This window comes from Streptomyces sp. NPDC048612, assembly GCF_043199295.1.
Classification (GTDB): Bacteria; Actinomycetota; Actinomycetes; order Streptomycetales; family Streptomycetaceae; genus Streptomyces.
On sequence record NZ_JBICVV010000024.1, the window covers coordinates 13,557 to 68,092 of the forward strand.

Sequence of the window (54,536 nt, forward strand, 5' to 3'; positions counted from 1 at the left end):
GGCCGGGGGGGGGGGGGGGGGGGGGGGGGGGGCGGGGCGCGGGGGGGGGGGGGGGGCGGCTGGGGTGGGTTTCCCGCCCCCCCCCCCCCACCCGCTCCGACCCGTCCCCTCCCGTTGAGGGATGGAAAAAACGGTGAGTGGGGGCTTATGCGACTGGTCCGGTGCGCGTGGTGAAGAGCAGTGACTCGACGCCCGCCCCCACCCAGCCGTACTCACTCCTCCCACGGGAGGGGACGGGCCGGAGGGGCAGGGTTTCCGGACGTAAAGCGAAGCAGTCCGGAAACCCTGCCCCGGAGGCCCGTCACCGCACCCGACAACCACCCGCCCGCCGCAGGCGCAACGGCGAGAAACCACCATGGCGGGAAAGACAACAACGTGGGCCGAAAGCCAAGCGCAGCCGGAACGGCGGGGAAGACAACAACGTGGGGAGACAATGAGGTCGTGAACGACCTCGACACCTTTCACCGCCTCCTCGCCCCGGAGGGGCAGACGCTGCTGGCCGAGTTGCGGGACCACGACCCGGCGGACGAGCTGGCGACAGCCACCCGGCTGCGGCGGGACCACCCGGCGGAGCTGGTCTCCGCGGCGCTCGGGCAGGCCCGGCTACGGCAGCGGGCGGTGGCGAAGTTCGGGGCGGACGCCTGGCGGATGTACTTCACGCCGAACGGTGTCGAGCAGTCCACCCGCACCACGGTCGCCACCCACCGCGCCACCCGCCTCGCCGCGCTGGGCATCCGTTCGCTGGCCGACCTGTGCTGCGGCATCGGCGGCGACGCGCTGGCGCTGGCGCGGGCCGGAATCCGGGTACTGGCCGTGGACCGCGACCCGTTGGCGTGTGCGGCGGCGCGGGCCAACGCCGAGGCGCTGGGGCTGGCGGAGCTGATCGAGGTGCGCTGCGCGGATGTGACGGAGGTGGACACCGCCGGGTACGACGCGGTGTTCGTCGACCCGGCGCGGCGGAGCAAGGTGCGGGGCGGCCGGCTCTTCGATCCGGAGGCGTACGCGCCGCCGCTGTCATGGGCCGTGGAGGCGGCCCGCAGCGCACCGGTCGCGGCGCTCAAGATCGCGCCGGGGGTGCCGCACGAGGCGCTGCCGGAGGACGCCGAGACGGAGTGGATCTCGGACGGCGGTGACGTCAAGGAGGCCGTGGTGTGGTTCGGGACGGGCCAGGGCGCGGCGGCCCGCCCGGTGCCCGGCGGCCGCCGCGCCACGCTGCTGCCCGCCGGGGACTCCCTGCTCGGCACCGGGCTGCCGGACCCGTCCGCCGGCGACGACGCACCGCAGGCGCCGGTCGGCCCGGTCGGCGACTGGCTGTACGAGCCGGACGGGGCGGTGATCCGGGCGCATCTCGTCGCGGACGTCGCCCGGCAGGTCGAGGGGCGGCTGATCGACCCGACGATCGCCTACATCACCGCGGACCAGCTGACGGAGACGCCGTACGCGACCGCCTACGCGATCACCGATGTGCTGCCGTTCCACGTCAAGAGGCTCAAGGCGCTGCTGCGGGAGCGCGGGGTCGGGATCGCGGTGATCAAGAAGCGGGGTTCCGCGGTGGAGCCCGAGGAGCTGCGCAAAAAGCTGAAGCTGGGCGGCGGCCGCACGTCCTGCACGATCTTCCTCACCCGGGTCGCCGGGGCCCCCACGATGCTGCTGGGGCACCCGGCCACGGACCCGGTCACGCCAGGCCGGTGAGGTCCTCGGCGTAGACCCGGGGACAGCGGCTGCGGGCCAGTGTGCCGCTGACGGGTGCACCGGCCCGTTCCGTACCGCGCCGGCCCGTCAGGGCAGCACCCCGGGCCGGACACCGGGCCGGGGGCGGCGGCGAGGACTCGCAGAGGGACGGAACGAGCCCTCGCCGGGCGTCACGAGTAGAGGTTGTGCTTGCTCATCTCGTGGACGTGATCGTGGTCGTGGTGGTGGTGCGCGGGTGCGTCCTCGGGGAACTCGCCGGGCACATGGGGTTCGGTGACCGGGAGCGAGGAGTCCGCGGAGAGGTCCCAGGCGGAGGCCGGCCGGTTGCGGGCCACCATCTCGGCGCCCAGGGCGGCGACCATCGCACCGTTGTCGGTGCACAGCTTGGGCCGCGGCACCCGCAGGGTGATGCCGGCGTCCTCGCAGCGGCGCTGGGCCATCGCCCGCAGCCGGGAGTTGGCCGCGACCCCGCCGCCGATCATCAGGTGGTCCACGCCGTTGTCCTTGCAGGCCCGGACGGCCTTGCGGGTCAGCACGTCCACCACTGCCTCCTGGAAGGACGCCGAGACGTCCGCCACCGGCACCTCCTCACCGGCCGCCCGCTTGGCCTCGATCCAGCGGGCCACGGCGGTCTTCAGGCCGGAGAAGGAGAAGTCGTAGACCGGGTCGCGGGGGCCGGTCAGCCCGCGCGGGAAGCGGATCGCGTCGGGGTTGCCCTCGCGGGCGTAGCGGTCGATGACCGGGCCGCCGGGGAAGCCGAGGTGCAGCACCCGCGCGATCTTGTCGAACGCCTCGCCCGCCGCGTCGTCGATCGTCGAGCCCAGGGGGCGTACGTCGGAGGTGATGTCCGGGGCCAGCAGGAGGGAGGAGTGGCCGCCGGACACCAGCAGCGCCATGGTGGGTTCCGGCAGCGCGCCGTGTTCCAGCTGGTCGACGCAGATGTGCGAGGCGAGGTGGTTGACGCCGTAGAGCGGCTTGCCGAGGGCGTAGGCGTACGCCTTGGCGGCCGAGACGCCGACCAGCAGCGCACCGGCCAGGCCCGGTCCGGCGGTGACCGCGATCCCGTCCAGGTCGGAGGCGGCGACCCCGGCGTCCTTCAGGGCCCGCTGGATGGTGGGGACCATCGCCTCCAGGTGGGCGCGCGAGGCCACCTCCGGCACCACGCCGCCGAAGCGGGCGTGCTCGTCGACGCTGGAGGCGACCGCGTCGGCCAGGAGGGTGTGGCCGCGGACGATGCCGACACCGGTCTCGTCGCAGGAGGTCTCGATGCCGAGGACGAGCGGTCCGCCGCGTGAGTCAGCCATGGTTGTCAAGTTCCTTGTACGGAGGGTGCTTCGGAGGAGGTCTGGGTGGTGCGGCGCATCACGAGGGCGTCGACGTTGCCGGGCTGGTAGTAGCCGCGGCGGAAGCCGATCGGCTCGAAGCCGAAGCGCTCGTAGAGGCGCTGGGCGCGGAGGTTGTCGACCCGTACCTCCAGCAGCACCTCATGGCATTCGAAGTCGGTCGCGGCGCCGAGGAGTTCGGTCAGCAGCCGGGCGCCGAGGCCGGTGCCCCACTGGTCGCGGGCGGTGGCGATGGTCTGGACGTCGCCGGTGCCGTCGATGGCGGCCAGCCCGCCGTAGCCGACCATCCTGCCGTCCTGCTCGGCGACGAGGTAGCGGCGGGTGGCGAACGGCCCGCGCGCATGCGCCAGCTCGGACCAGAACATGCCCGGCGACCAGGCGTCCTCGGGGAACAGCTCGCGCTCCAGCTCCAGCACCGGCGCGATGTCCCACCAGCGCATCTCGCGCAGCGCGGGGCCGCCGGGCGGTGGCGCCGGGGAGCACTGGCCGGACGGCGGGCGGGCGGTCACCGGGGAGTGACCACCTTGTAGTTGGCGGGGACCTGGGCGTCCGGGCGCCGCAGGTACAGCGGCCGCGGCGGCAGCAGCTCCTCGCCCGCCGCGAGCTTCCCGGCGGCCAGCGCGGCCAGCGCGCCGGCGGACTGGTGCTCGGGGGCCTCGCGCCGTACGCCGGTGAAGACCGTGTCGTAGAGCACCGCGCCCGCGCCCACGGCCGGGACGCCGGCCACCTGGTCGGCGATGTCGGCGGGGCGGTCGACGGCCGGCTCGGTCAGCCGGGTGCGGGCATCGCCGTAGCGCGCCCAGTAGACCTCCTTGCGGCGGGCGTCGGTGGCCACGACGAAGGGCTCGGTCAGCCCGGAGGCGTGGGCGAGGCCGTCCAGGGTGCACAGGCCGTGGACGGGCACGCCGAGCGCGGCGCCGAAGGTGTCGGCGGTCACCAGGCCGACGCGCAGCCCCGTGTACGGTCCCGGGCCCACGCCGACCACGATGTCGCTGACCTCGTCGAGCCGGTGGCCGGCCTCGGCCAGCACCCGGTCGACGGCGGGCAGCAGCAGTTCACCGTGCCGGCGCGCGTCCACCTGGCGGGACTCGGCGAGGACGCGGGTGCCGTCATGGAGCGCGACGGTGACGGCAGGGGTGGCGGTGTCAAGAGCTAGCAGCAGCACGTCCTCAAGACTACGGCTCGGCGGGTGGTCCCCGTTCCCGGTGCTACCGTCGCCCCGTAGCCCAGCAGCAAGCAGCCCGGCAACCAGGCCCGGGACTCCCCGACGGCGGGGAGCGCGAGGAAAGGTGGCACAGCGGTGCCCGCTAAGAGCAGCACGATCGTCACCGCGCTGACCACGGCGGCCCTGGTCGCGGTCGGAGTGCTCGGCTACCAGGCCGCGGCGTCCGCCCCGGACAACCTGGCCCAGGCCCGTAAGGACAACCGCCACAGCGCCTCCGGGAAGCACGCGCACCGGCCCGCCAAGAAGGACAAGACCCCCGCCCCGGCGCCGGTGCCCGCGGCGTCCGGCCAGGGCAAGCGGATCGTCTACGCGCTCGGCGCCAAGCGGGTCTGGCTGGTCGACGCGCAGGACAAGGCGCTGCGGACGTTCCGGGTCGCGCCGAGCGCGGTGAGCCCGCAGCCGGGGTCGTACCCGGTCGGCTCGCGGTCGGTCAGCGTCACGGGCTCGGACGGGATCGCGATCGAGCACGTCGTGCGGTTCGCCAATGTCAGCGGCGTCACGGTCGGCTTCAGCGCGGCCGTCGACGGCTCCCGGCCCGACCCGGGCGCGACGGCGAAGACCGGCGGTATCCGTCAGTCGCGCGCGGACGGCAAGGCGATGTGGGACTTCGCGCCCACCGGCACCAAGGTCGTCGTGGTCTCCTGACCGCACGGCTCCCCTGGCGGTCCATTCGCCCCTATGGGCTACGCCGCGTCGCGGCCTTTGCTGGACGCCGCCCCGGACCGGGGCTGCTCCTCCGCCTCCGGCTCGTCCGCCGGACGCGCGGCGCCGCTCTGACCGGCTTCCTCGGCGGCGTCGGGGGGCGTGGAGACCGCACTGGCCGCGGCGCACGCGGCCAGCAGTTCGTTCATGGTCGGCGCCTCGCGCGGATCGCGCCCGGCCGCCGCGACGGGGATGCCCGCACGCCCCTCGGGCGTGGGGCAGTGCTGGTGGGCCGACATGGACGCCTCCCGGGGCTCCTGGGGCAAGCGACAGAAGCTAGGCTTACTACTTAGGCTTACCTAACTGGGGTCTCCACCCATGTGACCACGCCCGGCACCGGGTACGCAACATCTTACCGACGGCTTGTCGGAAACTACGGACGTCCGGCGGCCTCCGCGGCGGGCGGAATCCCTGCCGCGACCGCCGGCCCCGCCGTCAGCAGGCCTCCAGCGCGGGCAGTCCGGCGTCCGCCCAGCGCGCGCCGAGGCCGGTGACCGTCACCTCGCGCACATCGTCGACGTCGTCCTCCAGGGCCCCGTCCGGCCCGCCCGGGGCGTCGGCGCCCACGGCCCGGCCGATGACCACATGCAGCCGGTCCTCGGACAGCTCCTCGACCTTGCCGTCGCCCCACTCCACGACCACCACCGACTCCGGCAGCGAGACATCGAGGTCCAGGTCCTCCATCTCGTCCAGCCCGCCGCCGAGCCGGTACGCGTCGACGTGCACCAGCGGGGGGCCGCCGGCCAGCGAGGGGTGCACCCGGGCGATGACGAAGGTGGGAGAGGTGACGGCGCCGCGCACGCCCAGGCCCTCGCCCAGGCCGCGGGTCAGCGTCGTTTTGCCGGCTCCCAGCTCACCGGTGAGCAGGACCAGGTCGCCGGGGCGCAGCAACGGGGCCAGACGGCGACCCAACTCCTGCATCTGTGCGGGGGACTTGACGGTAACGTGCGCCATCGCGCCGGTGGTGCTCATGCCGCAAATGGTACGGCCTGCCCCTCTCCCGACCACCACCCCTCAACGACGCCCTGCCGGACGGCAGCCCTGTCCCTCTCCCGGCCGCCACCCCGCGAGGACACCACCGCGCGGGGTCCGCCGCCCCGGCCCGCCGGGCCCCGCTCGCCGGGCCGTCCGCTCAGGCGCGGGCGTGCCGGGAGGTGCGGGCCGCCGCGCCCGCCCGTTCCACCAGCGACACCAGGTGCTCGTTGACCAGCTCGGGCCGCTCCAGCATCACCAGGTGCCCGGCCCCGGGGACGCACACCAGCTCCGCGTCGGGCAGCACCTCGGCGATCGCCCGGCTGTGGTCGGCCGGGGTGATCAGATCGCTCTCCCCGGCGAGCACCAGGGCGGGCACCGCGTCGTACGCCACCAGCGCCTCGGTCTTGTCATGCACCGCGAACGCCGGGAAGAACTCGGCGACCACGTCGATCGGGGTCGCCTCGATCAGCCGCTCGCCGAACCGCGCGATGCCCGGGTCCACCTTCTCCGGCGTCCCGAACGAGTACCGCTTGATCAGCCCGGCGAAGAGGTCGGCGGTGGCCCGGCGGCCGCGCTCGACGATCTCGCGCTGCCAGCCCAGCGCCTTCAGCACACCCGGTGCGAGCCAGTGGAAGGCCTTGACGCCCATCGACGGGAGCCCGAAGCCGACCTCGCTGAGCCGGCCCGCCGACGTGCCGATCAGGGCCACCCCGACCACCCGCGCCGCGACGTACTCGGGGAACTGGTCGGCCAGCGCCATCACCGTCATCCCGCCCATGGAGTGCCCGACCAGCACGATCGGCCCCTCGGGGACCGCGGCGTCCAGCACCGCCTTCAGGTCCCGGCCCAGCAGGTCGATGGTGACCGGTTCCGTGCCGTCGATCTGGCCGTGGCCGCGCGAGGAGCGGCCGTGGCTGCGCTGGTCCCAGTGGACGGTGCGCACCGTGCCGCGCAGGGCGGAGCGCTGGAAGTGCCAGGAGTCCTGGCTGAGGCAGTAGCCGTGGCTGAAGACGACCGTGGGGGCCTGTCCGCGCCGGCCCAGCGCCGCGGTCAGCCGCTTGCGCAGGCCGCCGTGCGCCTCCTGCGCGGCCCGTGCCTCCTTGCCGCGGACCGGCTTGGCTGACCGGTCGGCCTTGGCGCCCTTGCCGTTCCTGGCCTTGCCCGTCCGGTCGTCCTTCTCCGGCCGGGCCGTCTCCACGCCGGGCTCGTCGACCTCGTAGTACAGCTCGGTGCCGTCCTCGGCGATCGCCGCGCCCGGTGTGCCGCGCAGCGTGCCGTACGGGCCGGCGGCGTCCAGCGCGAGCCGGGCCCGGCGGCGCATCCCGCGGCCGACCGTCATCCGCTCTATCGCCACCCCGGCCGCGGCACCCGCCGCGACCACGCCGATCGCGGCGCCGGCCACCCCGGCGTGCCGGCCGGCCCGTGCCCAGTTCCCGGCCGCCTCGACGGCCGTCTCGACCGCCTCCACGGCGGCGTCCTGTCCCTCGGTCATGCCGTACCCCCCGTGAGCGCGCTGTCTCCTTCGGCCTCGCTCGGCGTGCCGCTGTCCACATAGACGCGCGGGACCCGGGTTCCGATCCGCGTGACGATCTCGTAGCCGATGGTTCCGGCCACCCTCGCCCAGTCCTCCGCGGTCGGCTCACCGCGGTCCCCCGGGCCGAACAGCACCGCCGGATCGCCCGGCGCGGCGCTGTCCCCGCCCAGGTCGACCACGAACTGGTCCATCGCGATCCGCCCGGCGACCGTCCGCCACTTGCCGGCGACCAGCACCGGGCCGGTGCCGGAGGCGTGCCGCGGGATGCCGTCCGCATAGCCGAGCGGGACCAGCGCCAGGGTGGTCTCGCCGGGCGTCGTGTAGTGGTGCCCGTACGACACGCCGTGCCCGCCCGGGACGCGCTTGACCGACGCCAGCGCGGCCTCCAGCGTCATCGCGGGCCGCAGCCCCAGCTCCGCGGAGGTGCCGACCTCGGGGCTGGGCGAGATGCCGTAGACGCCGATGCCGGTGCGGACCAGGTCGAAGTGCGCCTCGGGGAGGGTGAGCAGCGCCGGGGTGTTGGCGATGTGCCGCACCTCGGGGCGCAGGCCGGCCTTCTCGGCGGTGCCCAACGCCTCCTGGAAGGCGGCCAGCTGGGCGGCGATCGAGGGGTGTCCCGGCTCGTCGGCGCAGGCGAAGTGCGACCAGACGCCGGTGACGGTCACCGTGCCGTCGGCCTCGGCGGCGCGGGCCGCGGTGGTCAGTTCCGGCCAGTCGGCGAAGGCGCAGCCGTTGCGGCCAAGCCCGGTGTCGACCTTGAGCTGGACCCGGGCGGTCCGGCCGCACTCGCGCGCCGCCGCGGTCACCTCGCGCAGCGCCCACAGCCCGCTGACCGAGATCTCGATGTCCTGCTCGATGGCCCGGCGCCAGGGGCCGCCCGGCGTCCACAGCCAGCACATCAGCCGCCCGGTGTCACCGGCAGCGCGCAGCGCGAAGGCCTCCTCGGGCAGCGCCGTGCCCAGCCAGGCGGCACCGGCCTCACGGGCGGCGCGCCCGCAGCGCACCGCCCCGTGTCCGTAGCCGTCGGACTTGACCACGGCCATCAGCTCTGCCCGGGGTGCGCGGGCCCGCAGCGCACGGACGTTCGACCGCACGGCGGCGAGGTCGATGGCGGCGCGGGCGCGCATTGCTGTCTCGTTCATCCCCCTCAGTGTCGCAGGCGACGCCGCGGGGCCCCGGGGGACGGGCGGGGAAACCGTGCTCACACGCCGGGCTTCCGCCCCCAGACGTACACGGTGTCGCCCGTCCTCAGCACTTCCCACACCCGCCGCGCGTCCGTCATCGTGAGGTTGACGCAGCCGTGCGAGCCGGGCCCCGAGTAGATGTCCTCGTAGACGCCGTGCAGCGCCTGGCCGCGGTCGAAGAACTGGGCGTACGGCATCCGCGTGCCGTACAGGTTCGAGATGTGGTGCCGGTGGCGCAGGTAGATCCGGTGCGAGCCGGTGCGGGTCTCCATCGTCGGCGCGCCGGACCGGATCACCATCGGTTCGAGGATCACCCGCCCGCTCTGCTGCACCCACATCAGCTGCCGGTTCAGGTCGACGCACGCGGTCCGCTGTGCGAGGGCGGGGCAGTGACCGGCCCGGTTGGGGTCCTTCCTGGCCCGCATCAGCCGCACCGTCGCCCCGGTGACCGGACCGGCGAACCCGGTCGCCGGCGCGATGCGGTGCTCCCGCTGGAAGCGCCGGATCGCCCGGCAGTCGCCCGTGCTCTGCCGCCCGTCCACCTGCCGCCCCAGGTAGCCCTCCGTAAGCCGCTGGTAGGGCCCGGTGGCGGCGCTGCACCGCGGCGCCCGCAGGCCGGCGCGGACGGCCTCGGTCCGCGGCACGTACTCGGTGTGCCGGGCTCCGGCGGCCGCCCGCTGTGCGCGCGGGAGCCCGGGAACCAGGCCGGGCAGCCGGTACGCGGCGGCCGGGGACGTCACGGCCCGCGCGGGCGACGGCGCCACGGCCACCGCGGGCGGCCCGGCGACAACGAGGAGCGAGGCGCAGACCAGCAGCGCCGAAAGGGAGCGTCTCATGCCCTCACGCATGCCGTGGGCGGCCGGTCGTACAAGCCCACCGGACGCCAGGTTCGCCCTGGTGCCCGCACCGTTCCCCCGCCGGGCGTAACGCCGCCCGTGAGCTGTCAGTCCGTCACATCGCGCCAGGCGGCGCCCAGATGGTCGGCGACCTCGGAGGCCAGGACCGGCGCGCCGGACCGTCCGGCCGCGCGGCGGGCCGCCAGCCCGTGCAGATACGCGCCGACCGAGCCGGCGTCCCGCGCCGGCAGTCCCGCGGCCAGCAGCGACCCGGTCACCCCGGACAGCACGTCCCCGCTCCCGGCCGTCGCCAGCCAGGCCGTCCCGGTGGGGTTGGCCCGTACCGGGCCGTCCGCCGCCGCGACCAGCGTCGTCGAGCCCTTGAGCAGCACCGTGGCGCCGTACCGCGCCGCCAACTCCCGTACGGAGGACAGCCGTGCCGCCTCGATCTCCTCGCGGCCGCGGCCGAGCAGCGCGGCGGCCTCCCCGGCGTGCGGGGTCAGCAGGGTCTCGGCGGTGCGCGCGCGGACCCGCTCGGGCGTCAGGAACCGCAGGCCGTCCGCGTCCACCAGCACCGGCACGTCCGCGGCGAGCACGTCCTCCAGCGCCTCCGCCTCGTCCCCGATGCCCGGCCCGATCACCCATGCCTGCACCCGGCCCGCCTTGTCCGGCGGCCCGGGGTGCACCAGCGTCTCCGGGAAGCGCGCCAGCACCGCCTCGGCGGCCGGCCCGACATACCGCACGGCCCCCGCGCCGCCGCGCAGCGCGCCCGCCACCGCGAGCACCGCCGCCCCCGGATACCGCGCGGACCCGGCGACCACCCCGACCACGCCCCGCCGGTACTTGTCGCTCTCCGGCGCCGGACGCGGCAGCAGCTCCGCCACGTCCGCGTGCTGCAGCGCCTCCAGCGCGGCGTCCCCGGGCAGCGTCAGCCCGATGTCCACCAGCCGCAGCGCACCGGCCCGCTCCCGCGCCGGATCGATCAGCAGCCCCGGCTTGTACGCCCCGAACGTCACCGTCGCATCGGCCCGTACGGCGGCCCCGTGCACCTCGCCGCTGTCCGCGTCCACCCCGCTGGGCAGGTCGACCGCCACCACGGGCGCCGACTCCCGCGCCGCCCGCGCGAGTTGCGCGGCCTCCGGGCGCAGCCCGCCCCGTCCGCCGATGCCGACGATGCCGTCCACGACCAGATCGGCGCGCGCGAGGTCGCGCGGCGGGTCGTCCGAGACCCGCCCGCCGGCCGTCCGCAGCGCGGCCAGCCCGCCCGGGTGGGCCCGTTCGGGCGACAGCAGCACCGCTGCCACCCCGGCCCCCCGCCGGGCCAGCCGGGCACCGGCGTACAGCGCGTCCCCGCCGTTGTCGCCGCTGCCCACCAGCAGCACCACCCGGCTGCCGTACACCTTGCCCAGCAACTCCCCGCAGGCCACGGCCAGTCCGGCCGCCGCCCGCTGCATCAGGGCCCCCTCGGGCAGCCGGGCCATCAGCTCCCGCTCGGCGGCCCGTACGGTCTCCACGCTGTAGGCAGTCCTCATGCCTCCAGTCTCACCCCTCGGCGATCACCACGGCGGAAGCAACTCCCGCGTCATGGCTCAGCGAGACATGCCAGGACCGCACCCCCAGCTCAGCGGCCCGCGCCTCGACCGTGCCCCGCACCCGCAGCCGCGGCTGCCCGCTGTCCTCGACGTACACCTCGGCATCGGTCCAGTGCAGCCCGGCCGGCGCGCCCAGCGCCTTGGCGACCGCCTCCTTGGCGGCGAACCGCGCCGCCAGGGAGGCCACACCACGCCGTTCACCGCTCGGAAGTATCAGTTCCTCGTCGATGAACAGCCGCCGCGCCAGCTCCGGCGTACGCTCCAGCGCCGCCCCGAACCGGTCGATCTCGGCGACGTCGATCCCGACCCCGATGATCATTCCACCGTCACCGACTTGGCGAGGTTGCGCGGCTGGTCGACCTCGTTGCCGCGGGCGGTGGCCAGCTCACAGGCGAAGACCTGGAGCGGGACGGTGGACACCAGCGGCTGCAGCAGCACCGGCGTCCGCGGAATCCGCACGAGGTGGTCGGCGTAGGGCACCACCGTCTCGTCACCCTCCTCCGCGATCACGATCGTCCGCGCCCCCCGGGCCCGGATCTCCTGGATGTTCGACACGATCTTGTCGTGCAGCACCGACCGCCCCCGCGGCGACGGCACGACCACCACCACCGGCAGATCGTCCTCGATCAGCGCGATCGGCCCGTGCTTGAGCTCCCCGGCCGCGAAGCCCTCCGCGTGCATGTACGCGAGCTCCTTGAGCTTCAGCGCGCCCTCCAGCGCCACCGGGTAGCCCACGTGCCGCCCGAGGAACAGCACCGTGTTCTTGTCCGCGAGGCTGCGCGCCAGCTCCCGCACCGGCTCCATCGTGCCCAGCACCTGCTCGACCTGGGTGCCGATGGCGGCCAGTTCGCGCACCACGGCCCGGATCTCGTCGCCCCACTTCGTGCCGCGCACCTGCGCGACGTACAGCGCCACCAGGTAGCAGGCCACCAGCTGGGTCAGGAACGCCTTCGTGGAGGCCACCGCCACCTCGGGCCCGGCGTGCGTGTACAGCACCGCGTCCGACTCACGCGGGATGGTCGACCCGTTCGTGTTGCAGATGGCCAGCACCTTGGCCCCCTGCTCCCTCGCGTGCCGCAGCGCCATCAGGGTGTCCATGGTCTCGCCGGACTGGCTGATCGCGATCACCAGCGTGTGCCGGTCCAGGATCGGGTCCCGGTAACGGAACTCGCTGGCCAGCTCGGTCTCGCACGGAATCCGCGTCCAGTGCTCGATCGCGTACTTGGCGATCATCCCCGCGTGGAACGCCGTCCCGCAGGCCACGATGACGACCTTGTCGACCTCGCGCAGCACCTCCGGCGGAATCCGCACCTCGTCCAGCGACAGCACACCCGAGGCGTCGATCCGCCCCAGCAGCGTGTCCGCGACGGCCTTCGGCTGCTCCGCGATCTCCTTGAGCATGAAGTAGTCGTAGCCGCCCTTCTCGGCGGCCGAGGCGTCCCAGTCGACGTGGTACTCCCGCACCTCGGCGGGCGCCCCGTCGAAGTCGGTGACCGTCACGCCGTCCCGGCGCAGCTCCACGACCTGGTCCTGGCCCAGCTCGACGGCTTCCCTCGTGTGCGCGATGAACGCCGCCACATCCGAGGCGAGGAAGGCCTCCCCGTCCCCGACACCCACCACCAGCGGCGAGTTCCGGCGCGCCCCCACCACCACATCCGGCTCGTCGGCATGCACCGCGACCAGCGTGAACGCGCCCTCCAGCCGCCGGCACACCTGCCGCATCGCCTCGGCCAGCTCCCCGCACGACGAGTAGGCCTCGGCGAGCAGATGCGCCACGACCTCGGTGTCCGTCTCGGACGCCAACTCATGGCCCCGGTCGGTCAGTTCGGTGCGCAACCCGGCAAAGTTCTCGATGATGCCGTTGTGCACGACCGAGACCCGCCCGGCGTTGTCCAGATGCGGATGGGCGTTCTCGTCGGTGGGCCCGCCGTGCGTCGCCCACCGCGTGTGCCCGATCCCCGTCGACCCGGCCGGCAACGGACGGTCCGCCAGCTCCTTCTCCAGGTTGGCGAGTTTCCCGGCCTTCTTGGCCGCCGCCAGCCCCCCATCCGCCAGCACGGCCACCCCCGCGGAGTCATACCCGCGGTACTCCAGCCGCTTCAACCCGGCCAGGACAACGTCCAGGGCACTCTGCCCGCCCACATATCCCACGATTCCGCACATGGGGGCAGGGTACGCGCAGCGTCCTGCCCAGCGGTGGTACGGCAACGCGGCCGGCTCGGCAGCCGGACCGACCGCCCTCGACGTCGGGCTACGCCCCGGGCCGAGACCCGCCGCGAGGCCTCGCGGGAACGCTCACCGACCGGCGTCGGGCCCGGGACCGGGGAGGAGGCCCTCCAAGTACCGCGTACGGCTGTCCTTCATCACCATGCGGGCGACGAGGAGACAGCCGAACGCGGCGAGGCACAGGATGCCGGCCCCCCAGCGTCCGACACCGCACACGACGGCACCGAGGGCGACGACCCCGGCCACGAGCCACCACAGCCCCTTGGCATGCAGCTCCGGACTCCAGGCCGGGTACGTACGAACCGCCCGCAGACCGTCTCCCTCGGGGAGGGACGCGGCGGCTGGTACGGGAGCACCCTCGGGGCACTCCGACTCTCCGGGGACCCTGAGGACGCCCTGCACACACCGTTGCCCGTCCAGCACCAACATCGCCCGCACCCTCTTCGTCCCCGGGCGGCCGGCGGCGAATTCCACCCAGTACAGCTTCGCCTCACGTCCCCTGAGCTCCAGGGAAAGCTGCGACGGGTCGATCGCCGGATCAAGCAGGAGATCCCACTCGTACCCGCCGAACTCCACACGGGGCTTCGGCCGGGTGGTCGTGACGCCCTTGGTGTCCGTGGTGCTGTCCGCCACCACACCCACGCCCTTCACCGTGACGGGAAGCGAGCGGCACACCCCCTTCCCGAGCGGACGCCGCAGCCCCCGGGACGCCTTGGGGAAACCGCCGAAACACAGGCCCCAGAGCAGCGAGCAGCCCGCCAGGAACAGAACGATGAACACGATGCCCCCTTGAGCGGAGCCACCCGCCTTCTCTTCCAGGGCCGCGCGGTCACCGCCGGCGAGAACCCCGAGATCCGCCGAGGCCGGCGCATAGAGCGCCCAGACCTTTTCGCCGCGACTCACCTGGCGTTCCGAGGTGAATTCCACCCTCTCGGACCTGGTCTCGGCGCCGAACGGCACGGAGACCCGGGCGGCAACCTCATAATGCCCGGAGTGCTTTTCCCGCACGTACTCGGACGAGAGCACCTTCTCGACGGACACCGCCCTGATGCCCCCCTTGGCCTCGACGATCCGGGCGGCTTCCGGGGAGAACGATATGGCGGCGTAGAAGAACAGCCCCACCGGAATGACGGTGGCCCACACCCCGGCGACGATCCACCCGCCGTTCTGACCGGGCCACCAGTGCCTGCGCGTCCCGGCCCGGTCCGTCCGAGCGCCGGAGCCCGGCCGCAGGCACCTCAGGGCACCCACCAGCCCGACCACCGTCAGCGCCAGACACCCCAGGAGATCCCACCGCGGCAGCGGCGTGGAGGGCCGCATCAACGCGCACACCACGGCGGCCGACACTCCCCCACCGGCCGCCACCAGGCAGACATTGACGACACGGTTCCGAGTCATCCGAAAGCATCCCTCACACTTCGCCCCTGAGACGCTGACTGAGCCTCAGGCTTCTGTCCTCCCCTCATCATCGCCCTGGACCGTCGCCTACTGGACCGTTGCCCGGGGCTGTCCCGTGAGGATGGCGGCGTGAGACTCTCCGGCGCCCGAACCGGCGGAGACACGGCATGGCGCCCACAGCCAACCTGGCTGATCCGCCACCGAGTTGAGGACGTAGCCCCGCAGCCCCCGCCCCCTCAATACCCCCGAGTTATCCGCTCGTGCGCCTCCCGCACCGTCTCCAGTGACTCCTCGTCCGCCTCGGGGTCGGCGCCGGGGCCGTCGGACGGCTCGTAGCGTTCCAGGAAATCGGCGAGATCCTCGCCCAGGTCCTCGTCCGGCAGTTCCTCGGTCAGTTCGGCGTACACCAGGGCGGCGAAGCCGTCCGTGGTGCCGTCGGCTCCGTCGTGGTCCGTGCCGGTGGTACTCCCCCACGGTCGCTGTCCCAGCAGACCGGCCTTACGCGCGCGCACCCCGCACCCCCTCCTTCGTCCGCGGCCCGGCGTCCGGGCCCTTCCCCGCCGCCGACCGTACCGGGCGAAAACCGCCGGGTACAGACAGGGTGGCCGAGAATCACCCAAGACCGCCCCGACATCCACAAGACCACCCCAGGACCTCCGGCCGGGCACCCCGAGATGAACGGCGGGTGCCGCCTGCGCACAATGGGCGCGTGCCCCTGACGACCGATCCGCAGCAACGACGCCGCGCCGACAGCTCCCCGTACGTCGACCTGACACGCGCCCAGTGGAGTGCCCTGCGGGAGAAGACCCCGCTGCCCCTGACGGCCGACGAGGTCGAACAGCTGCGGGGCCTGGGCGATGTCATCGACCTCGACGAGGTACGCGAGGTCTATCTCCCGCTGTCCCGGCTCCTCAACCTCTATGTCGGCGCCAGCAGCAATCTGCGCGGCGCGCTGAACACCTTCCTCGGCGACGCGGGCGGCGGCCCCCAGCCCGGCACCCCGTTCGTCATCGGGGTCGCGGGCAGCGTGGCGGTCGGGAAGTCCACCACCGCCCGGCTGCTGCAGGCGCTGCTGGCCCGCTGGCCCGAGCATCCGCGCGTCGAGCTGGTCACCACCGACGGTTTCCTGTTCCCCAACGCCGAGCTGCACCGGCGCGGCCTGATGTCCCGCAAGGGCTTCCCGGAGTCCTACGACCGGCGGGCGCTGACCCGCTTCGTCGCGGATGTGAAGTCCGGCCGGGCCGAGGTCACCGCACCGGTCTACTCCCACCTGATCTACGACATCGTGCCGGGCGAGCAGCTGACCGTGCAGCGCCCGGACATCCTCATCGTCGAGGGCCTGAACGTCCTCCAGCCGGCGCTGCCCGGCAAGGACGGCCGCACCCGCCTCGGGCTCGCCGACTTCTTCGACTTCTCCGTCTACGTCGACGCCCGCACCGAGGACATCGAGAAGTGGTACCTCGGGCGCTTCCGCAAGCTGCGCGAGACCGCCTTCCAGAACCCGTTCTCGTACTTCCGCAAGTACACCCAGGTCTCCGAGGACGAGGCCCTCGACTACGCCCGGATGATCTGGCGCACCGTCAATAAGCCCAATCTGCAGCAGAACGTCGCCCCGACCCGCGGCCGCGCCAACCTCGTGCTGCGCAAGGGCCCGGACCACAAGGTGCAACGGCTGTCGTTGCGCAAGCTCTAGGGAAGGCGGACACCGTGCTGCATCTGCGCCTGATCGTCCCTGCGGACCGTACGGACGAGGTGCTCCAGCTGCTGGAGAAGACCGTGGGGACGACCCATCTCGTGGTGCTGAGCGGGGCGTCCCGTGATCCGGCCGGCGATGTGGTGATGTGCGACGTCGCGCGGGAGGCCGGTGACGGACTGCTGGCGCGGCTGCGGGAGATGGACCTCGACAAGACCGGTGCGATCGCGATCGAGCACATCGACCTGTCGCTGTCCCGGCGGGCCGACCGGGCGGAGGACGAGGCGCCCGGCGAGGGCGCGGACGCCGTGCTGTGGGAATCGCTGACCGACGCCACCCACGAGGAGTCCACGCTCTCGGCCACCTACCTCGCGTTCCTGTCCCTCGCGACGATGATCGCGGCCTGCGGTGTGGTCCTGGACAACGCCATCCTGATCGTCGGCGCGATGGCGGTCGGCCCCGAGTTCGGCCCGCTGGCGGGCATCTCCACCGCGCTGGTCCGGCGCGCCCCGCGGCTGGCCTGGCGCTCGCTGGTGGCGCTGGTCGTGGGCTTCGCCGTGGCCATGGTGCTGACCTGCGGTTTCAGTTACTTCATGGACGCGGTGGGGCTGTTCACCGAGCACCGCGTCGAGGGCCCGCGGCCCAATACGTCGTTCATCTGGCGGCCGGACTGGATGTCGTTCGTCGTCGCGTTCCTCGCCGGTGTCGCCGGCACCCTCTCGCTGACCTCGGCCAAATCCGGTGCCCTGGTGGGGGTGGCCATCTCGGTGACCACCGTCCCCGCCGCCGCCAACGCCGCCGTCGCCTTCACCTACGGCGACTACGCACAGACCTGGGGCTCCTCCATCCAGCTGGGGCTGAACCTGGCGGGCATCGTCCTCGCCGGCACCCTCACGCTGGCCACCCAGAAACTCCTGTGGGCCCGGCACCACACGGCCCCGGCGCCACGCTAGGCCCGGTCGTCGCACGCCCGTCGCGAGGCAGGCGGGAGTGCGACGGCAGGACCTCATCCGGCCTGGTCCGCCCCCTCCTCCAGCCGTCGAGCGGCCGGCCGCTCACGCCCCCAGGCGGCCAACGGCTGGAGTGCGTCGTTGAGGCGCATGCCGTCCTCGGTCAGCGAGTACTCGACGCGGGGCGGCACCTCGTCGTAGGAGACGCGGTGCACGACACCGTCCGCTTCCATCTCGCGCAGATGAGAGGCGAGCACCTTCTCGGTGATCCCCGGAAGCAGCCGGCGCAGCTCCCCGAAGCGGCGGCAGGGGTGCTCGTGGAGCGCCCAGAGGATCAGTACCTTCCACTTGCCGCCGATCACCTCCATCGCGGCGTCGATCCCGCAGGCGTGTCCGTCCGGGGCGCCCGGCCGATTCAGCGTTGTCATGCCCTGCCCTTCTGACCTGCTCGCTCACCCCGGGGTAAGCACCCACTCCGAAGTGCGTACTTGATCATCTACGGGCCTGTGACCAGCCTGATCGGCATGGCACAGACCACTGTTGAGAAGACCTCCGTCACCCTGCTCGGCCTCGGCGCGATGGGCACCGCGCTGGCCCGTACCTGGCTTGCCGCCGGCCACCCGCTCACCGTATGGAACCGCACCCCGTCCCGCGCCGCGGCGCTCGCCGCCGACGGCGCGAAGAGCGCGGACAGCGCCGCCGCGGCGGTCGCGGCGAACGCCCTGGTCCTCGTCTGTCTGCTGGACGACGCCTCGGTCGACAAGGCCCTGGCCGGCGCCGACCTGGCCGGCAAGGACCTGGTCAACCTGACCACCAGCACCCCTGCCCAGGCCCGCGCCCGAGCCGAGTGGGCCCACGAGCGCGGCGCCCGCTACCTGGACGGCGGGATCATGGCCGTCCCGCCGATGATCGGTGTCCCGGAGGCCGGCGGTTATGTCTTCTACAACGGCTCGCGGGAGCTATTCGAGCAGCACCGGGAGACGCTGGGCGCCCCGGCCGGGACCACCTATGTCGGCCAGGACGCGGGCTTCGCGGCCCTGTACGACGTGGCCCTGCTCAGCGCCATGTACGGGATGTTCGCCGGGGCCGCGCACGCCTACGCCCTGATCCGCAAGGAGGACATCGACCCCACGTCGCTCGCCCCGCTGCTCGCCGACTGGCTCGCCGCGATGGCCCCGTCCGTTCACCAGACCGCCGACCAGCTGCGGAGCGGCGACTACACCGAGGGGGTCGCCTCCCCTCTCGCCATGCAGGTGGCCGGCGCTCAGACCTTCCTGAGCACCGCCGAGCAGCAGGGCGTCAGCCCGGAACTGCTCAGCCCCTACTTCGCGTTGATGCGCCGCCGCCTGGCCGAGGGCAGCGGCGAGGAGAGCCTGACGGGCGTGATCGACCTGCTGGTGCGCTGACCGCCCGTCCGGCGACAACCGGGTGGCCAGGTCCGCAATGAAGGGCTGTGACCAGCGCATTCCCCACACACACCAGTCGGCGCGGGCAGCACCACACGGCCTCGCCCCGGCCCGGCGGATACCGGACCGGGGCGAGGCCGAAGAACAGACGGAACCGCGAGGGCTCCCCGGTGGCCGAGGCCACCGCGTACCGCGCCTATCCCAGCGCCGACTTGACCACGTCCGCCAGCCGCTCGGCCACCGCGCGGGCCTGCTCGATGTCCGCGGCCTCCACCATCACCCGCACCAGCGGCTCCGTACCGGACGGCCGCAGCAGCACCCGCCCGGTGGCGCCCAGCTCCCGCTCCGCCTCGGCGACCGCCGCGGTCACCTCGGGCGAGGTGCCCACCCGGGACCTGTCGACGTCGGGGACGTTGATCAGGATCTGCGGCAGCCGCTCCATGACGCCCGCCAGCTCGGCCAGCGGCCGGCCGGTCGCGGCGACCCGCGCGGCCAGCATCAGCCCGGTCAGCGTGCCGTCGCCGGTGGTGGCGTGGTCCAGCACGATGACGTGCCCGGACTGCTCGCCGCCCAGCGCGAAGCCATGTGCCTTCATCTCCTCCAGGACGTAGCGGTCGCCGACCGCGGTCTGGACGAGGTCGATGCCCGCGCGCTCCATGGCCAGCTTGAAGCCGAGGTTGGACATCACGGTGGCGACGACGGTCTTCTTGCGCAGCGTGTCCGCCTCGCGCATGCCGATCGCCAGGACGGCCAGGATCTGGTCGCCGTCGATCTCGTTGCCCTCGCGGTCCACGGCCAGGCAGCGGTCCGCGTCGCCGTCGTGGGCGACGCCCAGGTCGGCGCCGTGCTCGACGACGGCGTCGCGCAGCAGCTGGAGGTGGGTGGAGCCGCAGCCGTCGTTGATGTTCAGGCCGTCGGGGTCGGTGCCGATCGTGATGATGTCGGCGCCGGCCCGCGCGAACGCCTCGGGCGAGACCCGCGCCGCCGCCCCGTGCGCCCCGTCGATGACGATCTTCAGCCCGTCCAGGCGGTTGGGCAGCACCCCGACGAGGTGCGCGACATAGTTGTCGAAGCCCTCGTCGTAGACGGTGACCCGGCCCACGCCGGCCCCGGTCGGCCGCTCCCAGGGCTCACCCGAGCTGTGGGCGCGGTAGGTCTCCTCGATCCGGTCCTCCAGCTCGTCGGCGAGCTTGTGACCGCCGCGGGCGAAGAACTTGATGCCGTTGTCGGGCATCGGGTTGTGGCTGGCGGAGAGCATCACGCCGAGGTCCGCACCGAGCGAGCCGGTCAGATACGCGACCGCCGGGGTCGGGAGCACCCCCACCCGCAGCACGTCCACACCGGCGCTGGCCAGGCCCGCGACGACCGCGGCCTCCAGGAACTCGCCGGACGCGCGGGGGTCACGTCCGACCACCGCCACCGGCCGGTGCCCTTCGAAGGTGCCCGCTTCCGCGAGCACATGCGCCGCCGCGACCGACAGACCGAGCGCCAGCTCCGCCGTCAGATCCGCATTGGCGACACCGCGCACCCCGTCCGTGCCGAAGAGTCGTCCCACTGGTGTCCTCCGAGTAGATGAGCTTGGACCAGAGCATTAAGTCCAGGTATACGCCCCTGGTCGTGGATAGCCGAACGCCCCGGCAGCACGGAGGTGCCACCGGGGCGTTCGCCAAGGCTGCATGGTGCAGCGCGCGCGATTAGCGCTTGCTGTACTGCGGCGCCTTGCGGGCCTTCTTCAGACCGGCCTTCTTGCGCTCGACCGCACGGTCGTCACGCTTGAGGAATCCGGCCTTCTTCAGCGCGCCGCGGTTGTTGTCCACGTCCGCCTCGTTCAGCGCACGGGCCACACCCAGGCGCAGCGCACCGGCCTGGCCGGAGATGCCGCCGCCGGAGATGCGGGCGACCACGTCGTAGCGGTTGTCGAGCTCGAGCACCTTGAAGGGCTCGTTGACTTCCTGCTGGTGCACCTTGTTGGGGAAGTAGCCCTCAAGGGTGCGACCGTTGATCTTCCACTGGCCGGTGCCCGGAACGATCCGGACGCGGGCGATGGCGTTCTTGCGACGGCCCAGGCCGGCAGCCGGCTGCGGGTCGCCGAAGCGGGAGGCGAGGGACTCGGAGGTGTACTCCGACTCCACGACCTCGGTCTCGGTGGTGTATTCCTCGACGGCGTCGTCGTTCTCGATGACGGTCTCGGGAGTGGTCTCGGCCACGATGCTCCTCAGAATTCTCTGTCGTCTTAGGGGGTGGCCGGAACTACTGCGCGACCTGGGTGATCTCGAACGGGACCGGCTGCTGCGCAGCGTGCGGGTGCTCGGCACCTGCGTAGACCTTCAGCTTCGAGAGCATCTGACGGCCGAGGGTGTTCTTGGGGAGCATGCCCTTGATGGCCTTCTCGACGGCCTTCTCGGGGTTCTTGTCGAGCAGCTCGTCGTAACGGACGGAGCGCAGACCACCCGGGAAACCAGAGTGGCGGTAGGCCATCTTCTGGGTCCGCTTGTTGCCCGACAGGTGCACCTTGTCGGCGTTGACGATGATGACGAAGTCACCCATGTCAACGTGCGGCGCGTAGACCGGCTTGTGCTTACCCCGGAGGAGGGTCGCGGCCTGGGTGGCCAGACGGCCCAGGACAACGTCCTGCGCGTCAATGATGTGCCACTGGCGCTGGACATCGCCGGGCTTGGGGCTGAACGTACGCACGTCTTAGCCTTCGCTTCTTAAGTGAATGGGTCCTGTACTGGTCGCCGTGACCGGTCCCGCAGCGGGGCGGCACTACGGGTGACGCAACCCGATCGTCCGCCGCTGGTTACCGGCCCAGGAACCGGCGTAAGGGCCCCTCACGTGAGATAGAGCAAGCCAATACGCATAACGAACCAGCAGAATACCGGGCCGTCCCCAGCGGGGTCAAAACGCCTCCCGAACCGGCGTGCGGACGCCGCACCGGACGCCCGGCACCGGCCGCCCCGCTAGCGCGCCCGCTCCACCCTCCGCTCGTCCCACACCGGCTCCGCCGTCTCCCGCACCATCCCGTCCGACCCGAAGACCAGGAACCGGTCGAAGGAGCGCGCGAACCACCGGTCGTGGGTGACCGCCACCACGGTCCCCTCGTACGCCTCCAGCCCCTCCTGGAGCGCCTCGGCGGACTCCAGGTCCAGGTTGTCGGTCGGCTCGTCCAGCAGCAGGGCCGTCGTACCGGCCAGCTCCAGCAGCAGGATCTGGAAGCGGGCCTGCTGGCCGCCGGAGAGCCGCTCGAAGCGCTGCTCGGCCTGCTTCTCCAGCTCGTAGCGGCGCAGCGCGGACATGGCCTGGCCCTTGTCCTTGGCGTGCTCGGTCCACAGGACGTCCAGCAGGGTGCGGCCCATCAGCTCGGGGTGGGCGTGCGTCTGCGCGAAGTGACCGGGGACGACCCGGGCGCCCAGCTTCCAGGCGCCGGTGTGCGCGACGGGGTTCTCCGCTGCGGCGTCGCCGCCGGCCAGCAGCCGCAGGAAGTGCGACTTGCCGGAACCGTTGGAGCCCAGGACCGCGACCCGCTCGCCGTAGAAGATCTCCAGGGAGAAGGGCTTCATCAGGCCGGTCAGCTCCAGCCCCTCGCAGGTGATCGCGCGCACACCGGTCCGCCCGCCGCGGAGCCGCATGGTGATCTCCTGCTCGCGCGGCGGCTCCGGCGGCGGCCCGGCCTCCTCGAACTTCCGCAGCCGGGTCTGCGCCGCCTGGTAGCGGGAGGCCAGCCCGTCGTTGAACGCCGCCTTGTTCTTGAGCGTGTTCACCAGCTGCTTCAGCTGGACGTGCTTCTCGTCCCAGCGCCGCCGCAGCTCCTCGAAGCGGGCGAAACGCTCCTTGCGGGCCTCGTGGTAGGTGCCGAACCCGCCGCCGTGCACCCAGACGTCGGAGCCCGCCGGGCCCGGCTCGACGCTGACGATCTTCTCGGCAGAACGGGCCAGCAGCTCCCGGTCGTGCGAGACGAACAGCACCGTCTTGGGGGTCTGCCGCAGCTGCTCCTCCAGCCAGCGCTTGCCCGGCACGTCCAGGTAGTTGTCCGGCTCGTCCAGCAGCAGCACCTCGTCCGTACCGCGCAGCAGCGACTCCAGCACCAGCCGCTTCTGCTCGCCGCCGGACAGCGTGCGCACCTTCCGCCACTGCGCCTTCTCGTACGGCATGCCCAGCGCCGCCGTCGTGCAGATGTCCCAGGCGGTCTCGGCCTCGTAGCCGCGGGCCTCGGCCCAGTCGCTGAGGGCCTGGGCGTAGGCCATCTGCGCGGCCTCGTCGTCGTCCTCGGCGGTCATGATCGCCAGCTCGGCGGCGTCCACCGCGGCGGCGGCCTCCCTGATCCGCGGCTGCGCCACGGAAACCAGCAGGTCACGGACCGTGCGTTCATCCCGTACGGACCCCACGAACTGCGGCATCACGCCCAGCCCGCCGCTGACCGTCACCGACCCGCCGTGCGGCTCCAGCTCCCCCGCGATCAGGCGCAGCAGCGTCGTCTTGCCGGCGCCGTTGGCTCCCACCAGCGCGACCGACGCGCCCTCCCCCACCCGGAAGGACACGTCCCCCAGCAGGACCCTGCCGTCCGGCAGGTAGTACTCCAGATGTCCGGCCTCAAGATGTCCCATGAGCGGATTGTGACCGCCCTCCGCGCCGTCCACCAACCCCATTAGGATGCGCGGCATGAGCTTTGGGCAAGGCGGGCCGTTCGACGGCCCCGGGGGTTCTTCGTCGTCCACGCCTGACTGGGGCGCACTCGCCGAGGAGGGTGAGGCCTCGGCCCGCCGGAAACGCTGGATGTGGATCGGTGGCGGCGTGGTGGCCGCTCTGGCGGTGGCCGGCATCGTCACCGCCGCCGTGATGAACAGCGGCAGCGCGGCGGGCGGCAAGCCCACGGCGGCAGCCACCGCCTCCGAGGAGGCCGTGCCGGACGACAAGCCGTCCTTCCCCGACGTCTCCGTCCCGCCCCCGCCGAACCCGCGCGACTACATCACCGACCCCAAGAAGGACAAGGCGCCGCTGACCCCCGCCACCCTCTTCCCGCAGAAGAGCATGGTCGTCGGCGCGCACTCCTACCCGCGCGTCAAGACCGCCACCACCAAGGACTGCACCGCCGCCGCCCAGGGCCAGCTGGTCTCCTCGCTGTCCCACAACGGCTGCCGGCAGCTGCTGCGGGCCACGTACTCCAGGGGCGGCGTCGCGGTCACCGTAGGGATCGCGGTCTTCGACTCGCCCGCCAGGGCCGCCAAGGTCATGAACGAGAACAAGGCCAACCTCATGCCGCTGCCCGGCGGCGGCGTGCCCTCGGACTTCTGCCAGGGCACGAAGTGCCGGATGGCCACCAACGCCACCGGCCGCTACGCCTACTTCACCATCGCCGGCTACCTGAACGGCAAGGACGTCACCGGCTCCGAGACCAAGGCCCGGCAGATCGCCCGGGACGGCGGCGCCTACGCGTTCGGCCGGATCACCCAGCGCGGCAAGGACCAGGCCGCGAAGGCCGGCGAGCAGCAGCTCAGGGACGCCCAGAAGAAGGCCGGCCGGTCCTGACGACACCGCGGGTGACGCCGCCGGCCGGGCGGCGCCACCACGAGGCCGTACGGGCCGCCGCTCAGCAGCAGCCGCCCGCCGGCAGCGTCCGCTTGTTCCGCGCCTCCTGGTTGCGCGCCATCAGCAGCTCGTCGGCCGGGTAGCCGACCTCCTCCAGCGTCAGCCCGTGCGGCCGTACGACATGCACCGCGGAGTCCCGCACCCCGGCGGCCAGCACCTTGCCGGGCCACTCCACGGGCCGGTGCCCGTCGCCGACGAACAGCATCGCCCCCACCAGCGACCGCACCATGTTGTGGCAGAAGGCGTCCGCCCGCACGGTCGCCGTGATGATCCCGTCCGCCCCGCGCACCCAGCTCAGCTCCTGGAGGGTGCGGATCGTCGTCGCGCCCTCCCGCCGCTTGCAGTACGCCGCGAAGTCGTGCTCGCCCAGCAGCGGCCGGGAGGCCTCGTTCATCGCCTCGACGTCCAGCTCCCAGTCGTGCCACAGCACATGGCCGCGCAGCAGCGGGTCCACCCCGCCGTGGTGGTCGGTCACCCGGTACGCGTAGCGCCGCCAGATCGCCGAGAACCGCGCGTTGAAGCCGTACGGCGCCTCGTCGAGCCGCCACACCCGGACATCCTTCGGCAGCCGCCCGGCCAGCCGCCGCAGCAGCTTGTCCCGGTGCTCCGCCCACAGCTCCGCGGGCAGATCCACATGCGCCACCTGCCCCCGCGCGTGCACCCCCGCGTCCGTCCGCCCTGCCACGGTGAGCTCGTACGTCTCCGCGGACCGCGTCACCGTACGCAGCGCGTCCTCGATCTCCCCCTGGACGGTCCGCCGCCCGCCGGCCTGCTTCGCCCACCCGGAGAAGTCCCTTCCGTCGTAGGAAAGGTCCATCCGCACCCGGACCGCGCCCGGCTTCACTTCGTCACTCACACCGCAATCCTCTCAACCCCGCGCGGCACCGCCCGCACCCGAATGCGAAAAGCGGGCCCGCCCCGGAGGGCGGACCCGCTCACGCGTAAGTCGGGACTCAGGCGTCCTTCGACTCCTCGGTCGCCTCGGCAGCCGTGGCCGCCTCCGCGTCCTTGGCCGCACGCTTGGTCGCGGCCTCGGCCTCACCGGTGGCCTGCTGGGCCACGGTCAGCGCCTCCACCAGCTCGATGACGGCCATGGGAGCGTTGTCGCCACGACGGTTACCGATCTTGGTGATACGGGTGTAGCCACCCGGGCGGTTCTCGAACCGCGGGGCGATCTCCGTGAAGAGCGTGTGCACGACGCTCTTGTCCGAGATCAGCTGCATGACCTGACGGCGGTTGTGAAGGTCGCCCTTCTTCGCCTTGGTCACCAGGCGCTCCGCGTACGGACGCAGACGACGGGCCTTGGCCTCGGTCGTCGTGATGCGGCCGTGCTCGAAGAGCGAGGTGGCCAGGTTGCGCAGCATGAGGCGCTCGTGCGCAGCGCTGCCGCCCAGACGGGCACCCTTGGCGGGCTTCGGCATGGTGTATCTCCTTCTTGGCTGCACCGGCCGTATCAGGTACCGGTGTCAGTTCCCACGAGGCGGCCGCCCCGCGGAAGCATCACACGCGTTTGTGGTCCGGAGCGCGCCCCGGACCACAAACGGTCGAACTCAGTACTGCTCGGTCTCCACGAAACCGGCGTCCGCGTCGTCGTCCGCACCGAACGCGTCGGCGGCGGCGGTCGGGTCGAAGCCGGGAGGCGAGTCCTTCAGCGCCAGGCCCATACCGGCCAGCTTCGCCTTGACCTCGTCGATCGACTTCGCACCGAAGTTGCGGATGTCGAGCAGGTCGGCCTCGGAGCGCGCCACGAGCTCACCCACGGAGTGGATGCCCTCACGCTTGAGGCAGTTGTAGGAGCGGACCGTGAGCTCCAGCTCCTCGATCGGCAGCGCCAGGTCGGCGGCGAGGGCGGCGTCCGTCGGGGACGGGCCCATGTCGATGCCCTCGGCGTCGATGTTGAGCTCGCGCGCCAGACCGAACAGCTCGACCAGGGTCTTGCCGGCGGACGCCATGGCGTCACGCGGGCGCATGGCCTGCTTGGTCTCGACGTCGACGATCAGCTTGTCGAAGTCGGTGCGCTGCTCGACACGGGTCGCCTCGACCTTGTAGGTGACCTTGAGCACGGGGCTGTAGATGGAGTCGACCGGGATACGGCCGATCTCCTGGCCCACCTGCTTGTTCTGGACGGCGGAGACGTAGCCGCGACCGCGCTCGACGGTCAGCTCCATCTCCAGCTTGCCCTTGCCGTTGAGCGTGGCGAGGACCAGGTCCGGGTTGTGCACCTCGACACCGGCCGGGGGCGCGATGTCAGCAGCGGTGACCAGGCCGGGGCCCTGCTTGCGCAGGTACATCACGACCGGCTCGTCGTGCTCCGAGGAGACGACCAGCTGCTTGATGTTGAGGATGAGGTCGGTGACGTCCTCCTTGACGCCCGGCACGGTGGTGAACTCGTGCAGGACACCGTCGATGCGGATGGACGTGACCGCCGCACCCGGAATCGAGGACAGGAGGGTACGGCGCAGGGAGTTGCCGAGGGTGTAGCCGAAGCCCGGCTCCAGCGGCTCGATCACGAACCGGGAGCGGTATTCGTCGACGACCTCTTCGGTCAACGAGGGACGCTGAGCAATCAGCATGGTGTTCGATCCTTCAGTCGTGGACGCCCGCTATTTGACGCCCGCTGTACTGACAAGGGTACGGGCGGCACGGCGCCATCGGCTCCGTACCGCCCCCACCGGTCAGCTCTTACTTGGAGTAGAGCTCAACGATCAGCTGCTCCTGCACCTGGGTGTCGATCACCTGGCGCTCGGGCATGCTGTGCACGAGAATCCGGAGGTTCGAGGGGATCGCTTCCAGCCACGCCGGAACGGTCTTCTCGCCGGCCTCGGCCTTGGCCACCTCGAAGGGGGTCAGGTTCCGAGAGCCCTCGCGGATCTCGATGATGTCGTTCACGGCCACCCGCGCCGACGGAATGTCGGTCTTGCGGCCGTTCACATTGATGTGTCCGTGACGCACCAGCTGACGGGCGTGGTCGCGGGACTTGGCGAAGCCGGCCCGGTAGACCACGTTGTCGAGGCGGGTCTCAAGGATGCGCAGAAGGTTCTCACCGGTCTTGCCGGTCTTCTGGTTCGCTTCCTTGTAGTAGTTCACGAACTGCTTCTCCAGGACACCGTAGATACGGCTGCACTTCTGCTTCTCACGAAGCTGAAGGAGGTACTCGCTGTCCTTGGTGCGCCCGCGACCGTGCTCACCCGGGGGGTAAGGACGGATCTCGATCGGGCACTTCGCGCTCTCGCACTTGCTCCCCTTGAGGAAGAGCTTCTGCTTCTCCCGACGGCAACGCTTGCAGTCGGCCCCGGTGTATCGCGCCATTTTCCAGTTGTCTCCGTTACCTCAGTGCGTCAGACGCGCCGGCGCTTCGGCGGGCGGCATCCGTTGTGCGGAGTGGGGGTGACGTCCTGGATGGAGCCGACCTCCAGGCCGGTCGCCTGGAGCGAACGGATGGCGGTCTCACGACCGGAACCCGGGCCCTTGACGAAGACGTCAACCTTGCGCATGCCGTGCTCCTGCGCGCGGCGGGCGGCCGACTCGGCGGCCATCTGCGCGGCGAAGGGGGTGGACTTGCGCGAGCCCTTGAAGCCGACGTGGCCGGCAGAGGCCCAAGAGATCACGTTGCCCGTGGGGTCCGTGATCGAGACGATCGTGTTGTTGAACGTGCTCTTGATGTGAGCGTGCCCGTGGGCAACGTTCTTCTTCTCCTTGCGGCGCACCTTCTTGGCGCCGGCCGTACGGCCCTTCGGAGGCATTCATTACTCCCGTGGAGGTGGTCGGTCCTACAGCGAAGACCGCTGGTGAGCGTCCTGCTGAGGACTACTTCTTGCCCGGCTTCTTCTTGCCGGCGATCGCGCGACGCGGGCCCTTGCGGGTACGGGCGTTCGTGCTGGTGCGCTGACCGTGCACCGGCAGACCGCGGCGGTGACGCAGACCCTGGTAGCAGCCGATCTCGACCTTGCGGCGGATGTCGGCCTGGATCTCGCGACGGAGGTCACCCTCGGTCTTGAGGTTGTTGTCCACGTACTCGCGGATCTTGACGAGGTCTTCCTCGGCCAGGTCGCGAACACGGGTGTTCGGGTCCACGCCGGTGGCGGCGAGAGTCTGCTGCGAGAGCGTCCGCCCGATACCGAAGACGTAGGTGAGGGCGACCTCCACACGCTTTTCGCGCGGGAGATCAACGCCTGCGAGGCGTGCCATTGATGTGGCTCCTGATGGCTATACGGAGGTCTTCCGCAGCACCGTTCCCGTAAGACTCTGCAGAATTACGAGCCGGGTCCCCGGCCTCCGAGCCGAGGGTGTCGTCCCCGCGCACGTGATGCGGGGGTCGGGTGACTGCGTATGTACGTGTGCTTGCGTCGCGCGAAAACTGCGAAATGCAGGTGGTCGGCGTGCGTCAGCCCTGGCGCTGCTTGTGGCGCAGGTTGTCGCAGATGACCATGACCCGGCCGTGGCGGCGGATCACCTTGCACTTGTCGCAGATCTTCTTGACGCTCGGCTTGACCTTCATGGGATGTGAGGTTCTCCGGGTCAGTGCCGTCACCCCACGGGAGCGGGGCGGCGACAAGATCTACTTGTAGCGGTAGACGATCCGGCCACGCGTCAGGTCGTACGGAGAAAGCTCCACCACGACCCGGTCATCGGGGAGGATGCGGATGTAGTGCATCCGCATCTTGCCGCTGATGTGCGCGAGGACCTTGTGACCGTTCTGGAGCTCCACCTTGAACATGGCGTTCGGGAGGGACTCGATCACGGTGCCCTCGATCTCGATGGCACCTTGCTTCTTGGCCACGCTTCGCCCTTCGAATCGGCTACCTTGATCGACTATCCCGCACCAAGCCCTCGACCAAGAGGGCATACGGATGCACGAGAGCCGACGCGTCAGTCTACGCCAGCGTCCAGGAAAAGACGAATCCAGGATTATTGCCCATCGGGCGTGATCCTTACGCCAGGGCGGCGGGGCCGGCTCACACCAGGGCCGCGGGCCCGGCTCAGGCCAGGGGGTCGGGCGCCGCCGTGATCCCCAGTTCGGCGAGCTTGGCCCTGCCGCCGTCCGGCGCGGTCAGCACCAGCGGGCCGTCCTCGGTCAGCGCGACCGAGTGCTCCCAGTGCGAGGACCAGCTGCCGTCGTTCGACTTGACCGTCCAGTCGTCCTCGAGGACGTGGGTCTTGGCCGTGCCGAGGTTCACCATCGGCTCGATCGCGATGCAGAAGCCGGGCACCAGCTTCGGGCCGCGGCCGCGCTTGCGGTCGACGTAGTTCAGCAGATGCGGGTCCATGTGCATCTGCGAGCCGATGCCGTGGCCGCCATAGTCCTCGACGATGCCGTACTTACCGCCGGCCGGGCGCGGCTGGCGGCGGATGTAGCCCTCGATCGCCCGGGAGATGTCCACCAGGCGGTTGCCCTTGGCCACCGCCGCGATGCCCGCCCACATCGACTCCTCGGTGACCCGGCTCAGCTCGACCAGCTCCGCCGAGTGACCGGACCCGACGAAGGCGGTGTACGCCGCGTCGCCGTGCCAGCCGTCGATGATCGCGCCGCAGTCGATGGAGATGATGTCGCCGTTCTGGAGCACCGTGCCGTCGGGGATGCCGTGGACCACGACATCGTTGACCGAGGTGCAGATCGTGGCGGGGAAGCCGCCGTAACCGAGGAAGTTCGACTTCGCTCCGTGTTCGGCGAGCACCTTGCGGGCCGCGTCGTCCAGGTCCTTGGTCGTGGCGCCCGGCACCGCGGCCTTGCGGGTCGCCGCGTGAATGGCGGCGACCACCAGTCCCGCCTCGCGCATCTTCGCGATCTGCTCGGGGGTCTTGATCTCCACCATGACGGCTGGCGCCTTTCCTGAACCGACTACAACGCTTCTGCGGCGGTCGTCCGACCACCCCGTACACGATACGGCCGCGGTACCCGTTGCGGGCACCGCGGCCGTAGGGACGCTGTGTGCTGTTACGCGTCGCGGGGCGGCAGAGCCGCCATCGCACGCTGGGTGACCTCGTCGACCTTCCCCATCGCGGGGATGTCCACCACCAGGCCCTGGGCCTTGTAGTAGTCGATGATCGGCTCGGTCTCCGTGTGGTAGACCTCCAGGCGCTTGCGGACGGTCTCCTCACGGTCGTCGTCCCGCTGGTACAGCTCGCCGCCGCAGACGTCACAGACGCCCTCGGCCTTCGGCTTGTTGTACTCGGCGTGGAAGACGTGGCTGCTGTCGTTGCGGCAGATGCGCCGGCCGGCGATCCGCTTGACGACCTCGTCCTCGGGGACCTCCAGGTCCAGGACGGCATCCAGCTTGAGGTGGTTGTCCTTGAGGTACTCGTCCAGCGCCTTGGCCTGGCCCAGGTTGCGGGGGAAGCCGTCCAGGAGGAAGCCGTCGGCCGCGTCGGGCTGCTCCATGCGGTCCTCGGCCATGCCGATCGTGACCGAGTCGGGCACCAGGTTGCCGGCGTCCATGTACGACTTCGCCTCGACACCCAGGGGCGTGCCCTGGCTGATGTTGGCGCGGAACAGGTCCCCCGTGGAGATGTGCGGGATCGCGAGGTTCTTGGCAAGGTACGCAGCCTGCGTACCCTTGCCGGCCCCCGGAGGTCCGACGAGGACGATTCGCATCAGCGGAGGAACCCTTCGTAGTTGCGCTGCTGAAGCTGGCTCTCGATCTGCTTCACGGTCTCCAGGCCCACACCCACGATGATGAGGATGCTCGTCCCGCCGAACGGGAAGTTCTGGTTCGCGTTGAAAAGCACCAACGCCACTGTTGGTACGAGCGCGATCAGCCCCAGGTACAGCGAGCCCGGCCACGTGATCCGGTTGAGCACGTAGCTGAGGTACTCGGCCGTCGGGCGACCAGCCCGGATACCCGGGATGAAGCCACCATACTTCTTCATGTTGTCGGCAACTTCTTCGGGGTTGAAGCTGATGGCCACGTAGAAGAAGGCGAAGAACACGATCAGCAGGAAGTACGTAACGATGTAAACCGGGTGATTTCCCTTGGTGAAGTTGGTGGCGATCCACGTCGCCCATGCCGCCTTCGACCCGCTGAACTGTGCGATGAGGGCTGGAATGTAGAGCAGCGATGACGCGAAGATGACAGGAATCACACCTGCCTGGTTCACCTTGAGCGGGATGTAAGTGGACGTACCGCCATAGGACCGGCGGCCGATCATCCGCTTCGCGTACTGCACCGGAATGCGCCGCTGGGCCTGCTCGACGAAGACCACCAGGGCGACCATCGCCAGACCCACCGCGATGACCGCGAGGAACTCGATCCAGCCGTCGGCCAGCTTGCCCTGGAGCTTGATCTGCCACAGCGCGCCCGGGAAGCCCGCGGCGATCGAGATGAACATCAGGATCGACATGCCGTTGCCGATACCGCGGTCGGTGACGAGCTCACCGAGCCACATGATCAGGCCGGTGCCGGCGGTCATCGTGATGACCATGGTGATGGTGGTGAAGATCGAGTCGCTGGGCACGATCTCGCTGGCGACCGGGCAGCTCTGGAAGAGCGCACCGCTGCGGGCGGTGGCCACCAGGCCGGTGCCCTGCAGGATGGCGAGCGCCACGGTCAGGTAGCGGGTGTACTGGGTGATCTTCGCCTGGCCGGACTGCCCCTCTTTCTTGAGGGCCTCCAGTCGCGGGATCACCACGGTCAGCAGCTGGAGGATGATGCTCGCCGTGATGTACGGCATGATCCCCAGCGCGAAGATCGTGATCTGCAGCAGCGCACCACCGCTGAACATGTTCACCAGGGCGAACAACCCGCTGTTTCCGCCGGCCTGCTTCATGCAGGTCTCGACGTTCGCGTAATTCACCCCGGGGACCGGAACATGCGCGCCGATCCGGTAGAGCACGATGATGCCCAATGTGAACAGCAGCTTCTTGCGCAGGTCGGGCGTCTTGAACGCTCGGGCGAACGCGGTGAGCACGGTGCCTCCTGCGCCTCCCGCCTGTGCGAGAGGTGACGGTCTTGAGGATCGACGAAATAGTTAGCGGCCAAAACCGCACGGGCACGGCCCGTACGGCGAGCGTCCGGGCACCGGGCCCGGACAAAACAACACTGCACGCCACCTTACCGGCGACCGTACCCCCTTGGAACGACCAACCGGGGATGCCCCAATCACTGGGCATCCCCGGTCAGTTGAACCAGCGAACTCAGATGAGCTCGGTGACGGTGCCGCCGGCAGCGGCGATCTTCTCCTTGGCGGAGCCGGAAACGGCGTCAACCGAAACCTGCAGCGCCACGGAGATCTCGCCCTGGCCCAGGACCTTGACGAGCTCGTTCTTGCGCACCGCGCCCTTGGCAATCAGGTCGGCCACCGTGACCTCGCCACCCTGCGGGTAGAGCTCGGCCAGCTTGGCCAGGTTCACGACCTGGAACTGCTTGTGGGCGGGGTTCTTGAAGCCCTTCAGCTTCGGGAGGCGCATGTGGAGGGGCATCTGCCCACCCTCGAAGCGCTCCGGAACCTGGTAACGGGCCTTCGTGCCCTTGGTACCACGACCAGCGGTCTTACCCTTGGACGCCTCACCACGACCGACACGGGTCTTGGCGGTCTTGGCGCCCGGGGCGGGCCGGAGGTTGTGGACCTTCAGCGGGTTGTTCTCCGCCATGTCAGTCGACCTCCTCAACCGTCACGAGGTGGCGGACGGTCTGCACCATGCCGCGGAACTCGGGGCGGTCCTCCTTGACAACCACGTCGTTGAGCCGCTTGAGGCCCAGCGAACGGAGGGTGTCGCGGTGGTTCTGCTTGCTACCGATGTAGGACTTCGTCTGCGTGATCTTGAGGTGCGCCATTACGCGGTCACCCCGGCACGCGCCCGCAGCAGAGCGGCGGGGGCAACGTCCTCCAGCGGCAGGCCACGACGGGCCGCGATCTCCTCGGGGCGCTGCAGGCCCTGAAGCGCGGTCACCGTGGCGTGCACGATGTTGATCGGGTTCGACGAACCGAGCGACTTGCTCAGCACGTCGTGAATGCCCGCGCACTCCAGAACGGCACGCACGGGGCCACCGGCGATCACACCGGTACCGGGGGAAGCCGGCTTGAGCAGGACGACGCCCGCAGCCTTCTCGCCCTGGATGGGGTGAGTGATGGTGCCCTGAATACGGGGGACCTTGAAGAAGTTCTTCTTGGCCTCTTCCACGCCCTTGGCGATGGCAGCCGGAACTTCCTTGGCCTTGCCGTAACCGACACCTACGGTGCCGTCACCGTCGCCCACCACGACCAGCGCGGTGAAGCTGAAGCGACGGCCACCCTTGACAACCTTGGCGACACGGTTGATCGCGACAACGCGCTCAACGTATGCGGTCTTCTCGGCGGCAGCGCCACCGTCGCGACCCTTCCGGTCCCGCCGCTCGCCGCCACCGGCACCGCTCCCGCGGCGCTGGGGTCCAGCCATTGGATTTACCTCTCTCTGTTACGTCCGCTAGCTCCGGAACCGGGGCTTAGAACTTCAGCCCGGCTTCGCGGGCGGCGTCGGCCAGAGCGGCAATCCGCCCGGCGTACTGCTTGCCACCACGGTCGAACACGACGGCCTCGACACCGGCGGCCTTGGCACGCTCGGCAACCAGGGAACCGACCTGCTTGGCCTGAGCGCTCTTGTCGCCCTCGCCACCACGAATCGAGGCGTCCAGGGTCGACGCCGACGCGAGCGTGTGGCCCGCGATGTCGTCGATGACCTGCGCCGTGATGCCACGGTTGGTCCGCGTCACCACGAGACGCGGACGCTCCGGGGTACCCGAAATCCGCTTACGGATGCGGATGTGGCGACGCTTAGCGGCGGCGCGCTTGTAGGCGTCACCCTTAGCGATCTTCACACCGTATGCCATGGCTTACTTACCAGCCTTTCCGACCTTGCGGCGGATGACCTCGCCGGCGTACTTGACGCCCTTGGCCTTGTACGGGTCAGGCTTGCGCAGCTTACGGATGTTCGCCGCCACCTCGCCGACCTTCTGCTTGTCGATGCCCTCGACGCTGAGCTTGGTGGGCGACTCGACCTTGAAGGAGATCCCCTCGGGGGCCTCGACCAGGATCGGGTGGCTGTAGCCCAGGGAGAACTCCAGGCTGGAGCCCTTCGCCTGGACGCGGTAACCGACACCGCTGATCTCGAGCGCCTTGCTGTAGCCCTGGGTCACGCCGGTGATCATGTTCGCCACCAGCGTGCGGGACAGGCCGTGCAGGGCCTTGTTCTGACGCTCGTCGTTCGGGCGGACAACGTTGATCACGCCGTCCTCACCCTTGGCGACCTCGATGGGCGCCGCGACGGTGTGCGAGAGGGAACCCTTGGGGCCCTTCACCGCGACCGTACGGCCCTCGATGGTGACGTCCACACCAGCGGGAACCTGGATGGGCAGCTTGCCAATACGCGACATTAGCTATTCCTCCGTTCCCTGGTTACCAGACGTAGGCGAGGACTTCCCCACCCACGCCCTTCTTGCTGGCCTGCTGACCGGTCAGGAGACCGTGGGACGTGGAGATGATCGCCACGCCCAGGCCGCCGAGGACCTTCGGCAGGTTGGTGGACTTTGCGTAGACCCGGAGGCCCGGCTTCGAGATCCGCTTGATGCCGGCGATCGAGCGCTCGCGGTTCGGGCCGAACTTCAGCTCGAGGACGAGGTTCTTGCCAACCTCGGCGTCCTCGACGCGCCAGCCGGTGATGTAACCCTCCTGCTGGAGGATCTCCGCGATGTGCGACTTGATCTTGCTGTGCGGCATCACGACGGTGTCGTGGTACGCCGAGTTCGCGTTCCGCAGACGGGTCAGCATGTCTGCGATGGGATCAGTCATGGTCATGAATTGGCCTTCGGCCTCTCTCGCCGGGGTTTCCTATGTGCGCCATCCCTCTCCCCGATCAGAGTCGGGACGGGTGCGGCGCGGGGACCTACGGCGTAGTAAGCGACTTTATGCGGGCACGGCCCGCGGTCGGTCTCGGGCGGCGGTGCGCCCAAACCCCTCTACCCTACGGGAAAGGAGGAGTGGACGCCCGCCGACCGAATGCTTACCGAGAGCCCTGGTCGTCCCAATGAAGGGATTACCAGGAGCTCTTGGTCACGCCCGGCAGCTCTCCACGGTGAGCCATCTCACGAAGGCACACGCGGCACAGGCCGAACTTGCGGTAAACGGAGTGCGGGCGGCCGCAGCGCTGGCAGCGCGTGTACGCACGCACACCGAACTTCGGCTTGCGAGCAGCCTTGGCAATCAGAGCCTTCTTCGCCATCTCGCTCACGCCTCCTTGAACGGGAAGCCGAGGTGACGAAGGAGGGCCCGGCCCTCGTCGTCGTTGGTCGCCGTGGTGACCACGGTGATGTCCATACCCCGGGTACGGTCGATCTTGTCCTGGTCGATCTCGTGGAACATGACCTGCTCCGTGAGACCGAAGGTGTAGTTGCCCCGGCCGTCGAACTGCTTCGGGGACAGACCACGGAAGTCGCGGATGCGCGGCAGCGCGAGCGACAGCAGGCGGTCCAGGAACTCCCACATGCGGTCACCGCGGAGGGTGACGTGGGCGCCGATCGGCTGACCCTCACGCAGCTTGAACTGCGCGATGGACTTCCGGGCCTTGGTGACGGCCGGCTTCTGGCCGGTGATCGTGGTGAGGTCCTTGATGGCGCCCTCGATCAGCTTGGAGTCGCGGGCGGCGTCGCCCACACCCATGTTGACCACGATCTTGGTCAGACCGGGGATCTGCATGACGTTCTCGTAGGAGAACTCGTCCTTCAGCTTCCCGGCGATCTCTTCGCGGTAGCGCGTCTTGAGACGCGGCGCGTTGGTGGTGGCAGTCATCAGATGTCCTCACCGGTCCGCTTGGCAACGCGGATCTTGTTGCCCTCGTCGTCGAAGCGGTACCCGACGCGGGTGACGACCTTGTTGCCGTCCTTCTCCACGACCAGCTGAACGTTGCTGACGTGGATGGGGGCCTCGGTCGTCACGATGCCGCCGGTCTTCGACCCACGAGCGGTCTGTCCGGCCTTGGTGTGCTTCTTGACCCGGTTGACACCCTCGACCAGGACGCGGTCCTCGCGGGGGAAGGCCTGGATGACCTTGCCCTGCTTGCCCTTGTCCTTACCGGTGATGACCTGGACCAGGTCGCCCTTCTTGATCTTCATCGGTTACAGCACCTCCGGCGCGAGCGAGATGATCTTCATGAACTTCTTCTCGCGCAGTTCCCGGCCCACCGGGCCGAAGATGCGGGTGCCGCGGGGGTCGCCATCGTTCTTGAGGATGACGGCCGCGTTCTCGTCGAAGCGGATGTACGAGCCGTCGGGACGGCGGCGCTCCTTGACGGTCCGAACGATGACCGCCTTGATGACGTCACCCTTCTTCACGTTGCCACCGGGGATCGCATCCTTCACGGTGGCGACGATGACGTCACCGATGCCCGCGTAGCGGCGACCGGAACCACCGAGAACACGGATGCAAAGGATTTCCTTCGCACCAGTGTTGTCGGCGACACGCAGTCGCGACTCCTGCTGGATCACGTCTATCTCCTGAATGTCTGCCGGTTCCCGGCGAGAAGCGCGAGTGCCTCGCGCTTCTCGCCGAGCCTGGCGGAACTGCTCCTAGGGCGTACCCCTAGGAGGGATTACTTGGCCTTCTCGAGGATCTCGACGATGCGCCAGCGCTTGCTGGCGGACAGCGGCCGGGTCTCCATCAGGAGGACGCGGTCGCCGACGCCGGCAGCGTTCTGCTCGTCGTGCGCCTTGAGCTTGTTGGTACGGCGGATGACCTTGCCGTACAGCGCGTGCTTGACACGGTCCTCGACAGCGACGACGACGGTCTTGTCCATCTTGTCGCTGACGACGAGACCCTCACGGGTCTTGCGGAAACCGCGCTCGTTCGTCTCAGTCACATTCTTCTCGCTCATCAGGCGCTCTCCACCGTCTCGATGCCCAGCTCGCGCTCACGCATCAGGGTGTAGATCCGGGCGATGTCCTTACGGACGGACTTGAGCCGACCGTGGTTCTCAAGCTGTCCGGTCGCCGCCTGGAAGCGGAGGTTGAACAGCTCCTCCTTGGCCTCACGAAGCTTTCCGACGAGGTCCTCGTCATTCAGCTCGCGCAGCTCGGTCGCCTTGGTACCGGCCGCCATCACGACTCACCTGCCTCGCGCCGCACGATGCGGCACTTCATCGGAAGCTTGTGGGCGGCGCGGGTCAGCGCCTCCTTGGCAACCTTTTCGTTCGGGAAGGACAGCTCGAACATCACCCGACCGGGCTTGACGTTCGCGACCCACCACTCCGGAGAACCCTTACCGGAACCCATGCGGGTCTCGGCCGGCTTCTTCGTCAGCGGACGGTCGGGGTAGATGTTGATCCACACCTTGCCGCCACGCTTGATGTGACGGGTCATGGCAATACGAGCGGACTCGATCTGCCGGTTCGTCACGTAGGCCGGGGTGACGGCCTGGATTCCGTACTCACCGAAGGCCAGCTCGGTGCCACCCTTGGCCATGCCGTTGCGCTTCGGGTGGTGCTGCTTGCGGTGCTTGACCCTGCGAGGGATCAGCATGTCGGTCAGGCCTCCGTTCCGGGGGTCTCCGCCGGAGCAGCGGCTGCGGCCTCGGCCTTGGGGGCCTCGGCAGCGGCGTTCTGCTGCTGCGGCTTGCGGCCACCGCGGCCGCCACGCTCGCCACCGCGGCGCGGGCGGTCGTTGCCGCCACCGCGGGCCGGGCGGTTACCCGCACGGGCGGCAGCGTTCTCGGCACGCACCTCGGCGATGTTCTTGACGTCGCCCTTGTAGATCCAGACCTTCACGCCGATGCGGCCGAAGGTGGTCTTGGCCTCGAAGAAGCCGTAGTCGACGTTCGCACGGAGCGTGTGCAGGGGCACACGGCCCTCGCGGTAGAACTCCGAGCGGGACATCTCGGCGCCGCCGAGACGGCCACCACACTGGATCTTGATGCCCTTGGCGCCGGCCTTCATCGTCGACTGCATGCTCTTACGCATGGCGCGACGGAAGGAGACGCGGGAGGACAGCTGCTCGGCGACGGCCTGGGCCACCAGCTGAGCGTCGGTCTCGGGGTTCTTGACCTCGAGGATGTTCAGCTGGACCTGCTTGCCGGTCAGCTTCTCCAGCTCGCCGCGGATGCGGTCCGCCTCGGCGCCGCGGCGGCCGATGACGATGCCCGGACGAGCGGTGTGGATGTCAACGCGGACGCGCTCACGGGTGCGCTCGATCTCCACCTTGGAGATACCGGCGCGCTCCATGCCCTTCGTCATCATGCGACGAATGGCGACGTCTTCCTTGACGTAGTCCTTGTACAGCTTGTCGGCGTACCAGCGGGACTTGAAGTCCGTCGTGACGCCGAGCCGGAACCCGTGCGGGTTTACCTTCTGGCCCATTACCGGGTTCCTTCCTTGCTGCTGACGACCACGGTGATGTGGCTGGTCCGCTTGCGGATCCGGTAGGCACGGCCCTGAGCACGCGGACGGAACCGCTTCAGGGTCGGGCCCTCGTCGACGAACGCCTCGCTGATAACCAGCGTGGAGGCGTCCGTGTGGTCGTAGTTGTGCGCGGCGTTGGCAATGGCGCTGTCCAGCACCTTGCCCACCGGCACGCTCGCGGCCTGCGGGGCGAAACGCAGGACCGCCTGAGCCTCCGTGGCATCCATGCCACGGATAAGGTCCACCACGCGGCGGGCCTTCATGGGCGTGACGCGGATGTACCGCGCCTGGGCCCTGGCTTCCATGGTTGTCCCTTCGGTGTCAGTCATAGTCTTCGCACTCCGGTCGATCAGCGACGACGCGACTTGCGGTCGTCCTTCTCGTGGCCGCGGAAGGTGCGGGTCGGCGCAAACTCGCCGAGCTTGTGGCCAACCATCGACTCGGTGACGAACACCGGGACGTGCTTGCGGCCGTCATGCACCGCGATCGTGTGACCGAGCATGGCCGGGACGATCATGGAGCGGCGGGACCAGGTCTTGATGACGTTCTTGGTGCCGGCATCGTTCTGAACATCCACCTTCTTGGAAAGGTGGTCGTCGACGAAGGGCCCCTTCTTGAGACTGCGCGGCATCTAAACCCGCTCCTAGCGCTTCTTGTTCGTCTTGCGGCGGCGGACGATGTACTTGTTGCTCGCCTTCTTCGGCGAACGAGTACGACCCTCCTTCTGACCCCACGGCGAGACCGGGTGGCGACCACCGGAGGTCTTGCCCTCACCACCACCGTGCGGGTGGTCGACGGGGTTCATCACGACACCACGCACGGTCGGGCGGACGCCCTTCCAGCGCATGCGGCCGGCCTTACCCCAGTTGATGTTCGACTGCTCGGCGTTGCCGACCTCGCCAACGGTGGCGCGGCAGCGGACGTCGACCAGGCGGATCTCACCGGACGGCATACGAAGGTGAGCCATGCGGCCCTCCTTCGCCAGCAGCTGCACGGAGGCACCGGCCGAGCGGGCGAACTTCGCACCGCCGCCCGGACGCAGCTCGATCGCGTGGATCGTCGTACCCACGGGGATGTGGCGCAGCGGCAGGTTGTTGCCCGGCTTGATGTCGGCGCCAGGGCCGTTCTCAATCCGAGCACCCTGGACCAGGCCACGGGGCGCGATGATGTAGCGCTTCTCGCCGTCTGCGTAGTGCAGCAGCGCGATGCGCGCGGTGCGGTTCGGGTCGTACTCGATGTGCGCGACCTTGGCCGGCACGCCGTCCTTGTCGTGACGACGGAAGTCGATCACTCGGTAGGCGCGCTTGTGGCCACCGCCCTGGTGGCGAACGGTCACACGACCGGCGTTGTTACGGCCGCCCTTGCTGTGCAGCGGGCGGACCAGCGACTTCTCCGGCGTGGACCGCGTGATCTCGACAAAGTCGGCGACGCTGGAGCCACGACGGCCCGGGGTCGTCGGCTTGTACTTGCGGATACCCATTTCTCAGTCCTCGTCCGATTCCGGACGACTCGGACTCCGTTAGGAGACCGGGCCGCCGAAGATGTCGATACGGTCGCCCTCGGCGAGGGTCACGATGGCGCGCTTGGTGTCTGCGCGCTTGCCGTAACCGGTGCGGGTGCGCTTGCGCTTGCCCTGCCGGTTGATCGTGTTGACCCCGGTGACCTTGACCGAGAAGACCGCCTCGACGGCCTGCTTGATCTGGGTCTTGTTGCTGCCGGGCGCGACGATGAACGTGTACTTGTTCTCGTCCAGCAGCGCGTAGCTCTTCTCGGAAACCACGGGCTTGACGAGAACGTCGCGCGGGTCCGTGAAGGTCTTGCTGGTGACGACGGCCTCAGTCATCAGGCGTCGCTCCCTTCGGTCTCAGCGTTGGCCTTGGGGCCAGACACGAAGGACTCGAAGGCGGCCTTGGTGAAGACCACGTCGTCGGAGACGAGCACGTCGTACGTGTTCAGCTGGCCCGGCTCCAGGATGTGGACCTGGGGCAGGTTGCGGGCGGACAGCCACGCGGCCTCGTCGCTGCGCTCGGCGACCAGGAGCACGTTCTTGCGCTCGCTGACCTTGCCGAGGAGAGTCTTGGCGGCCTTGGTGGAGATGTCGCCCTCGACCACGCCGGAAACGACGTGGATACGGCTGTTGCGGGCCCGGTCGGTGAGGGCACCGCGCAGGGCGGCGGCCTTCATCTTCTTCGGGGTCCGCTGGCTGTAGTCACGCGGCACGGGGCCGTGGACGATGCCACCGCCGGCGAACTGCGGCGCACGGGTCGAACCCTGACGCGCCCGGCCGGTGCCCTTCTGGCGGTACGGCTTCTTGCCACCGCCGCGGACCTCGCCGCGAGTCTTGGTCTTGTGCGTGCCCTGACGGGCCGCGGCCAGCTGCGCGACAACGACCTGGTGGATCAGCGGAACGCTGACCTTCGCGTCGAAGATCTCCGTGGGGAGCTCGACGGTACCGGCCTTGTCGCCTGCCGGCGAAAGGATGTCAATGGTGCTCATCGGTTACCTCAGGCCCCCTTGGCCGCGGTACGGACCAGGACGAGGCCGCCGTTCGGACCAGGAACTGCGCCCTTGATGAGCAGCAGACCCTTCTCCGCGTCAACGGCGTGGACGGTCAGGTTCTGGGTGGTGACCCGCTCATTGCCCATACGGCCGGCCATCCGCATGCCCTTGAACACACGGCCCGGGGTGGCGCAGCCACCGATGGAGCCAGGCTTACGGTGCACGCGGTGGGCACCGTGGGACGCCTTGCCGCCGTGGAAGCCGTGACGCTTCATGACGCCGGCGAAGCCCTTGCCCTTGCTCTTGCCGGTCACGTCCACCTTGACGCCGGACTCGAAGGTCTCAGCGGTCAGCTCCTGGCCGAGGGTGTACTCACCGGCGTCGGTGGTACGGACCTCGACGAGGTGACGACGGGGGGTGACGTCGGCCTTCGCGAAGTGGCCCTTGAGGGGCTTGTTCACCTTGCGCGGGTCGATCTCGCCGAAGGCGATCTGGACGGAGTCGTAGCCGTCCTGGTCATTGGTGCGCACCTGGGTAACGACACAGGGGCCGGCCTTGACCACAGTGACCGGGACGACACGGTTGTTCTCGTCCCAGACCTGGGTCATGCCGAGCTTCTCGCCCAGGATGCCCTTGATCTGCTTAGCCATCTCTTCCGCGCCTCTCAGAGCTTGATCTCGATGTCAACGCCGGCCGGAAGGTCCAGGCGCATCAGCGAGTCAACGGTCTTGGGCGTCGGGTCGAGGATGTCGATCAGGCGCTTGTGCGTGCGCATCTCGAAGTGCTCGCGCGCGTCCTTGTACTTGTGCGGCGACTTGATGACGCAGTACACGTTCTTCTCAGTGGGCAGCGGCACCGGGCCCGCGACCGACGCACCAGTACGGGTCACCGTTTCGACGATCTTCTTCGCCGAGGAGTCGATGACCTCGTGGTCGTAGGCCTTGAGCCGGATGCGGATCTTCTGTCCCGCCATGGCTACTTCGTAGTCCTGTCTCTCGTAAACGCTCTGGGACCCGATGCGCTGCGCTCCCTGAGGAGTGCCGTTCTTCTCCGACCCACGCGGTCGGGCGTGTCGCGCCCCTTCCCGTAGATCCCCACAAGGGGAATCCTTCAAGAAGGAGACGGCAGGGGAAGAACACCCACCGGGCGCCTGGCCGAGGCACCCCGCTGAGCTTCCCGGAAGATTCCCGTATTTCCGGCCCTGAGAAGGGACGACGAATACCTGGGACTCGCTTCCAGTCCTCCCGGCGGGAGGCGCGCAGCATCGGCACTCAACCGAGCAACCTGGACAGTGTGCCACACCTGGGACGCGTAAGGCTAATCGGGGCCCAACTGTCAAGGAGCCCCGCCCACCTGATGGCGGGCAGGGCTCCTCGTCATGCTTTTCCGGGGCAGCGCCCCGGACCCCCGGCCCGAAGGCCGGGAGCTACCGGATCGACCGGATCAGCGAAATTACTTCGTGATCTTGGTGACCTGGCCGGCGCCGACGGTCCGGCCACCCTCACGGATGGCGAACTTCAGGCCCTCCTCCATGGCGACCGGCTGGATCAGCTGGACCGACATCTCGGTGTTGTCGCCCGGCATGACCATCTCGGTGCCCTCGGGGAGGGTCACAACGCCGGTCACGTCAGTCGTACGGAAGTAGAACTGCGGACGGTAGTTGTTGAAGAACGGCGTGTGGCGGCCACCCTCGTCCTTGGAGAGGATGTAGGCCTGCGCCTCGAACTCGGTGTGCGGCGTGACCGAACCCGGCTTGATGATGACCTGGCCGCGCTCGACGTCCTCGCGCTTGATGCCACGGAGGAGCAGACCGACGTTCTCACCGGCCTGGCCCTCGTCGAGGAGCTTCCGGAACATCTCGATGCCGGTGACCGTGGTGGTGGTCTTCTCGGTCTTGATGCCGATGATGTCGACGGTCTCGTTGACCTTGAGGACACCACGCTCGATACGACCGGTGACAACGGTGCCACGGCCGGTGATCGTGAAGACGTCCTCGATCGGCATCAGGAACGGCTTGTCGACGTCACGCTCGGGCTGCGGGATCGACTCGTCGACCGCGGCCATGAGCTTGAGGACGGAGTCGCCCCACTCCTTGTCGCCCTCGAGCGCCTTGAGCGCCGAGACCTTGACGACCGGAACGTCGTCGCCGGGGAACTCGTACTCGGAGAGGAGCTCACGGACCTCGAGCTCGACGAGCTCCAGGATCTCCTCGTCGTCCACCATGTCGGCCTTGTTCAGGGCGACAACGATGTAGGGAACGCCGACCTGGCGGGCCAGGAGCACGTGCTCCTTGGTCTGCGGCATCGGGCCGTCGGTGGCGGCAACCACGAGGATGGCGCCGTCCATCTGCGCCGCACCCGTGATCATGTTCTTGATGTAGTCCGCGTGACCGGGGCAGTCGACGTGGGCGTAGTGACGGTTCTCCGTCTGGTACTCGACGTGCGCGATCGAGATCGTGATACCGCGCTGGCGCTCCTCAGGAGCCTTGTCGATCTGGTCGAAGGCCGAGGCCTCGTTCAGCTCCGGGTACGCGTCGTGCAGCACCTTGGTAATGGCGGCCGTGAGGGTCGTCTTACCGTGGTCGATGTGACCGATGGTGCCGATGTTGACGTGCGGCTTAGTCCGCTCGAACTTCGCCTTCGCCACTGGTTCCTCCTGAAGTGGTTCTGTACGCCTTACTCATCGGCGCCAGGTGATCTTTGCTGGGATGCCGGCTGACGGGGCAATCCTCACGGATTGCGGGGATTGCCCCCTCAGACGGTGTCAAGCCTAAAGCGTGTTCCGCCTCAGCGGAGACGGGACTACTCGCCCTTGGCCTTCGCGATGATCTCCTCGGCGACGTTCCGGGGAACCTCGGCGTAGGAGTCGAACTGCATCGAGTAGCTTGCGCGACCCGACGTCTTGCTGCGGAGGTCTCCGACGTAGCCGAACATCTCCGAGAGCGGGACCACGCCCGTGACGAGCTTGGCGCCGCTGCGGTCCTCCATGGACTGGATCAGACCACGGCGGGAGTTGATGTCGCCGATCACGTCGCCCATGTAGTCCTCGGGCGTCGTGATCTCGACCTTCATCATCGGCTCGAGCAGGGCCGGGGAGGCCTTGCGCGCGGCCTCCTTGAAGGCCATCGAACCGGCGATCTTGAAGGCCATTTCCGACGAGTCGACCTCGTGGAACGCACCGTCGAGGAGGGTGACCTTGACACCGGTCAGCGGGTAGCCGGCGAGAACACCGAACTCCATGGCCTCCTGGCAGCCCGCGTCCACGGACGGGATGTACTCCCGCGGGATACGGCCACCGGTGACCTTGTTCTCGAACTCGTAACCGTCGCCCTCGAGGGGCGCGATCGCGATCTGCACCTTCGCGAACTGGCCGGAACCACCAGTCTGCTTCTTGTGCGTGTAGTCGAGACGCTCGACCGGCTTGCGCAGGGTCTCGCGGTAGGCGACCTGCGGCTTGCCGACGTTGGCCTCGACCCGGAACTCACGCTTCATACGGTCGACCAGCACGTCGAGGTGCAGCTCGCCCATACCCGCGATGATGGTCTGGCCGGTCTCCTCGTCGGTGTGCACCTGGAACGAGGGGTCCTCTTCGGCGAGGCGCTGGATGGCGACACCCAGCTTCTCCTGGTCGCCCTTGGACTTGGGCTCGATGGCGACCTGGATGACCGGGGCCGGGAACTCCATCGATTCCAGGATGACCGGGTTGCTGGAGTCGCACAGGGTCTCACCGGTGGTGGTCTGCTTCAGACCCATGACGGCGACGATGTCACCGGCACCCACCGCCTCGATCTCCTCACGCTTGTTCGCGTGCATCCGGTAGATCTTGCCGATGCGCTCCTTCTTGCCCTTCACCGAGTTCTGCACCTGCGAGCCGGCCTCGAGGCGGCCCGAGTACACCCGGATGAAGGTGAGCTTGCCCAGGTGGGGGTCGCTCGCAATCTTGAACGCAAGAGCGGACAGCGGCTCGTCCTCGGACGGCTTGCGCTTGATGACCTCGTCCGGGTCGCTGACGGCGTGGCCCTCGATGGCCTCGACGTCCAGCGGGGAGGGGAGGTAGCGCACGACCGCGTCGAGCAGGGGCTGCACGCCCTTGTTCTTGAACGCGGTACCGCAGAACACCGGGGTGACGGTGGTGTTCTCAGCCTTGCCCGACGCGATGGTGATCCGGCGGATCGCCGCGTAGAGCTGCTCCACGGTGGGCTCCTGGCCCTCCAGGTACAGCTCCATGATCTCTTCGTCGTTCTCGGCGACGGCCTCGAGGAGCTTGCCGCGCCACTCGTCGGCCGCCTCGATGTGCGTGTCCGGGATGTCGACGGTGTCGTACATCTCGCCCTTGGCAGCCTCGGCCGACCAGACCAGGGCCTTCATGGTGACGAGGTCGACGACGCCCTTGAAGTCCGCCTCGGTGCCGATCGGCAGCTGCATCACGATCGGGGTCGCGCCCAGGCGGTCCACGATCATGTCGACGCAGCGGTGGAACTCGGCGCCCGTGCGGTCGAGCTTGTTGACGAAGCAGATACGCGGAACGCCGTAGCGGTCCGCCTGACGCCAGACGGTCTCGGACTGGGGCTCGACACCGGCAACGCCGTCGAACACCGTCACCGCACCGTCCAGGACGCGCAGCGAGCGCTCCACCTCGACCGTGAAGTCGACGTGGCCCGGGGTGTCGATGATGTTGATGGTGTTGTCGACGTCTTCCAGCGGCCAGTGGCAGGTCGTCGCGGCAGACGTGATGGTGATGCCGCGCTCCTGCTCCTGCTCCATCCAGTCCATCGTGGCAGCGCCGTCGTGGACTTCACCGATCTTGTAAGAGACACCGGTGTAGAACAGGATCCGCTCGGTGGTGGTCGTCTTGCCCGCGTCGATGTGGGCCATGATCCCGATGTTGCGGACCTTGGCCAGGTCAAGCGAAGTGGTGGCCATAGTGGCTCAATCTTCTCTCGGTCTCGATGTGGGTTGCGACTACCAGCGGTAGTGCGCGAAGGCCTTGTTGGACTCGGCCATCTTGTGCGTGTCCTCACGCTTCTTGACCGAAGCGCCGAGGCCGTTGGAGGCGTCGAGCAGTTCGTTCATGAGGCGCTCGGTCATGGTCTTCTCGCGGCGGGCGCGGGAGTAGCCCACGAGCCAGCGCAGCGAGAGGGTGCCGGCGCGGCCGGGCTTGACCTCGACCGGAACCTGGTAGGTCGCGCCACCGACACGGCGGGACTTGACCTCAAGGGTCGGCTTGATGTTCTCGAGCGCGCGCTTGAGCGTGATGACCGGGTCGTTACCGGTCTTCTCGCGCAGACCCTCCATGGCGCCGTAAACGATGCGCTCGGCGGTGGAGCGCTTTCCGTTCAGCAGAACCTTGTTGATGAGGGAGGTCACCAGAGGAGAGCCGTAGACCGGGTCGATGATGACCGGGCGCTTCGGGGCGGGGCCCTTACGAGGCATTCTTACTTCTCCTTCTTGGCGCCGTAGCGGCTGCGAGCCTGCTTGCGGTTCTTGACGCCCTGCGTGTCGAGGGAGCCGCGGATGATCTTGTACCGAACACCCGGCAGGTCCTTCACACGACCACCACGCACGAGCACGATCGAGTGCTCCTGCAGGTTGTGGCCCTCACCCGGAATGTAAGCGGTGACCTCGATCCCGCTGGTCAGACGCACACGCGCGACCTTACGCAGGGCCGAGTTCGGCTTCTTCGGGGTGGTCGTGAAAACACGCGTGCAGACGCCACGGCGCTGGGGCGAACCCTCGAGCGCGGGCGTCTTGTTCTTCTCGACCTTGTCCTGCCGGCCCTTTCGGACCAGCTGCTGGATCGTAGGCACCGTTTCTCCGGTTTCTGTGTGCCAGTCTCGGTAAAGCTAACCTGGAACATTCCCCGACCCACGCGGTCGGGTGTGTCGAATACTGCAGTCCGGTCCCTCGCTGGAACGAGTGAGGCGGCAGATTGCGGTGTCAAAACCCGGCTTCCGTGCTGGTCGCACTCCGACCGCAGTCCCCTCGGGGCCTCACGGCCCGGCAGGCACTCCAGTGGGAGATTGCGCGCACGGCAGCCCAGGGACACCCCAGGCACAAGGTCAGAGCGTACCTACCGCATGGGCTGCGGTCAAAACAAATGCACACGCGAAGGACACGCCGGACTCCACACGGCGATGCGGTCACGGTAGTGCGATCCACGGCCTTACGGAAGAAGGCGCCACGTCCCGGTGCCGGCCCTCCCCCGGCGGCGCCGGGTACCACCGGACAGCCGCCGGCCGCGCACCGGAAGGTCCTAGAGGTTGACCGCGGCGGAGAGGATGAACACCAGCAGGAACAGGGCCCAGCCGCCGATCGCCAGCCAGCCCAGGATCAGCCCCGTCAGCGCCTGGCCGTCACCGCGCTCCCCGGACCGGCGGATCTCGGCCCGCGCCTTGTGTCCCAGGATCACCGCGGGAATCGCCGTCAGGCCCCACGTCACCGGCGTCATGATCCCGCAGACCAGCGCACCCGTCGCCGAGCTGTTCGTCGTCACCGGCACCGGCATCTGCATCGGCATGAAGGTGGCCGGCACCATCGGCCGCTGCGGCACGAACTGCGCCTGCGGCACCGGTCCCTGCGGCAGATCCGCGACCAGCATCTGCAGTTCGCCGTGTGTCTGCGCCTTGTAGGCCCGCCCGAGCCGCTGCTCGTACTCCGGCTGCTGCAGCCGCCCCTCGGCGAATCCCGCCTTGAGCACATCGACCGCCCGCTCACGATCGGCGTGCGAGGCACGCATGGCAGGCACCTGATGCGACGGCTGAGCCGGCTGACCGCCCTGCCACGGCTGGAATGCCACTTCGCGACCCTCCCCCCGCTCGACAGTTCCCCCATCTTCTCATCACAGACGCAGCAATGGGAGGACAAGTTCCCTCGCGCGGCCCACTACCTGACGGGACCGCGCCACTCAGGTGCCGCGGCAACACGCCGCAGGGCGGCCACCCCTGAGGGGTGACCGCCCTGTCGCTGTCGTACCGGCCGTCGTGCCGGTACGCATCGGCTTACTGGTTGTACGGACCGTAGTCGTAGTCCTCCAGCGGGACCGCCTGGCCGGAGCCGGTGCCGAAGGGCGAGTAGTCGATGTCGTCGTAACCGACGGCCGAGTACATCGCGGCCTTCGCCTCCTCGGTGGGCTCGACCCGGATGTTGCGGTAGCGGGACAGGCCCGTACCGGCCGGGATGAGCTTACCGATGATGACGTTCTCCTTGAGGCCGATCAGGGAGTCCGACTTGGCGTTGATCGCCGCGTCGGTCAGGACCCTGGTCGTCTCCTGGAAGGACGCCGCCGACAGCCACGACTCGGTGGCCAGCGAGGCCTTGGTGATACCCATCAGCTGCGGACGGCCGGAGGCCGGGTGGCCACCCTCCGCCACGACCCGACGGTTCTCACCCTCGAACTTCGTGCGCTCCACCAGCTCGCCCGGCAGCAGCTCCGCGTCGCCGGACTCGATGATCGTCACACGGCGCAGCATCTGCCGGATGATGATCTCGATGTGCTTGTCGTGGATCGCCACGCCCTGGCTGTTGTAGACCTTCTGGACCTCGCCGACCAGGTGGACCTGGACGGCACGCTGGCCGAGAATCCGCAGCACGTCGTGCGGGTTGACGGCACCCACGGTCAGCGGCTGGCCGACCGTGACGTGGTCGCCCTCGCCCACCAGGAGACGGGCACGCTTCGAGACGCCGTAGGCGGTCTCGTCGCTGCCGTCGTCCGGGGTGACGACGAGCTTCTTGGTCTTCTCGGTCTCCTCGATACGGACGCGGCCGGCCGCCTCCGAGATCGGGGCGACACCCTTGGGCGTACGGGCCTCGAAGAGCTCGACGACACGCGGCAGACCCAGGGTGATGTCGTCACCGGCCACACCACCGGTGTGGAAGGTACGCATCGTCAGCTGGGTGCCGGGCTCACCGATGGACTGGGCGGCGATGATGCCGACCGCCTCACCGATGTCGACCAGCTTGCCGGTGGCCAGCGAACGGCCGTAGCAGAAGGCACAGGTGCCGACCGCGGACTCACAGGTCAGGACCGAGCGGGTCTTGACCTCCTCGACGCCCGCGTTGACCAGCGCGTCGATGAGCACGTCACCGAGGTCGACGTTCGCCGGGGCGACGACCTTGCCGTCGACGACGACGTCCTCGGCGAGCATCCGGGCGTAGACGCTGGACTCCACGTCGTCCGCCTTGCGCAGGACACCGGCGGCGTCCTTCGAGGCGATCCGCAGCTTGAGGCCGCGCTCGGTGCCGCAGTCCTCCTCGCGAATGATGACGTCCTGGGAGACGTCGACCAGACGACGGGTGAGGTAGCCGGAGTCGGCGGTACGCAGGGCGGTGTCCGCCAGACCCTTACGGGCACCGTGCGTGGAGATGAAGTACTCCAGCACGGACAGACCCTCGCGGAACGACGCCTTAATGGGACGCGGGATGGTCTCGTTCTTGGCGTTCGACACCAGACCACGCATACCGGCGATCTGCCGCATCTGCATCATGTTTCCTCGGGCACCCGAGTCAACCATCATGAAGATGGGGTTCGTCTTGGGGAAGTTCTCATTCATCGCCTCGGAGACCTCGTTGGTCGCCTTGGTCCAGATGTTGATGAGTTCCTGCGTGCGCTCGTCCTTGGTGATCAGACCGCGCTCGTACTGCTTCTGGACCTTCTCGTCCTGGGCCTCGTAGCCCGCGACGATGGCCTTCTTGGCCTCCGGCACGACGATGTCCGAGACGGCGACGGTGACGCCGGAACGGGTCGCCCAGTGGAAGCCGGCCGCCTTCAGGTTGTCGAGCGTCGCCGCCACGATGACCTTGGGGTAGCGCTCGGCCAGGTCGTTGACGATCGCGGAGAGCTGCTTCTTGCCCACCGAGTAGTCGACGAACGGGTAGTCCTCGGGCAGCAGCTCGTTGAAGAGCGCACGGCCCAGGGTCGTCCGCAGCCGGAAGCTGTCGCCCTGCTGCCACTCGGGCTCGCCCTCTTCCGGAACCGGCGGGGTCCAGCCACGGGGCGGGACGGTGCCGATCGGGAAGCGGATGTCGACCTTCGCCTGGAGCGAGAGCTCCTTGGCGTCGAACGCCATGATCGCCTCGGCGGTCGAGCCGAACGCCCGGCCCTCACCGATGACCTTGCGCTCCTCCTCATCCGTGGTGAGGAAGAAGAGGCCGAGCACCATGTCCTGGGTCGGCATGGTGACCGGACGGCCGTCGGCCGGCTTGAGGATGTTGTTCGAGGACAGCATCAGGATGCGGGCCTCGGCCTGGGCCTCCGCGGACAGCGGGAGGTGGACGGCCATCTGGTCACCGTCGAAGTCCGCGTTGAACGCGGTGCAGACGAGCGGGTGAATCTGAATGGCCTTGCCCTCGACCAGCTGCGGCTCGAAGGCCTGGATGCCCAGACGGTGCAGCGTGGGCGCACGGTTCAGCAGCACCGGGTGCTCGGCGATGACCTCTTCGAGCACGTCGTAGACGACCGTGCGGCCGCGCTCGACCATGCGCTTCGCGCTCTTGATGTTCTGCGCGTGGTTGAGGTCCACCAGGCGCTTCATCACGAACGGCTTGAAGAGCTCCAGCGCCATGGCCTTGGGCAGACCACACTGGTGCAGCTTCAGCTGCGGGCCGACGACGATGACGGAACGCGCCGAGTAGTCGACTCGCTTACCGAGCAGGTTCTGACGGAACCGGCCCTGCTTACCCTTCAGCATGTCGCTGAGGGACTTCAGCGGGCGGTTACCGGGACCGGTGACCGGGCGACCGCGACGACCGTTGTCGAAGAGGGCGTCCACGGCCTCCTGGAGCATGCGCTTCTCGTTGTTCACGATGATCTCGGGCGCACCGAGGTCGAGAAGCCGCTTCAGGCGGTTGTTGCGGTTGATCACACGGCGGTACAGGTCGTTCAGGTCGGAGGTCGCGAAGCGGCCACCGTCCAGCTGCACCATCGGACGCAGGTCCGGCGGGATCACCGGGATGCAGTCCAGCACCATGCCCTTGGGGCTGTTGCGGGTCTGCAGGAAGGCGGAGACGACCTTGAGGCGCTTGAGCGCACGGGTCTTCTTCTGGCCCTTGCCGGTACGGATGATCTCGCGGAGGCGCTCGGCCTCCTCGTCGAGGTCGAAGGTCTCCAGGCGCTTCTGCAGGGCAGCGGCGCCCATGGAGCCGTCGAAGTACGTGCCGAAGCGGTCCCGCAGCTCGCGGTAGAGCAGCTCGTCGCCCTCCAGGTCCTGGACCTTGAGGTTCTTGAAGCGGTTCCAGACCTCGTCGAGACGGTCGATCTCGCGCTGCGCACGGTCGCGCAGCTGCTTCATCTCGCGCTCGGCACCCTCGCGCACCTTGCGGCGGACGTCGGCCTTGGCGCCCTCGGCCTCCAGCTCGGCCAGGTCGGTCTCGAGCTTCTTGGCGCGGGCCTCCAGGTCGGAGTCGCGGCGCTGCTCGATCTGCTGACGCTCGACGGAGACGTGCGCCTCCAGCGAGGGCAGGTCGCGCGTACGGCGCTCCTCGTCCACCCACGTGATCATGTAGGCGGCGAAGTAGATGACCTTCTCGAGGTCCTTGGGCGCGAGGTCCAGCAGGTAGCCCAGCCGGCTCGGCACGCCCTTGAAGTACCAGATGTGGGTCACGGGAGCGGCCAGCTCGATGTGGCCCATCCGCTCGCGTCGCACCTTGGCGCGAGTGACCTCGACGCCGCAGCGCTCGCAGATGATGCCCTTGAAGCGGACGCGCTTGTACTTACCGCAGTAGCACTCCCAGTCCCGGGTCGGACCGAAGATCTTCTCGCAGAAGAGTCCGTCCTTTTCGGGCTTGAGCGTGCGGTAGTTGATGGTCTCGGGCTTCTTGACCTCGCCGTGGCTCCACTGACGGATGTCGTCAGCGGTGGCCAGACCGATCCGGAGCTCATCGAAGAAGTTGACGTCGAGCACTATGCGTCAATCCCTCTCAGGGTTGTAAGTCTTGGGGTCTGAAACGGGGGTCCTGGGGCCGGCCGGGGTAGCCATCGCTGACTCCCCGGCCGGACTCCCGTCAGACCTCTTCGACGCTGCTCGGCTCGCGCCGGGACAGGTCGATGCCGAGCTCCTCCGCAGCGCGGAAGACGTCCTCGTCGGTGTCGCGCATCTCGATGGACATGCCGTCCGAGGACAGCACCTCCACGTTGAGGCACAGGGACTGCATTTCCTTGATGAGCACCTTGAAGGACTCGGGAATGCCGGGCTCGGGGATGTTCTCGCCCTTGACGATGGCCTCGTAGACCTTCACGCGGCCGGTCACGTCGTCGGACTTGATCGTCAGCAGCTCCTGGAGGGCGTACGCGGCGCCGTAAGCCTCCAGCGCCCACACCTCCATCTCACCGAACCGCTGGCCACCGAACTGAGCCTTACCACCCAGCGGCTGCTGGGTGATCATCGAGTACGGACCGGTCGAGCGCGCGTGCAGCTTGTCGTCGACCAGGTGGTGCAGCTTGAGGATGTACATGTACCCGACCGAGATCGGGTCCGGGAACGGCTCACCGGAGCGGCCGTCGAAGAGCTGCGCCTTGCCGGAGCCCTTGACCATCCGCTCGCCGTCGCGGTTGGGGAGCGTCGAGTCGAAGAGACCCGCCAGCTCGTCCTCGCGCGCGCCGTCGAAGACCGGGGTGGCGACATTGGTGCGCGGCGCGACGTCGTCGGCGCCGATCGCCTGCAGCCGGCGCTGCCAGTCCTCGCCGCCCTCGACCTTCCAGCCCTGGCTGGCGAGCCAGCCGAGGTGGATCTCCAGGACCTGTCCCGGGTTCATTCGGGACGGGACACCCAGCGGGTTGAGGATGATGTCGACCGGGGTGCCGTCCTCCAGGAACGGCATGTCCTCGACCGGCAGGATCTTCGAGATGACGCCCTTGTTGCCGTGACGGCCGGCGAGCTTGTCACCGTCGGTGATCTTGCGCTTCTGCGCGACGTAGACGCGGACCAGCTGGTTCACGCCCGGGGGCAGCTCGTCGCCCTCTTCACGGTCGAAGACGCGGACGCCGATGACCTTGCCGATCTCACCGTGCGGCACCTTCAGCGAGGTGTCACGGACCTCGCGCGCCTTCTCACCGAAGATCGCGCGGAGCAGCCGCTCCTCGGGGGTCAGCTCGGTCTCACCCTTGGGCGTGACCTTGCCGACGAGGATGTCGCCGGCCACGACCTCGGCACCGATACGGATGATGCCGCGCTCGTCGAGGTCGGAGAGGACCTCCTCGGAGACGTTCGGGATGTCCCGGGTGATCTCCTCGGGGCCCAGCTTGGTGTCACGGGCGTCGACCTCGTGCTCCTCGATGTGGATCGAGGAGAGGACGTCGTCCTGCACGAGGCGCTGCGACAGGATGATCGCGTCCTCGTAGTTGTGGCCCTCCCACGGCATGAACGCCACGAGCAGGTTCTTGCCGAGCGCCATCTCGCCTTCGTCCGTGGACGGACCGTCGGCGAGGACCTGGCCCTCGATGACCCGCGCGCCCTCGTCCACGACGACCTTCTGGTTGAAGGAGGTGCCCTGGTTGGAGCGGGTGAACTTGGCGACGCGGTACGTGGTGTACGTGCCGTCGTCGTTGGCGACGGTGATGTAGTCCGCAGAGACCTCCTGGACCACACCGTCCTTCTCGGCCTTGATGACGTCGCCGGCGTCGACCGCGCAGCGGTACTCCATGCCGGTGCCGACCAGCGGCGACTCCGCCTTGATCAGCGGAACGGCCTGGCGCATCATGTTCGATCCCATGAGCGCGCGGTTGGCGTCGTCGTGCTCGAGGAACGGGATCATGGCGGTCGCGGCCGACACCATCTGGCGCGGCGAGACGTCCATGAAGTCCACCTCGTCGGCGGGGACGAGGTCGACCTCGCCGCCACGACGGCGGACCAGCACACGCTGCTCAGAGAAGCGCATGTCGTCGGAGAGCTTCGCGTTCGCCTGGGCGATCAGGAAGCGGTCCTCCTCGTCAGCGGTGAGGTAGTCCACCTCCTCCGTGACCTGGCCGTCGACGACCTTGCGGTAGGGCGTCTCGATGAAGCCGAAGACGTTGACCCGGCCGTAGGAGGCCAGCGAGCCGATCAGACCGATGTTGGGACCTTCAGGGGTCTCGATCGGGCACATGCGGCCGTAGTGCGAGGGGTGCACGTCACGGACGTCCAGGCCGGCCCGCTCACGGGACAGACCACCCGGGCCCAGCGCCGACAGACGGCGCTTGTGGGTCAGACCCGACAGCGGGTTGGTCTGGTCCATGAACTGGGACAGCTGGCTGGTGCCGAAGAACTCCTTGATGGAGGCGACGACCGGCCGGATGTTGATCAGGGTCTGCGGCGTGATCGCCTCGACGTCCTGGGTGGTCATGCGCTCACGCACGACGCGCTCCATAC

63 protein-coding genes (1 of these 63 only partly in view) are annotated in these 54,536 nt (G+C 69.3%); 6 read left to right on the top strand and 57 right to left on the bottom strand.

Translation table 11 applies throughout. The features are described from left to right. The first annotated feature begins 441 nt into the window (after positions 1-441). Positions 442-1,692, top strand: coding sequence for a methyltransferase domain-containing protein (locus ACGFN2_RS28955; protein ID WP_393365477.1), 1,251 nt, complete (start codon positions 442-444; stop codon positions 1,690-1,692). Between the two features lie 170 nt (positions 1,693-1,862). Here the strand turns inward: ACGFN2_RS28955 and tsaD are convergent, their stop codons facing one another. The 3 genes from tsaD to tsaB all read right to left on the bottom strand — a co-directional run bounded on the left by tsaD (position 1,863) and on the right by tsaB (position 4,200). After that, positions 1,863-2,996 carry a tRNA (adenosine(37)-N6)-threonylcarbamoyltransferase complex transferase subunit TsaD gene (gene tsaD / locus ACGFN2_RS28960; RefSeq protein ID WP_362606010.1) on the bottom strand — a complete coding sequence of 378 codons (1,134 nt, stop codon included), beginning with the start codon at positions 2,994-2,996 and terminating at the stop codon, positions 1,863-1,865. A 5-nt stretch (positions 2,997-3,001) separates the two neighbouring features. Further along, positions 3,002-3,475 carry a ribosomal protein S18-alanine N-acetyltransferase gene (rimI, locus tag ACGFN2_RS28965; protein WP_362606024.1) on the bottom strand — a complete coding sequence of 158 codons (474 nt, stop codon included), beginning with the start codon at positions 3,473-3,475 and terminating at the stop codon, positions 3,002-3,004. Positions 3,476-3,540: 65 nt separating this feature from the next. Beyond that, complete coding sequence (tsaB, locus tag ACGFN2_RS28970) at positions 3,541-4,200, bottom strand: tRNA (adenosine(37)-N6)-threonylcarbamoyltransferase complex dimerization subunit type 1 TsaB (protein ID WP_362606007.1); 660 nt, start codon at positions 4,198-4,200, stop codon at positions 3,541-3,543. A 135-nt stretch (positions 4,201-4,335) separates the two neighbouring features. Between tsaB and ACGFN2_RS28975 the strand changes: the two genes are divergently transcribed. Continuing rightward, on the top strand, positions 4,336-4,905 hold the full coding sequence (locus tag ACGFN2_RS28975) for a L,D-transpeptidase (RefSeq protein WP_362606005.1): 570 nt from the start codon (positions 4,336-4,338) through the stop codon (positions 4,903-4,905). Between the two features lie 38 nt (positions 4,906-4,943). On the opposite strand, the gene ACGFN2_RS28980 is transcribed toward ACGFN2_RS28975, so the two are convergent. From ACGFN2_RS28980 to ACGFN2_RS29025, 10 genes are all read right to left on the bottom strand, one after another. Next, positions 4,944-5,228: a hypothetical protein gene (locus tag ACGFN2_RS28980; RefSeq protein ID WP_393365480.1), complete on the bottom strand. Its 285-nt coding sequence runs from the start codon at positions 5,226-5,228 to the stop codon at positions 4,944-4,946. 169 nt (positions 5,229-5,397) lie between these two features. Continuing rightward, entirely contained in the window at positions 5,398-5,934 is a 537-nt protein-coding gene (tsaE, locus tag ACGFN2_RS28985; RefSeq protein ID WP_362606000.1) for a tRNA (adenosine(37)-N6)-threonylcarbamoyltransferase complex ATPase subunit type 1 TsaE, read from the bottom strand. Positions 5,935-6,094: 160 nt separating this feature from the next. Further along, positions 6,095-7,429, bottom strand: coding sequence for an alpha/beta fold hydrolase (locus ACGFN2_RS28990; RefSeq protein WP_393365483.1), 1,335 nt, complete (start codon positions 7,427-7,429; stop codon positions 6,095-6,097). Next, positions 7,426-8,613, bottom strand: a complete 1,188-nt coding sequence (gene alr, locus ACGFN2_RS28995; RefSeq protein ID WP_393365485.1) for an alanine racemase — start codon at positions 8,611-8,613, stop codon at positions 7,426-7,428. The genes ACGFN2_RS28990 and alr overlap by 4 nt, the downstream gene beginning before the upstream one ends. A gap of 59 nt (positions 8,614-8,672) precedes the next feature. After that, a complete protein-coding gene (locus ACGFN2_RS29000) occupies positions 8,673-9,491 on the bottom strand; it encodes a L,D-transpeptidase (protein WP_362605992.1) in 819 nt (272 codons plus the stop codon). A 107-nt stretch (positions 9,492-9,598) separates the two neighbouring features. Continuing rightward, entirely contained in the window at positions 9,599-11,023 is a 1,425-nt protein-coding gene (locus ACGFN2_RS29005) for an NAD(P)H-hydrate dehydratase (RefSeq protein WP_393365487.1), read from the bottom strand. A 10-nt stretch (positions 11,024-11,033) separates the two neighbouring features. Further along, a complete protein-coding gene (locus ACGFN2_RS29010; protein ID WP_362605988.1) occupies positions 11,034-11,402 on the bottom strand; it encodes a holo-ACP synthase in 369 nt (122 codons plus the stop codon). Continuing rightward, entirely contained in the window at positions 11,399-13,246 is a 1,848-nt protein-coding gene (gene glmS, locus ACGFN2_RS29015) for a glutamine--fructose-6-phosphate transaminase (isomerizing) (RefSeq protein WP_393365490.1), read from the bottom strand. The genes ACGFN2_RS29010 and glmS overlap by 4 nt, the downstream gene beginning before the upstream one ends. A 132-nt stretch (positions 13,247-13,378) precedes the next feature. Continuing rightward, positions 13,379-14,707, bottom strand: coding sequence for a hypothetical protein (locus tag ACGFN2_RS29020; RefSeq protein WP_393365492.1), 1,329 nt, complete (start codon positions 14,705-14,707; stop codon positions 13,379-13,381). Between the two features lie 236 nt (positions 14,708-14,943). After that, on the bottom strand, positions 14,944-15,219 hold the full coding sequence (locus tag ACGFN2_RS29025) for a hypothetical protein (protein WP_393365494.1): 276 nt from the start codon (positions 15,217-15,219) through the stop codon (positions 14,944-14,946). Between the two features lie 197 nt (positions 15,220-15,416). On the opposite strand from ACGFN2_RS29025, the gene coaA reads away from it, so the two are divergent. Beyond that, on the top strand, positions 15,417-16,400 hold the full coding sequence (coaA, locus tag ACGFN2_RS29030; protein WP_362605979.1) for a type I pantothenate kinase: 984 nt from the start codon (positions 15,417-15,419) through the stop codon (positions 16,398-16,400). A 14-nt stretch (positions 16,401-16,414) separates the two neighbouring features. Further along, positions 16,415-17,353: a DUF389 domain-containing protein gene (locus ACGFN2_RS29035; RefSeq protein WP_393365497.1), complete on the top strand. Its 939-nt coding sequence runs from the start codon at positions 16,415-16,417 to the stop codon at positions 17,351-17,353. Positions 17,354-17,406: 53 nt separating this feature from the next. On the opposite strand, the gene ACGFN2_RS29040 is transcribed toward ACGFN2_RS29035, so the two are convergent. Continuing rightward, entirely contained in the window at positions 17,407-17,778 is a 372-nt protein-coding gene (locus ACGFN2_RS29040; RefSeq protein ID WP_393365499.1) for a winged helix-turn-helix transcriptional regulator, read from the bottom strand. Positions 17,779-17,874: 96 nt separating this feature from the next. Between ACGFN2_RS29040 and ACGFN2_RS29045 the strand changes: the two genes are divergently transcribed. After that, positions 17,875-18,756 (top strand): NAD(P)-dependent oxidoreductase, encoded by an 882-nt coding sequence (locus ACGFN2_RS29045; protein ID WP_393365501.1) that lies wholly within the window; start codon positions 17,875-17,877, stop codon positions 18,754-18,756. A 196-nt stretch (positions 18,757-18,952) separates the two neighbouring features. Here ACGFN2_RS29045 and glmM read toward each other — a convergent pair whose 3' ends face one another. The 4 genes from glmM to ACGFN2_RS29065 all read right to left on the bottom strand — a co-directional run bounded on the left by glmM (position 18,953) and on the right by ACGFN2_RS29065 (position 23,360). Next, positions 18,953-20,311, bottom strand: coding sequence for a phosphoglucosamine mutase (gene glmM / locus ACGFN2_RS29050; RefSeq protein ID WP_362605973.1), 1,359 nt, complete (start codon positions 20,309-20,311; stop codon positions 18,953-18,955). Between the two features lie 139 nt (positions 20,312-20,450). Next, positions 20,451-20,963 carry a 30S ribosomal protein S9 gene (rpsI, locus tag ACGFN2_RS29055; protein WP_018090882.1) on the bottom strand — a complete coding sequence of 171 codons (513 nt, stop codon included), beginning with the start codon at positions 20,961-20,963 and terminating at the stop codon, positions 20,451-20,453. 43 nt (positions 20,964-21,006) lie between these two features. After that, positions 21,007-21,450, bottom strand: a complete 444-nt coding sequence (gene rplM, locus ACGFN2_RS29060; RefSeq protein WP_362605970.1) for a 50S ribosomal protein L13 — start codon at positions 21,448-21,450, stop codon at positions 21,007-21,009. Positions 21,451-21,716: 266 nt separating this feature from the next. Next, positions 21,717-23,360 carry an ABC-F family ATP-binding cassette domain-containing protein gene (locus ACGFN2_RS29065; RefSeq protein ID WP_393365504.1) on the bottom strand — a complete coding sequence of 548 codons (1,644 nt, stop codon included), beginning with the start codon at positions 23,358-23,360 and terminating at the stop codon, positions 21,717-21,719. A 55-nt stretch (positions 23,361-23,415) separates the two neighbouring features. On the opposite strand from ACGFN2_RS29065, the gene ACGFN2_RS29070 reads away from it, so the two are divergent. After that, entirely contained in the window at positions 23,416-24,282 is an 867-nt protein-coding gene (locus ACGFN2_RS29070; protein ID WP_362605965.1) for a hypothetical protein, read from the top strand. Between the two features lie 61 nt (positions 24,283-24,343). On the opposite strand, the gene truA is transcribed toward ACGFN2_RS29070, so the two are convergent. The 39 genes from truA to rpoB all read right to left on the bottom strand — a co-directional run. Then, positions 24,344-25,198 (bottom strand): tRNA pseudouridine(38-40) synthase TruA, encoded by an 855-nt coding sequence (truA, locus tag ACGFN2_RS29075; protein ID WP_362605962.1) that lies wholly within the window; start codon positions 25,196-25,198, stop codon positions 24,344-24,346. Positions 25,199-25,295: 97 nt separating this feature from the next. Then, positions 25,296-25,763: a 50S ribosomal protein L17 gene (gene rplQ / locus ACGFN2_RS29080; protein ID WP_030074813.1), complete on the bottom strand. Its 468-nt coding sequence runs from the start codon at positions 25,761-25,763 to the stop codon at positions 25,296-25,298. A 129-nt stretch (positions 25,764-25,892) separates the two neighbouring features. Beyond that, positions 25,893-26,915 (bottom strand): DNA-directed RNA polymerase subunit alpha, encoded by a 1,023-nt coding sequence (locus tag ACGFN2_RS29085; protein ID WP_003956430.1) that lies wholly within the window; start codon positions 26,913-26,915, stop codon positions 25,893-25,895. 109 nt (positions 26,916-27,024) lie between these two features. Further along, positions 27,025-27,651, bottom strand: a complete 627-nt coding sequence (rpsD, locus tag ACGFN2_RS29090) for a 30S ribosomal protein S4 (protein WP_362605959.1) — start codon at positions 27,649-27,651, stop codon at positions 27,025-27,027. 29 nt (positions 27,652-27,680) lie between these two features. Continuing rightward, entirely contained in the window at positions 27,681-28,085 is a 405-nt protein-coding gene (gene rpsK / locus ACGFN2_RS29095) for a 30S ribosomal protein S11 (RefSeq protein WP_004571845.1), read from the bottom strand. Positions 28,086-28,149: 64 nt separating this feature from the next. Further along, on the bottom strand, positions 28,150-28,530 hold the full coding sequence (gene rpsM, locus ACGFN2_RS29100; protein WP_100604412.1) for a 30S ribosomal protein S13: 381 nt from the start codon (positions 28,528-28,530) through the stop codon (positions 28,150-28,152). Positions 28,531-28,726: 196 nt separating this feature from the next. After that, positions 28,727-28,840, bottom strand: coding sequence for a 50S ribosomal protein L36 (gene rpmJ / locus ACGFN2_RS29105; protein ID WP_003956441.1), 114 nt, complete (start codon positions 28,838-28,840; stop codon positions 28,727-28,729). Between the two features lie 60 nt (positions 28,841-28,900). Further along, positions 28,901-29,122, bottom strand: a complete 222-nt coding sequence (gene infA, locus ACGFN2_RS29110) for a translation initiation factor IF-1 (RefSeq protein ID WP_003956442.1) — start codon at positions 29,120-29,122, stop codon at positions 28,901-28,903. A gap of 199 nt (positions 29,123-29,321) precedes the next feature. Beyond that, complete coding sequence (gene map, locus ACGFN2_RS29115) at positions 29,322-30,155, bottom strand: type I methionyl aminopeptidase (protein ID WP_393365508.1); 834 nt, start codon at positions 30,153-30,155, stop codon at positions 29,322-29,324. Positions 30,156-30,277: 122 nt separating this feature from the next. Next, positions 30,278-30,934: an adenylate kinase gene (locus ACGFN2_RS29120; protein WP_362605952.1), complete on the bottom strand. Its 657-nt coding sequence runs from the start codon at positions 30,932-30,934 to the stop codon at positions 30,278-30,280. Continuing rightward, positions 30,934-32,247 carry a preprotein translocase subunit SecY gene (secY, locus tag ACGFN2_RS29125; RefSeq protein ID WP_362605951.1) on the bottom strand — a complete coding sequence of 438 codons (1,314 nt, stop codon included), beginning with the start codon at positions 32,245-32,247 and terminating at the stop codon, positions 30,934-30,936. The genes ACGFN2_RS29120 and secY overlap by 1 nt, the downstream gene beginning before the upstream one ends. A gap of 226 nt (positions 32,248-32,473) precedes the next feature. Next, entirely contained in the window at positions 32,474-32,929 is a 456-nt protein-coding gene (gene rplO / locus ACGFN2_RS29130) for a 50S ribosomal protein L15 (protein ID WP_362605948.1), read from the bottom strand. Position 32,930: 1 nt separating this feature from the next. Further along, the gene (rpmD, locus tag ACGFN2_RS29135) at positions 32,931-33,113 is read right to left on the bottom strand and encodes a 50S ribosomal protein L30 (protein WP_362605945.1); all 183 of its coding nucleotides are present in this window, start codon (positions 33,111-33,113) and stop codon (positions 32,931-32,933) included. Further along, positions 33,113-33,715 (bottom strand): 30S ribosomal protein S5, encoded by a 603-nt coding sequence (gene rpsE / locus ACGFN2_RS29140; RefSeq protein WP_362605942.1) that lies wholly within the window; start codon positions 33,713-33,715, stop codon positions 33,113-33,115. Before rpsE ends, rpmD begins: the two co-directional genes overlap by 1 nt. Positions 33,716-33,761: 46 nt before the next feature. Next, the gene (gene rplR, locus ACGFN2_RS29145; protein ID WP_018090893.1) at positions 33,762-34,145 is read right to left on the bottom strand and encodes a 50S ribosomal protein L18; all 384 of its coding nucleotides are present in this window, start codon (positions 34,143-34,145) and stop codon (positions 33,762-33,764) included. Between the two features lie 3 nt (positions 34,146-34,148). Further along, entirely contained in the window at positions 34,149-34,688 is a 540-nt protein-coding gene (rplF, locus tag ACGFN2_RS29150) for a 50S ribosomal protein L6 (protein ID WP_362605938.1), read from the bottom strand. Between the two features lie 22 nt (positions 34,689-34,710). After that, entirely contained in the window at positions 34,711-35,109 is a 399-nt protein-coding gene (gene rpsH / locus ACGFN2_RS29155) for a 30S ribosomal protein S8 (RefSeq protein WP_006604885.1), read from the bottom strand. Between the two features lie 238 nt (positions 35,110-35,347). Further along, positions 35,348-35,533, bottom strand: a complete 186-nt coding sequence (locus ACGFN2_RS29160; RefSeq protein WP_003956452.1) for a type Z 30S ribosomal protein S14 — start codon at positions 35,531-35,533, stop codon at positions 35,348-35,350. 5 nt (positions 35,534-35,538) lie between these two features. Beyond that, positions 35,539-36,099: a 50S ribosomal protein L5 gene (rplE, locus tag ACGFN2_RS29165; RefSeq protein WP_018090895.1), complete on the bottom strand. Its 561-nt coding sequence runs from the start codon at positions 36,097-36,099 to the stop codon at positions 35,539-35,541. Continuing rightward, on the bottom strand, positions 36,099-36,422 hold the full coding sequence (gene rplX, locus ACGFN2_RS29170) for a 50S ribosomal protein L24 (RefSeq protein ID WP_030062892.1): 324 nt from the start codon (positions 36,420-36,422) through the stop codon (positions 36,099-36,101). The genes rplE and rplX overlap by 1 nt, the downstream gene beginning before the upstream one ends. Before the next feature lie 3 nt (positions 36,423-36,425). Then, entirely contained in the window at positions 36,426-36,794 is a 369-nt protein-coding gene (gene rplN / locus ACGFN2_RS29175) for a 50S ribosomal protein L14 (protein ID WP_003992364.1), read from the bottom strand. A gap of 104 nt (positions 36,795-36,898) precedes the next feature. Continuing rightward, complete coding sequence (rpsQ, locus tag ACGFN2_RS29180) at positions 36,899-37,180, bottom strand: 30S ribosomal protein S17 (protein ID WP_030589651.1); 282 nt, start codon at positions 37,178-37,180, stop codon at positions 36,899-36,901. Beyond that, a complete protein-coding gene (gene rpmC / locus ACGFN2_RS29185) occupies positions 37,180-37,404 on the bottom strand; it encodes a 50S ribosomal protein L29 (RefSeq protein ID WP_018090896.1) in 225 nt (74 codons plus the stop codon). The genes rpsQ and rpmC overlap by 1 nt, the downstream gene beginning before the upstream one ends. Then, positions 37,404-37,823: a 50S ribosomal protein L16 gene (gene rplP, locus ACGFN2_RS29190; RefSeq protein ID WP_004571829.1), complete on the bottom strand. Its 420-nt coding sequence runs from the start codon at positions 37,821-37,823 to the stop codon at positions 37,404-37,406. Before rplP ends, rpmC begins: the two co-directional genes overlap by 1 nt. Before the next feature lie 5 nt (positions 37,824-37,828). Next, the gene (gene rpsC, locus ACGFN2_RS29195) at positions 37,829-38,656 is read right to left on the bottom strand and encodes a 30S ribosomal protein S3 (protein ID WP_159744866.1); all 828 of its coding nucleotides are present in this window, start codon (positions 38,654-38,656) and stop codon (positions 37,829-37,831) included. Continuing rightward, entirely contained in the window at positions 38,656-39,003 is a 348-nt protein-coding gene (gene rplV / locus ACGFN2_RS29200; protein ID WP_159747089.1) for a 50S ribosomal protein L22, read from the bottom strand. Before rplV ends, rpsC begins: the two co-directional genes overlap by 1 nt. A gap of 44 nt (positions 39,004-39,047) precedes the next feature. Next, entirely contained in the window at positions 39,048-39,329 is a 282-nt protein-coding gene (gene rpsS / locus ACGFN2_RS29205) for a 30S ribosomal protein S19 (RefSeq protein WP_018090899.1), read from the bottom strand. Between the two features lie 12 nt (positions 39,330-39,341). Then, positions 39,342-40,178, bottom strand: a complete 837-nt coding sequence (rplB, locus tag ACGFN2_RS29210) for a 50S ribosomal protein L2 (protein WP_042155863.1) — start codon at positions 40,176-40,178, stop codon at positions 39,342-39,344. A gap of 39 nt (positions 40,179-40,217) precedes the next feature. Further along, on the bottom strand, positions 40,218-40,541 hold the full coding sequence (gene rplW, locus ACGFN2_RS29215; RefSeq protein WP_069567068.1) for a 50S ribosomal protein L23: 324 nt from the start codon (positions 40,539-40,541) through the stop codon (positions 40,218-40,220). Then, positions 40,541-41,194 carry a 50S ribosomal protein L4 gene (gene rplD, locus ACGFN2_RS29220; protein WP_362605932.1) on the bottom strand — a complete coding sequence of 218 codons (654 nt, stop codon included), beginning with the start codon at positions 41,192-41,194 and terminating at the stop codon, positions 40,541-40,543. The genes rplW and rplD overlap by 1 nt, the downstream gene beginning before the upstream one ends. Before the next feature lie 8 nt (positions 41,195-41,202). Continuing rightward, positions 41,203-41,847 carry a 50S ribosomal protein L3 gene (gene rplC, locus ACGFN2_RS29225; RefSeq protein WP_018090903.1) on the bottom strand — a complete coding sequence of 215 codons (645 nt, stop codon included), beginning with the start codon at positions 41,845-41,847 and terminating at the stop codon, positions 41,203-41,205. Between the two features lie 14 nt (positions 41,848-41,861). Next, positions 41,862-42,170, bottom strand: coding sequence for a 30S ribosomal protein S10 (rpsJ, locus tag ACGFN2_RS29230; RefSeq protein WP_014054162.1), 309 nt, complete (start codon positions 42,168-42,170; stop codon positions 41,862-41,864). Between the two features lie 479 nt (positions 42,171-42,649). Beyond that, positions 42,650-43,843 (bottom strand): elongation factor Tu, encoded by a 1,194-nt coding sequence (tuf, locus tag ACGFN2_RS29235; protein WP_042155854.1) that lies wholly within the window; start codon positions 43,841-43,843, stop codon positions 42,650-42,652. A gap of 155 nt (positions 43,844-43,998) precedes the next feature. Next, positions 43,999-46,119: an elongation factor G gene (gene fusA / locus ACGFN2_RS29240; RefSeq protein WP_362605929.1), complete on the bottom strand. Its 2,121-nt coding sequence runs from the start codon at positions 46,117-46,119 to the stop codon at positions 43,999-44,001. 39 nt (positions 46,120-46,158) lie between these two features. Beyond that, positions 46,159-46,629 carry a 30S ribosomal protein S7 gene (rpsG, locus tag ACGFN2_RS29245; RefSeq protein WP_085925683.1) on the bottom strand — a complete coding sequence of 157 codons (471 nt, stop codon included), beginning with the start codon at positions 46,627-46,629 and terminating at the stop codon, positions 46,159-46,161. A 2-nt stretch (positions 46,630-46,631) separates the two neighbouring features. Further along, complete coding sequence (gene rpsL / locus ACGFN2_RS29250; RefSeq protein ID WP_003948652.1) at positions 46,632-47,003, bottom strand: 30S ribosomal protein S12; 372 nt, start codon at positions 47,001-47,003, stop codon at positions 46,632-46,634. Positions 47,004-47,449: 446 nt separating this feature from the next. Then, positions 47,450-47,932 carry a DUF1707 and DUF4190 domain-containing protein gene (locus ACGFN2_RS29255; RefSeq protein ID WP_362605926.1) on the bottom strand — a complete coding sequence of 161 codons (483 nt, stop codon included), beginning with the start codon at positions 47,930-47,932 and terminating at the stop codon, positions 47,450-47,452. A gap of 262 nt (positions 47,933-48,194) precedes the next feature. Next, the gene (locus tag ACGFN2_RS29260) at positions 48,195-52,094 is read right to left on the bottom strand and encodes a DNA-directed RNA polymerase subunit beta' (protein ID WP_362605923.1); all 3,900 of its coding nucleotides are present in this window, start codon (positions 52,092-52,094) and stop codon (positions 48,195-48,197) included. 100 nt (positions 52,095-52,194) lie between these two features. Further along, on the bottom strand, positions 52,195-54,536 hold the 3' portion of the coding sequence (rpoB, locus tag ACGFN2_RS29265; protein WP_362605920.1) for a DNA-directed RNA polymerase subunit beta. Its footprint extends 1,141 nt past the window's final position; only the last 2,342 of its 3,483 coding nucleotides appear in the window; its start codon lies off the right edge, out of view — the gene reads right to left on this strand; the stop codon is at positions 52,195-52,197.

What these genes read in the sequence shown, in the direction of transcription:
- ACGFN2_RS29045 (WP_393365501.1), top strand. Translation starts at nt 17,875, where the DNA reads ATGGCACAGACCACTGTTGAGAAGACCTCCGTCACCCTGCTCGGCCTC.
- rpsH (WP_006604885.1), bottom strand. Translation starts at nt 35,109, where the DNA reads ATGACCATGACTGATCCCATCGCAGACATGCTGACCCGTCTGCGGAAC.
- rpmC (WP_018090896.1), bottom strand. Translation starts at nt 37,404, where the DNA reads ATGGCGGCCGGTACCAAGGCGACCGAGCTGCGCGAGCTGAATGACGAG.
- rpsM (WP_100604412.1), bottom strand. Translation starts at nt 28,530, where the DNA reads ATGGCACGCCTCGCAGGCGTTGATCTCCCGCGCGAAAAGCGTGTGGAG.
- rpmD (WP_362605945.1), bottom strand. Translation starts at nt 33,113, where the DNA reads ATGGCGCACCTCAAGATCACGCAGACGAAGTCCTACATCGGTAGCAAG.
- rplW (WP_069567068.1), bottom strand. Translation starts at nt 40,541, where the DNA reads ATGACTGAGGCCGTCGTCACCAGCAAGACCTTCACGGACCCGCGCGAC.
- rpsD (WP_362605959.1), bottom strand. Translation starts at nt 27,651, where the DNA reads ATGGCGCGATACACCGGGGCCGACTGCAAGCGTTGCCGTCGGGAGAAG.
- tsaE (WP_362606000.1), bottom strand. Translation starts at nt 5,934, where the DNA reads ATGAGCACCACCGGCGCGATGGCGCACGTTACCGTCAAGTCCCCCGCA.
- ACGFN2_RS28990 (WP_393365483.1), bottom strand. Translation starts at nt 7,429, where the DNA reads ATGACCGAGGGACAGGACGCCGCCGTGGAGGCGGTCGAGACGGCCGTC.
- rplV (WP_159747089.1), bottom strand. Translation starts at nt 39,003, where the DNA reads ATGGAAGCCAGGGCCCAGGCGCGGTACATCCGCGTCACGCCCATGAAG.
- rpsC (WP_159744866.1), bottom strand. Translation starts at nt 38,656, where the DNA reads ATGGGCCAGAAGGTAAACCCGCACGGGTTCCGGCTCGGCGTCACGACG.
- rplD (WP_362605932.1), bottom strand. Translation starts at nt 41,194, where the DNA reads ATGAGCACCATTGACATCCTTTCGCCGGCAGGCGACAAGGCCGGTACC.
- ACGFN2_RS29070 (WP_362605965.1), top strand. Translation starts at nt 23,416, where the DNA reads ATGAGCTTTGGGCAAGGCGGGCCGTTCGACGGCCCCGGGGGTTCTTCG.
- rpsQ (WP_030589651.1), bottom strand. Translation starts at nt 37,180, where the DNA reads ATGAGCGAGAAGAATGTGACTGAGACGAACGAGCGCGGTTTCCGCAAG.
- rplR (WP_018090893.1), bottom strand. Translation starts at nt 34,145, where the DNA reads ATGGCATACGGTGTGAAGATCGCTAAGGGTGACGCCTACAAGCGCGCC.
- ACGFN2_RS29005 (WP_393365487.1), bottom strand. Translation starts at nt 11,023, where the DNA reads ATGAGGACTGCCTACAGCGTGGAGACCGTACGGGCCGCCGAGCGGGAG.
- map (WP_393365508.1), bottom strand. Translation starts at nt 30,155, where the DNA reads ATGGTGGAGATCAAGACCCCCGAGCAGATCGCGAAGATGCGCGAGGCG.
- alr (WP_393365485.1), bottom strand. Translation starts at nt 8,613, where the DNA reads ATGAACGAGACAGCAATGCGCGCCCGCGCCGCCATCGACCTCGCCGCC.
- ACGFN2_RS29120 (WP_362605952.1), bottom strand. Translation starts at nt 30,934, where the DNA reads ATGCGAATCGTCCTCGTCGGACCTCCGGGGGCCGGCAAGGGTACGCAG.
- rplX (WP_030062892.1), bottom strand. Translation starts at nt 36,422, where the DNA reads ATGAAGATCAAGAAGGGCGACCTGGTCCAGGTCATCACCGGTAAGGAC.
- ACGFN2_RS29000 (WP_362605992.1), bottom strand. Translation starts at nt 9,491, where the DNA reads ATGAGACGCTCCCTTTCGGCGCTGCTGGTCTGCGCCTCGCTCCTCGTT.
- rplO (WP_362605948.1), bottom strand. Translation starts at nt 32,929, where the DNA reads ATGGCGGAGAACAACCCGCTGAAGGTCCACAACCTCCGGCCCGCCCCG.
- rplB (WP_042155863.1), bottom strand. Translation starts at nt 40,178, where the DNA reads ATGGGTATCCGCAAGTACAAGCCGACGACCCCGGGCCGTCGTGGCTCC.
- ACGFN2_RS29065 (WP_393365504.1), bottom strand. Translation starts at nt 23,360, where the DNA reads ATGGGACATCTTGAGGCCGGACATCTGGAGTACTACCTGCCGGACGGC.
- rpsS (WP_018090899.1), bottom strand. Translation starts at nt 39,329, where the DNA reads ATGCCGCGCAGTCTCAAGAAGGGGCCCTTCGTCGACGACCACCTTTCC.
- rimI (WP_362606024.1), bottom strand. Translation starts at nt 3,475, where the DNA reads ATGCGCTGGTGGGACATCGCGCCGGTGCTGGAGCTGGAGCGCGAGCTG.
- ACGFN2_RS29020 (WP_393365492.1), bottom strand. Translation starts at nt 14,707, where the DNA reads ATGACTCGGAACCGTGTCGTCAATGTCTGCCTGGTGGCGGCCGGTGGG.
- glmS (WP_393365490.1), bottom strand. Translation starts at nt 13,246, where the DNA reads ATGTGCGGAATCGTGGGATATGTGGGCGGGCAGAGTGCCCTGGACGTT.
- rpsK (WP_004571845.1), bottom strand. Translation starts at nt 28,085, where the DNA reads ATGCCTCCGAAGGGCCGTACGGCCGGCGCCAAGAAGGTGCGCCGCAAG.
- rpsE (WP_362605942.1), bottom strand. Translation starts at nt 33,715, where the DNA reads ATGGCTGGACCCCAGCGCCGCGGGAGCGGTGCCGGTGGCGGCGAGCGG.
- rplF (WP_362605938.1), bottom strand. Translation starts at nt 34,688, where the DNA reads ATGTCGCGTATTGGCAAGCTGCCCATCCAGGTTCCCGCTGGTGTGGAC.
- fusA (WP_362605929.1), bottom strand. Translation starts at nt 46,119, where the DNA reads ATGGCCACCACTTCGCTTGACCTGGCCAAGGTCCGCAACATCGGGATC.
- tsaD (WP_362606010.1), bottom strand. Translation starts at nt 2,996, where the DNA reads ATGGCTGACTCACGCGGCGGACCGCTCGTCCTCGGCATCGAGACCTCC.
- ACGFN2_RS29085 (WP_003956430.1), bottom strand. Translation starts at nt 26,915, where the DNA reads ATGCTGATTGCTCAGCGTCCCTCGTTGACCGAAGAGGTCGTCGACGAA.
- ACGFN2_RS29160 (WP_003956452.1), bottom strand. Translation starts at nt 35,533, where the DNA reads ATGGCGAAGAAGGCTCTGATTGCCAAGGCTGCTCGCAAGCCGAAGTTC.
- rpsG (WP_085925683.1), bottom strand. Translation starts at nt 46,629, where the DNA reads ATGCCTCGTAAGGGCCCCGCCCCGAAGCGCCCGGTCATCATCGACCCG.
- rplE (WP_018090895.1), bottom strand. Translation starts at nt 36,099, where the DNA reads ATGACTGCCACCACCAACGCGCCGCGTCTCAAGACGCGCTACCGCGAA.
- ACGFN2_RS29010 (WP_362605988.1), bottom strand. Translation starts at nt 11,402, where the DNA reads ATGATCATCGGGGTCGGGATCGACGTCGCCGAGATCGACCGGTTCGGG.
- rplC (WP_018090903.1), bottom strand. Translation starts at nt 41,847, where the DNA reads ATGGCTAAGCAGATCAAGGGCATCCTGGGCGAGAAGCTCGGCATGACC.
- ACGFN2_RS29040 (WP_393365499.1), bottom strand. Translation starts at nt 17,778, where the DNA reads ATGACAACGCTGAATCGGCCGGGCGCCCCGGACGGACACGCCTGCGGG.
- rplP (WP_004571829.1), bottom strand. Translation starts at nt 37,823, where the DNA reads ATGCTGATCCCTCGCAGGGTCAAGCACCGCAAGCAGCACCACCCGAAG.
- ACGFN2_RS29255 (WP_362605926.1), bottom strand. Translation starts at nt 47,932, where the DNA reads ATGCGTGCCTCGCACGCCGATCGTGAGCGGGCGGTCGATGTGCTCAAG.
- rpsJ (WP_014054162.1), bottom strand. Translation starts at nt 42,170, where the DNA reads ATGGCGGGACAGAAGATCCGCATCCGGCTCAAGGCCTACGACCACGAG.
- rplQ (WP_030074813.1), bottom strand. Translation starts at nt 25,763, where the DNA reads ATGCCGAAGCCCGCCAAGGGTGCCCGTCTGGGCGGCAGCGCTGCGCAC.
- rpmJ (WP_003956441.1), bottom strand. Translation starts at nt 28,840, where the DNA reads ATGAAGGTCAAGCCGAGCGTCAAGAAGATCTGCGACAAGTGCAAGGTG.